The sequence below is a fragment of the Novilysobacter longmucuonensis genome (assembly GCF_046600735.1).
Classification (GTDB): domain Bacteria; phylum Pseudomonadota; class Gammaproteobacteria; order Xanthomonadales; family Xanthomonadaceae; genus Novilysobacter_A; species Novilysobacter_A longmucuonensis.
In genome coordinates this window covers 1-42,712 of sequence record NZ_JBJMAW010000011.1, presented here as the reverse complement: position 1 = coordinate 42,712, position 42,712 = coordinate 1, and the positions used below count along the sequence as shown (strand labels likewise).

At 68.0% G+C, this 42,712-nt stretch carries 31 protein-coding genes, 1 pseudogene and 1 riboswitch; of the genes and pseudogenes, 15 read left to right on the top strand and 17 right to left on the bottom strand.

The genetic code is table 11. The annotated features are described in order from the left end of the window. Positions 1 to 186 precede the first annotated feature (186 nt). Complete coding sequence (locus ACJQWM_RS10930) at positions 187 to 1,686, bottom strand: serine hydrolase domain-containing protein (RefSeq protein ID WP_411306817.1); 1,500 nt, start codon at positions 1,684 to 1,686, stop codon at positions 187 to 189. 73 nt (positions 1,687 to 1,759) lie between these two features. On the opposite strand from ACJQWM_RS10930, the gene ACJQWM_RS10925 reads away from it, so the two are divergent. The 3 genes from ACJQWM_RS10925 to ACJQWM_RS10915 all read left to right on the top strand — a co-directional run bounded on the left by ACJQWM_RS10925 (position 1,760) and on the right by ACJQWM_RS10915 (position 5,865). Continuing rightward, positions 1,760 to 2,353: a LemA family protein gene (locus ACJQWM_RS10925; protein ID WP_332702991.1), complete on the top strand. Its 594-nt coding sequence runs from the start codon at positions 1,760 to 1,762 to the stop codon at positions 2,351 to 2,353. Between the two features lie 28 nt (positions 2,354 to 2,381). Beyond that, positions 2,382 to 4,265 carry a M48 family metallopeptidase gene (locus tag ACJQWM_RS10920; RefSeq protein WP_332702993.1) on the top strand — a complete coding sequence of 628 codons (1,884 nt, stop codon included), beginning with the start codon at positions 2,382 to 2,384 and terminating at the stop codon, positions 4,263 to 4,265. A 193-nt stretch (positions 4,266 to 4,458) separates the two neighbouring features. Next, positions 4,459 to 5,865 (top strand): NTP/NDP exchange transporter, encoded by a 1,407-nt coding sequence (locus ACJQWM_RS10915; protein WP_332702995.1) that lies wholly within the window; start codon positions 4,459 to 4,461, stop codon positions 5,863 to 5,865. Between the two features lie 168 nt (positions 5,866 to 6,033). Here the strand turns inward: ACJQWM_RS10915 and ACJQWM_RS10910 are convergent, their stop codons facing one another. Next, positions 6,034 to 8,502: an acyl-CoA dehydrogenase gene (locus ACJQWM_RS10910; protein WP_332702997.1), complete on the bottom strand. Its 2,469-nt coding sequence runs from the start codon at positions 8,500 to 8,502 to the stop codon at positions 6,034 to 6,036. A 244-nt stretch (positions 8,503 to 8,746) separates the two neighbouring features. Here ACJQWM_RS10910 and ACJQWM_RS10905 point away from each other — a divergent pair, with 244 nt between their 5' ends. The 3 genes from ACJQWM_RS10905 (at position 8,747) to ACJQWM_RS10895 (ending at position 11,882) form a co-directional block, all read left to right on the top strand. Further along, positions 8,747 to 9,349, top strand: a complete 603-nt coding sequence (locus ACJQWM_RS10905; protein WP_332702999.1) for a TetR/AcrR family transcriptional regulator — start codon at positions 8,747 to 8,749, stop codon at positions 9,347 to 9,349. A gap of 93 nt (positions 9,350 to 9,442) precedes the next feature. Next, positions 9,443 to 11,209: a phosphoenolpyruvate carboxykinase (GTP) gene (locus tag ACJQWM_RS10900; protein ID WP_332703051.1), complete on the top strand. Its 1,767-nt coding sequence runs from the start codon at positions 9,443 to 9,445 to the stop codon at positions 11,207 to 11,209. Between the two features lie 205 nt (positions 11,210 to 11,414). Further along, entirely contained in the window at positions 11,415 to 11,882 is a 468-nt protein-coding gene (locus tag ACJQWM_RS10895; protein WP_332703001.1) for a hypothetical protein, read from the top strand. Positions 11,883 to 12,303: 421 nt separating this feature from the next. Here ACJQWM_RS10895 and ACJQWM_RS10890 read toward each other — a convergent pair whose 3' ends face one another. The 5 genes from ACJQWM_RS10890 to hslO form a co-directional block, all read right to left on the bottom strand. Continuing rightward, complete coding sequence (locus tag ACJQWM_RS10890; protein ID WP_332703003.1) at positions 12,304 to 13,329, bottom strand: class I SAM-dependent methyltransferase; 1,026 nt, start codon at positions 13,327 to 13,329, stop codon at positions 12,304 to 12,306. Positions 13,330 to 13,375: 46 nt separating this feature from the next. Beyond that, positions 13,376 to 14,059, bottom strand: a complete 684-nt coding sequence (locus ACJQWM_RS10885; protein WP_332703005.1) for a putative 2OG-Fe(II) oxygenase — start codon at positions 14,057 to 14,059, stop codon at positions 13,376 to 13,378. A 114-nt stretch (positions 14,060 to 14,173) separates the two neighbouring features. Continuing rightward, on the bottom strand, positions 14,174 to 16,855 hold the full coding sequence (locus ACJQWM_RS10880) for a TonB-dependent receptor plug domain-containing protein (RefSeq protein ID WP_332703007.1): 2,682 nt from the start codon (positions 16,853 to 16,855) through the stop codon (positions 14,174 to 14,176). A gap of 460 nt (positions 16,856 to 17,315) precedes the next feature. Then, entirely contained in the window at positions 17,316 to 18,152 is an 837-nt protein-coding gene (locus ACJQWM_RS10875) for an XOO1806 family protein (protein ID WP_411306824.1), read from the bottom strand. Positions 18,153 to 18,303: 151 nt separating this feature from the next. Then, the gene (gene hslO / locus ACJQWM_RS10870) at positions 18,304 to 19,251 is read right to left on the bottom strand and encodes an Hsp33 family molecular chaperone HslO (protein ID WP_332703010.1); all 948 of its coding nucleotides are present in this window, start codon (positions 19,249 to 19,251) and stop codon (positions 18,304 to 18,306) included. Between the two features lie 119 nt (positions 19,252 to 19,370). Between hslO and mtgA the strand changes: the two genes are divergently transcribed. The 3 genes from mtgA (at position 19,371) to ACJQWM_RS10855 (ending at position 21,744) form a co-directional block, all read left to right on the top strand. Next, positions 19,371 to 20,096: a monofunctional biosynthetic peptidoglycan transglycosylase gene (gene mtgA / locus ACJQWM_RS10865; RefSeq protein ID WP_332703012.1), complete on the top strand. Its 726-nt coding sequence runs from the start codon at positions 19,371 to 19,373 to the stop codon at positions 20,094 to 20,096. A 219-nt stretch (positions 20,097 to 20,315) separates the two neighbouring features. Continuing rightward, positions 20,316 to 21,356: a glycosyltransferase family 2 protein gene (locus ACJQWM_RS10860; protein ID WP_332703014.1), complete on the top strand. Its 1,041-nt coding sequence runs from the start codon at positions 20,316 to 20,318 to the stop codon at positions 21,354 to 21,356. Next, entirely contained in the window at positions 21,316 to 21,744 is a 429-nt protein-coding gene (locus ACJQWM_RS10855) for a CBS domain-containing protein (RefSeq protein WP_332703016.1), read from the top strand. The genes ACJQWM_RS10860 and ACJQWM_RS10855 overlap by 41 nt, the downstream gene beginning before the upstream one ends. A gap of 171 nt (positions 21,745 to 21,915) precedes the next feature. On the opposite strand, the gene ACJQWM_RS10850 is transcribed toward ACJQWM_RS10855, so the two are convergent. The 3 genes from ACJQWM_RS10850 to ACJQWM_RS10840 all read right to left on the bottom strand — a co-directional run bounded on the left by ACJQWM_RS10850 (position 21,916) and on the right by ACJQWM_RS10840 (position 26,172). Then, entirely contained in the window at positions 21,916 to 23,820 is a 1,905-nt protein-coding gene (locus tag ACJQWM_RS10850) for an AsmA family protein (protein ID WP_332703017.1), read from the bottom strand. 126 nt (positions 23,821 to 23,946) lie between these two features. Then, positions 23,947 to 24,393, bottom strand: a complete 447-nt coding sequence (locus ACJQWM_RS10845) for a hypothetical protein (protein WP_332703019.1) — start codon at positions 24,391 to 24,393, stop codon at positions 23,947 to 23,949. Positions 24,394 to 24,567: 174 nt separating this feature from the next. Continuing rightward, positions 24,568 to 26,172 carry a peptide chain release factor 3 gene (locus ACJQWM_RS10840; protein ID WP_332703021.1) on the bottom strand — a complete coding sequence of 535 codons (1,605 nt, stop codon included), beginning with the start codon at positions 26,170 to 26,172 and terminating at the stop codon, positions 24,568 to 24,570. Between the two features lie 266 nt (positions 26,173 to 26,438). On the opposite strand from ACJQWM_RS10840, the gene ACJQWM_RS10835 reads away from it, so the two are divergent. Beyond that, a complete protein-coding gene (locus tag ACJQWM_RS10835; RefSeq protein WP_332703023.1) occupies positions 26,439 to 27,545 on the top strand; it encodes an HDOD domain-containing protein in 1,107 nt (368 codons plus the stop codon). A gap of 91 nt (positions 27,546 to 27,636) precedes the next feature. On the opposite strand, the gene ACJQWM_RS10830 is transcribed toward ACJQWM_RS10835, so the two are convergent. Beyond that, positions 27,637 to 28,524 (bottom strand): peptidoglycan DD-metalloendopeptidase family protein, encoded by an 888-nt coding sequence (locus tag ACJQWM_RS10830; protein ID WP_332703025.1) that lies wholly within the window; start codon positions 28,522 to 28,524, stop codon positions 27,637 to 27,639. 151 nt (positions 28,525 to 28,675) lie between these two features. After that, positions 28,676 to 28,803: riboswitch (SAM riboswitch) on the top strand. 88 nt (positions 28,804 to 28,891) lie between these two features. Here ACJQWM_RS10830 and metX point away from each other — a divergent pair. The 3 genes from metX to ACJQWM_RS10815 are packed head-to-tail and all read left to right on the top strand — an operon-like array spanning position 28,892 to position 32,363. Then, positions 28,892 to 29,962, top strand: a complete 1,071-nt coding sequence (metX, locus tag ACJQWM_RS10825) for a homoserine O-succinyltransferase MetX (RefSeq protein WP_332703027.1) — start codon at positions 28,892 to 28,894, stop codon at positions 29,960 to 29,962. Next, positions 29,959 to 31,203: an O-succinylhomoserine (thiol)-lyase gene (locus tag ACJQWM_RS10820; protein ID WP_411306816.1), complete on the top strand. Its 1,245-nt coding sequence runs from the start codon at positions 29,959 to 29,961 to the stop codon at positions 31,201 to 31,203. The genes metX and ACJQWM_RS10820 overlap by 4 nt, the downstream gene beginning before the upstream one ends. Then, the gene (locus ACJQWM_RS10815; RefSeq protein ID WP_332703031.1) at positions 31,200 to 32,363 is read left to right on the top strand and encodes a homoserine dehydrogenase family protein; all 1,164 of its coding nucleotides are present in this window, start codon (positions 31,200 to 31,202) and stop codon (positions 32,361 to 32,363) included. The genes ACJQWM_RS10820 and ACJQWM_RS10815 overlap by 4 nt, the downstream gene beginning before the upstream one ends. Before the next feature lie 303 nt (positions 32,364 to 32,666). On the opposite strand, the gene ACJQWM_RS10810 is transcribed toward ACJQWM_RS10815, so the two are convergent. Continuing rightward, complete coding sequence (locus ACJQWM_RS10810; RefSeq protein WP_332703033.1) at positions 32,667 to 34,049, bottom strand: L-serine ammonia-lyase; 1,383 nt, start codon at positions 34,047 to 34,049, stop codon at positions 32,667 to 32,669. Positions 34,050 to 34,152: 103 nt separating this feature from the next. On the opposite strand from ACJQWM_RS10810, the gene ACJQWM_RS10805 reads away from it, so the two are divergent. Further along, complete coding sequence (locus tag ACJQWM_RS10805; RefSeq protein ID WP_332703035.1) at positions 34,153 to 34,380, top strand: glutaredoxin family protein; 228 nt, start codon at positions 34,153 to 34,155, stop codon at positions 34,378 to 34,380. 213 nt (positions 34,381 to 34,593) lie between these two features. Here the strand turns inward: ACJQWM_RS10805 and ACJQWM_RS10800 are convergent, their stop codons facing one another. The 3 genes and pseudogenes from ACJQWM_RS10800 to ACJQWM_RS10790 all read right to left on the bottom strand — a co-directional run. Next, positions 34,594 to 35,172: a YceI family protein gene (locus ACJQWM_RS10800; RefSeq protein ID WP_411306815.1), complete on the bottom strand. Its 579-nt coding sequence runs from the start codon at positions 35,170 to 35,172 to the stop codon at positions 34,594 to 34,596. A 9-nt stretch (positions 35,173 to 35,181) separates the two neighbouring features. Beyond that, positions 35,182 to 35,751 (bottom strand): cytochrome b, encoded by a 570-nt coding sequence (locus tag ACJQWM_RS10795; protein ID WP_332703039.1) that lies wholly within the window; start codon positions 35,749 to 35,751, stop codon positions 35,182 to 35,184. A 200-nt stretch (positions 35,752 to 35,951) separates the two neighbouring features. Next, positions 35,952 to 36,515 (bottom strand): annotated as a pseudogene (locus ACJQWM_RS10790) (YceI family protein); the annotation flags it as partial. 269 nt (positions 36,516 to 36,784) lie between these two features. Here ACJQWM_RS10790 and ACJQWM_RS10785 point away from each other — a divergent pair. Then, entirely contained in the window at positions 36,785 to 40,480 is a 3,696-nt protein-coding gene (locus ACJQWM_RS10785; protein WP_332703041.1) for a hybrid sensor histidine kinase/response regulator, read from the top strand. Positions 40,481 to 40,780: 300 nt separating this feature from the next. On the opposite strand, the gene hemE is transcribed toward ACJQWM_RS10785, so the two are convergent. After that, entirely contained in the window at positions 40,781 to 41,878 is a 1,098-nt protein-coding gene (hemE, locus tag ACJQWM_RS10780) for a uroporphyrinogen decarboxylase (RefSeq protein ID WP_332703043.1), read from the bottom strand. A gap of 83 nt (positions 41,879 to 41,961) precedes the next feature. Continuing rightward, a complete protein-coding gene (locus ACJQWM_RS10775; protein WP_332703045.1) occupies positions 41,962 to 42,216 on the bottom strand; it encodes a WGR domain-containing protein in 255 nt (84 codons plus the stop codon). Positions 42,217 to 42,712: the final 496 nt, after the last annotated feature.

Genomic DNA, 42,712 nt, shown 5'->3' with positions numbered 1-42,712 from the left:
CGAGCAAGCTCGGCTCTACCGATGATGCGCAGCCGGATGATGCGCAGCCCCCCGTAGGAGCGCCCCATGGGCGCGAAGCCCGCCGCCGCGTTGTCCCGATCGCGGGCATGGCCCGCTCCTACATCGAACTACCGCGAGCGTAGAGCGGAGCTTGCTCGGCTGCCGCATCAGGTGGAGATGGCGCGGTCAGTTCGGCGCGGCGGTGGCCCGGGTGGCGTTGCTGCCGATCTTGTTCTTCTGCGGCTGCGGCTCGCGCGGGCTGTCGGCGTCGACGAACAGCGTCGGGTCATCGAAGTCGATGTCCAGCCAGCGCTGGTTCGCCGGCATGCCGATGGCGCGGTCGAGGATCGTTGGCAGCAGACCCGAGGGCAGCGAACTCTCGCCGTTCCACAGCACCGCAATGCCGAGATCGCGCTCGGGCATCATCGCGATCAGGCCGCGATAGCCCTGGACCGCGCCGCCGTGGAAGACGAGATCATGGCCGGCATAATCGTAGACGCGCCAGCCCAGCCCGTAGCCAGCGGCGCCGAGCCGGTCGCGGCGCCACGACGAACCGCGGATCTCGCCGGGCGTATCGACCCGCGGCGAATGCAAGGTCGCCAGCAACGGCGCGGGCACCACGTCGGCGCGATAGCCGGTCTGGGCCAGCAGCCATTGCGCCATGTCGCTGGCGCTGGCGTTGACGCCGGCGGCCGGCGCCAGTTCGTAATAGGTCGACTTGGGCATCACCGAGACCCAGCCGCCGCGGGTGCGGACGTGCGGCCGCGCCCAGCTCGTACTGGAGGTGATGCCGTCGAGGCCGAGGCTGGCGTCGTTCATGCCGAGCGGCTTGAACAGCCGCCGCTGCACTTCCTGGGCGTAGAAATCGCCGGTCGCGGCGAACACGACGTCGCCGATCAAACTGAAGGCGACGTTCTGATAGCGGTAACAAGTACCCGGCTGGCACGCCATCGGCGCATCGGCGAGCTTGGTGGTCAGCGTGCGGTAATCGACGTAGGCCTCGATCTGGCGATCGTAGGCATGGTGGGTCAGTCCGACTCGGTGGCTGAGCAGGTCGGCCACGGTGATCCGCCCGGCCGCCTCCGGATCACGCAGGCGAAAGCTCGGCAGGTACTGGGTGAGCTTGCTGTCCCAACGCAGGGTGCCGTCGTTGACCAGCAGGCCGGCCATGGTGCCGGCGAATCCCTTGGACAACGACGCCAGGCGGAAGACCGTGTGCGCATCGACCGGCTCGGCCGCCTGTACGTCGGTGATTCCGTAACCGCGCGCGCTGAGCACCTGGCCGTTGTGCACGATCGCCATGGCGATGCCCGGCACGCGCTGATCGGCGACCAATTGCTGGGCCATCGCCTCGAACCGGCGTACGTCGAAGTCCTCCGCCAGCGGCATGGCTGGTGGTACGGGAGGCACGGGTTCGGCCGCCGGGCTGCTGACCTTGGTGGATGATTCGAGCGCCGTCGCCGTCGCCGTCGCCGTCGCCGTCGTTGTCCCCACCGCCATTGCGGGCGTGGGTGCGTTCGCGGGGGGCGCCAGCGGTTCGGCGGCAGCCAGACTGGCGGCCGGTGCTGGCAGCGTGCCGCGCAGCGGACCCTGCTGCGCGGCCGACCCGAGGGTCAGCGTCAGCAGGAAAGCGGTGGTGCCGATGCGCCAGATCGCGCGCACCCGGCGGTTTGCGTCGTCTTTCATCAATTGCAGCGCCTGCGTATGCTAGATCGACGTTCGATCATAACGTCGACCTTGAAGGGTTTGGGGAGCAAACATGTTCAGCTTCATCATTTTGCTGGTGATCGTCGCACTCCTGGGTTTCTGGCTGGTCGGGATCTACAACGGCCTGGTCACCGCACGGAACGCGTACAAGAACGCTTTCGCTCAGATTGACGTGCAGTTGCAGCGCCGCTTCGACCTGATCCCGAACCTGGTCGAGACTGCGAAGGCCTACCTTTCTCATGAACGCGAAACGCTGGAAGCAGTGGTCAACGCGCGCAACGCGGCGCAATCGGGGCTCTCGGCCGCCAAGGCCAGCCCGGGCGATCCGGCGGCGATGGCCGAGCTGGCGCAGACCCAGGGCGCGCTCAACGGGGCCTTGAGCCGGCTGATGGTGGTGGTGGAGGCCTATCCGGACCTCAAGGCCAACCAGAACATGATGCAGCTCACCGAGGAGCTGACCAGCACCGAGAACAAGGTCGCGTTCTCGCGGCAGGCCTACAACGACTCGGTGATGGCCTTCAACAACAAGCGCGAGGTGTTCCCCTCCAGCCTGGTGGCGAACAACTTCAACTTCGCGCCGGCCGCGCTGCTGGACATTCCGGAGGACCGCGCCGAGGTGCGCGAGGCCCCGAAGGTGCAGTTCTGACCGCCGGCGGACGCGAGCCGGTGGCGGCATGAACTTCTTCGAACACCAGGCGCAGGCGCGCCGGGTCTCCACCCGGCTGATGCTCCTGTTCGGCGTGGCGGTGCTCGGCATGGTGCTGGGGGTGAACGTCGTGGTGGTGTTCGCGATCGGCTACAGCCCGGGGACCGCGGCGTTCGCGAGCTTGGCGACGCTGGCGGTGGTCGGTCTGGGCTCGCTGTTCCGCATCGCCAGCCTGCGCGGCGGCGGTGAGCCGGTGGCGCTGCAGATGGGCGGCGTGCCGGTGCCCGAGGACACCGCGGACCTGAACCTGCGCCGGCTGCGCAACGTGGTCGAGGAGATCGCGATCGCCGCCGGGGTGCCGGTGCCCAAGGTCTACGTGCTCGAGCACGAGGCGGCGATCAACGCGTTCGCGGCCGGCTATTCGCCGGCCGACGCGGTGGTCGCGGTGACCCGAGGCGCGCTCGAGCGGCTCAACCGGGACGAGCTCCAGGGCGTCATCGCACACGAGTTCAGCCACATCCTCAATGGCGACATGCGCCTCAACATCCGGCTGATCGGGGTGCTGTTCGGGATCATGATGCTGGCCCTGATCGGCCGCAAGGTGCTGATCTACGGCCGCCTCGGCGGGCGTAACAATCGCGGCACCGCCGCGGTGCTGATGGCCGCGCTGGTGGCGATGCTGATCGGCTACATCGGGCTGTTCTTCGGGCGGATGATCAAGGCCGGGGTCAGCCGCACGCGCGAGCGCCTGGCCGACGCCTCGGCGGTGCAGTTCACCCGCCAGACCGCCGGCCTGGCCGGCGCGTTGAAGAAGATCGGTGGACTGCATGAGGGCTCCACGCTCACCCAGCGCGGCGATGCCGAGGAGGTCAGCCATATGTTGTTCGGTGACGGCGTGGGCTTCAGCGGATTGTTCGCGACCCACCCGAAGCTGATCGAACGCATCCAGGCGCTGGAGCCGAACTTCCGCGCCGAGCAGCTGGAGGGGCTGTCGCGCCAGTGGCAGAGCGCACCGCCGAACGGGCTCGAGGAGGACGTCCAGCTGGGACTGGCCCCGCATCCGGTCTCGGCGTTGTCGCCCGGCACCAGCGAGCATGCGGTGACCGCGCCGATGGTGGTGTCCCAGGTCGCCCATCCGAGCGCCGACGACTATCGCCGCGCGGACGATATTGCCGGCCACCTCGGCGAGGAGCTGCACCGGCTGGCGGCCCGCCGCGACACGGTGATGCCGCTGTTGCTGGGGCTGCTGATGGACGGGCGCGACGAGATCGCCGACAAGCAGGTGTTCGAAATCGCGGCGCGGCTGGGCAAGGTGGCCGCCGAACAGGCACGGCACCTGCGCCAGCAGCACCTGGCCGACCTGCACCCGGTGCTGCGCCTGCCGCTGGCATCGATCGCATTCCCGGTGCTGCGGCTGCGCCCGCGGCCGGAACTGGAACTGTTCCTGGACGCGGCCAACGCGATGGTCTACGCCGACGGCAAGGTATCGCTGTTCGAGTACTGCCTGAGCCGCCTGCTGACCGTACAGGTGCGCGAATCGCTGGACCCGGGGCGCTACGCCGGCTTTGGCCGGAGCAAGCCGCATCGGCTCAAGGCCGAGATCGCGACCCTGCTCGCGGTGGTCGCGCAGGCCGGTCACGCCGAACCGGCCGCCGCGCAGCATGCTTATTTGGCCGGCCTGCAGCGCGTGCTGCCGAACGACCACATCGCCTACGCGCCGCCGACGGGCGGTGCGCAGGCGCTGGACGACGTGTGGGTGCCATTGGACGCGCTCGATCCGCTGGCCAAGCAGTTGCTGGTCGAGGCGATCACCGTGTCGATCAGCCACGACGGCAAGGTCAACGTGGCCGAAGCCGAATTGCTGCGCACCATCTGCGGCGTACTGCACTGCCCCTTGCCGCCGGTGTTGTAGGCAAGCGCGATTTGTAGGAGCGCCCCATGGGCGCGAACCAGAATCGGACAGGCGCGGTGGACCGGCGCCCATCGGGCCCATGGGGCGTTCCTACACGGCCGCGCCGCATAGCGGCGTTCGCCGCGCTGGCGCCACGCAGGCCCATCGGCTACGGTGCGCGCACCCTGCCTGAGGCCGCCCGCGCGCGCCGCCCGTGAACAGCGAAGTCCCCGTCTCCCGCCTCGGCCGTTTCCGCAGCGCACTGATCGACAGCCCGCCGCTGTGGTGGGCGCTGCTGTATTTCTTCAGCTTGCTGTGCAGCTACTACGTGCTGCGTCCGGTGCGCGACGCGATGGCGGCCTCGGCCGAGGTCACCGCGGTGTTCCCGCAGGCCTTATTGGGCTGGGCCCAGGCGCGCGGGGTCGCGCTGGGTGATTTCACCCTGCAGTTGTTGTTCAGCGCGGTGTTCATCGCGATGCTGGTGTTGCAGCCGGTCTACGGCGCGCTGGTGTCGCGGTTCCCGCGGCGGGTGTTCCTGCCGGTGGTGTACCTGGTGTTCGTCGGGTGTCTGGTCGGCTTTTATTGGCTGTTCGACCGCGAAGTCGCCGGACGCGGTGCGGCGTTCTTCATCTGGATCATGGTGTTCAACCTGTTCGCGGTCAGCGTGTTCTGGAGCTTCATGGCCGACGTGTTCGACGATGCGCACGCCAAGCGGGTCTATGGCTACATTGGCGCCGGCGGCACGATCGGTGCACTGGTCGGCCCGGCGATCACCGGCGTGCTGGTCGAGCCGATCGGCATTGCCAACCTGCTGCTGGTGTCGGGCGGGCTGCTGCTGGTATGCCTGCTGTGCATCCTGCGCCTGCGGCCGTGGGCGCTGCGACGCGAACGACTGCACCACGACAGCAGCGGCGAGCGCGCCATGGGCGGCTCGATCATCGCCGGCCTGAAGCTGGTCTGGCAGCGGCCGGTATTGCGAGCGCTGGCGGCCTTCATGTTCTTCGGTGTCGGCGTCGGCACGCTGCTGTACAACGAGCAGGCCGCGATCGTGCGCGAGTTCTATCCGGACGCGGAAGCGGCCACCCGCTATTACGCGATGATCGACTGGGCGGTGAACGGCCTGACCCTGGTCGTCCAGTTGTTCGTCACGCGCTGGCTGCTGCAGCGCCATGGCCTGGCGCCGGCGCTGCTGATTCCAGCCGCGGCGATCGTGTTCGGCTACTGCGTGCTGGCCGCCTCGCCGCTGCCGATGTTCGTGGCGATGGTGCAGGTGGCCACGCGCGCGGGCGAGTTCTCCCTGTCCAAGCCGGCGCGCGAGACGATCTACACCCGGGTCGACCGCGAGTCGCGCTACAAGGCCAAGGCCGTCATCGACACGGTGGTGTATCGCGGCGGCGACCTGAGTTTCGTCTGGCTGCACAAGGCGCTGGCGCTCCTGGGCTCAACGGTGGTGTTTGCCGGCGGCATCGGGATTGCCCTGGCCATGACGTTCAGTGCGTGGCGGGTGATACGCGCCCAGCGTGACTTGCCGGAGGAGGGCGGGCCGCAAGAGTCCACGCCGGAAGAACCCGCGCCCGAAGATCGCAGCGCCGGCCAGGTCGGGCACGCAACGGGCAGGTAGTCGAGGCAGTGGCGTGCTCCGGATAGCGCTGTTGCGCAGGACCGGCTTTGTCGGCTGTTGGGGCAGGGCGCGGCTCCGGGAGATGCCGCGGCCGAGCAAGCTCGGCTCTACGGAATGGCCGCCGGATGGTCGGCCGCTTCGATTGGACTGTCAGGTGGTGCGACGGCGTTACGCCGCGGCTCGATCCTCGTGCTGGCCGCGGCGGTAGCCGGCCGAGCGCAGGTCCGCGGCATCGAAGTCGTCGACGCTGATCGCATCGACGGTCATCTCGCGCAGTTCCTCCAGCTGCCGGCGCTCCTCGACGCTGATCCAGCCCCGCCGCACGCCCTCGTCCAGTTGCGCGGAAAAACCCATCGCTTCGATGTCGGCGCCCTTGAGTGCCTTCAGGAACTTGCGTTCCACCGGCTCGGCCAGCACGACCCTCGGCAGGTAGCTGTCGATGCGGCCGGCCGGGTTGTTGTCGCCGGGCGTGGTGAATACGCCGGCGGCGAGGCGGCTGCGCGCTTCGTTCGGCGACATCAGCAAGGCCGCCGCCCGATGGCCCAGCCGGTCGCTCGGCGCCTGCGCGCGGCGTCCCCAGGGGAAGATCAGCGCCCAAAGCAGCCAGCCCACCGGGCGGATCGGGAAATTGCGCAGCGCCCCGGAGAATGCAATCTCGATCTTGTGCACCGCATTGTGGAATGCCCATGCGAGCAGCGGACGGTCCGATTCCGGGCGCCCCTGGTCCTCGTAACGCTTGAGCAGGGCGCTGGCGATGTAGAGCTGGCTGAGCACGTCGCCCAGGCGCCCCGACAGCGACTCCTTGAACTTGAGCTTGCCACCGAGCAGCAGCATCGAGGTGTCGGCGCATAGCGCCAGCGCCGCGGAGTACCGGTTGAGCTTGCGGTAGAAGCGCCGCGTGTAGGCATCGCCGGGCGCCCTGCCGAGGCTGGCGCCGGTCACACCGAACCACAGCGCGCGGAACGCATTGGAGATCGCGAAACCGATGTGGCCGAACAGGTTCCGGTCGAACTCGCGCAGGCGTTGGTCCGGGTCCGGCAAGGTCGCGGCCTTCATTTCCTTGAGCACCCACGGGTGGCACAGGATCGCGCCCTGGCCGAAGATCATCAGCGAGCGCGTCATGATGTTCGCGCCTTCCACGGTGATGCCGATCGGGCACGCCTGCCAGGCACGGCCAAGGTAGTTGCGCGGGCCCAGGATGATGCCCTTGCCGCCGTGGATGTCCATCGCGTCGATGACCACCTCGCGGCCCAGCTCGGTGCAGTGGTACTTCGCGATCGTGGAGGGCACGGCGGGGTTCTCGCCGCGGGTGACCGCCGCGGCGGTCGACTCGGCCAGCGCGCTGATCGTGTAGGCGTTGCCGGCGATGCGCGCGAGCGCTTCCGCGACCCCTTCGAAACGGCCGATGGACAGGCCAAACTGCTTGCGGATCCGGGCATAGGCGCCGGTCACGACCGCGGCCAGCTTGGCGCCGCCGCTGGCGGTCGAGGGCAGGGTGATCGAACGGCCGATCGACAGCACCTCGACCAGCATCTGCCAGCCCTTGCCGGCATAGGCTTCGCCGCCGATCAGCTGGCTCAACGGGATGAACACCTCGCGGCCCTGCAGCGGGCCGTTCTGGAACGGACTGTTCAACGGGAAATGGCGACGGCCGATGTCGATCCCCGGGGTGTCGCGCGGCAGCAGTGCCAGGCTGATGCCGATGTCGCGGTTGTCGCCGAGGATGCCGTCGGGGTCGTACATCCGGAACGCCATGCCGATCAGTGTCGCCACCGGGGCCAGGGTGATGTAGCGCTTGTCGAAGGTCAGCTTCACCCCGACCACGTTCGCGCCGTTCCACTGGCCCATGCAGACGATGCCGAAATCCGGGATGGAGGTCGCGTCCGAGCCCGCCCATGGCCCGGTCAGGGCGAAACACGGCACCTCGCGGCCGTCGGCCAGGCGTGGCAGGTAGTGATCCTTCTGCTCGCGCGTGCCGTAGTGCATCAGCAACTCGGCCGGCCCCAGCGAGTTGGGCACGCCGACGGTCGAGCTGACCACCGAGGAGATCGAGGCCAGCTTCTGGATCACCTTGTGGTTGGCCAGCGCGCTGAAACCCAGGCCGCCGTATTCCTTGGGCACGATCAGCCCGAAGAAGCGGCTTTTCTTGATGAACTCCCACATCTCCGGCGGCAGGTCGGCGCGTACGTGGGTGATGTCCCAGTCGTTGGTCATGCGGCACAGCTCTTCGACCGGTCCATCGAGGAACGCCTGCTCCTCGGCGCTCAGCGCCGGGGCCGGTTGGTCGAGCAGGACCTGCCAGTCCGGCTTGCCCGAGAACAGCTCGCCCTCGAAGCCGACCGTGCCGGCCTCCAGCGCGACGCGTTCGGTTTCCGACAGGGGCGGCAGGATCCTGCTGTAGAACTTCAACAGCGGCGCGGTGATGTAGGGCAGGCGAACCTGCGGCAGCAGCAGTGGCACCGCGATCGCGGCGAGCAGCACCATGGCGGCGGCGGTGGCGATCCCGCTGGCGCCCAGCAGCCAGCAGGCGACCAGCGCGGTGGCGGTCAGCGCGGTCCAGGTCGGAAGCCGGAGCCGGTGGTACGCGGCAAACGCGCCGACCAGCAGAAAAGCGAGAAACGGGGCGGCGATGTTCATGATGGCGCTCCAACAGGGCGGGCTGACCGGTCGCCGACGCACGGATCAGGGGGTGCGGAGACGGGCAGGTTAAACACGGGCCGGTGACGCGACTGCCGAGATAAGCGGCCTCGACATCGGCACCGGAAAACATACGCGTGAGTATGGAAAGCTCCGGGCTCCACTGTCAACCGTCCGCGAAGGGCTGGCGTACTGTTCCTGTCCTGGGCGTATGGTCCAGGACGTTTGGTTTAGAATCAGAAAGATGAACCTCGTGGGATCCAACACGCCCGAACAAAGCAGGGAACGCAACGGCCGGCTCAGTGCGGATGACTGGGCGCAGGCGGCGCTCGACCTGATTGCCGAGCAGGGCGTGGCGGCGGTGGCGGTGGAGCCACTGGCGCGGCGGCTCGGAGTGACCAAGGGCAGCTTCTACTGGCACTTTCCTTCGCGCGATGCGCTGCTGGTAGCCGCGCTGGAGCGCTGGGAGAAGGTCGAGCAGGAGACCGTGTTCGGCCAGCTCGAAGCCATCCCCGACCCGCGTGAACGCCTGCGCGCGTTGTTCAATCTGGTCGCGCACGAGTACAAGTCGCACATCATCTATTCGGAGCTGCTCAAGGCGCTCGACCACCCTGCCGTGCAGCCGGTGATCGGGCGCGTATCGGCGCGGCGCTTGGAGTACCTCACCGCCTCGTTCCGCCAGGCTGGCCTCAGCCGCACCGACGCCCAGCACCGCGCGCGCCTGGCCTACGCCGCCTATGTCGGCTTCCTGCAGCTGAACCTGCAGTTGCATCAGGCCCGGCTGCAGCACGACGAGTTCGAAGCCTACGTCGAGCACGTGATGATGACGCTGATTCCGGCAACCTGAGCCGCAGGTGATCCTCTTTCCTTTTCGTCCCGGAGTATTGTCGTGAATGCCATTGCCAAATCCGCCGCCTCGTCTGCCGCCGTTTCCGGGAGCATCGGCAGCCAGCTTGCGGCATTGAACGAGTGGGTCACCGAAGTTGCCGAGCTGACCGGCCCCGACGCGATCCACTGGTGCGATGGCAGCGATGTGGAGAATGCGGCGCTGGTCGCGCAGATGCAGGCCGACGGCACCCTGATCGAGCTCAACCAGCAGACCCATCCCGGGAGCTGGCTGCACCGTTCCGACCCCGACGACGTGGCCCGCGTGGAGCACCTGACCTTCGTCTGCACCACCGAGCAGGACGACGCCGGCCCGAACAACCACTGGATGTCGCCGGCCGATGGCCACGCCAAGGTCGATGCGCTGTTCGACGGCTGCATGGCCGGGCGCACGATGTACGTGGTGCCGTACTGCATGGGGCCGATCGACTCGCCGCTGTCGCGTTGCGGGGTCGAGATCACCGACAGCCCCTACGTGGTGGCCAACATGCGCATCATGACCCGCATGGGTGCGCCGGCGCTGGCGCGGATCGAGCAGGAAAAGTCCTTCGTGAAGGGTTTGCATTCGGTTGGCGAGCTCGATCCCGAGCGCCGCTTCATCATGCATTTTCCCGAGGAGCTGACGATCAAGTCGTACGGCTCGGGCTACGGTGGCAACGCGCTGCTCGGCAAGAAGTGCCACGCGCTGCGCATCGCCAGCCACCAGGCAAAGAGCGAAGGCTGGCTGGCCGAGCACATGCTGATCCTCGGCCTGGAAAACCCGCAGGGCGAGACGCACTACATCGCGGCCGCGTTTCCGTCGGCCTGCGGCAAGACCAACCTGGCCATGTTGATTCCGCCGGAGGGCTACCGCGTCGACGGCTGGAAGGTATGGACGGTCGGCGACGACATCTGCTGGATGCGACCGGGCAGCGATGGCCGCCTTTACGCGATCAACCCGGAAGCGGGTTTCTTCGGGGTCGCGCCGGGCACCTCGGCGAGCTCGAACCCGAACGCTCTCAAGTCGATCCAGAGCAACACCATCTTCACCAACGTCGGTGTGACCGCGGACAACCAGCCATGGTGGGAGGGGATCGACAACGGCATGAGCCCGGTCACCGACTGGCGCGGCGAACCGTACGACGCCAGCAAGCGCCCGGCCGCCCATCCCAATTCGCGCTTCACCGTCTCGGCCAAACAGTGCCCGTGTTATTCACCCGAGGCCGAGAACCCCGCCGGCGTGCCGATTTCGGCAATTGTCTTTGGCGGACGGCGGCCGTCGCTGGTACCGCTGGTGTTCGAGGCGCGCGACTGGACCCATGGAGTGCTGGTCGGTGCCGCGATGGGCTCGGAAACCACGGCCGCCGCCTCCGGCGCGGTTGGCGTGATGCGTCGTGACCCGATGGCGATGAAGCCGTTCTGTGGCTACAACTTCGCCGACTACTTCGCGCACTGGCTGTCGTTGGACGACGGCCGCAACAAGCTGCCGAAGATCTTCCACGTGAACTGGTTCCGCAAGGGCGAGGACGGCAAGTTCCTCTGGCCCGGGTTCGGCGAGAACCTGCGCGTGCTCGAGTGGATGATCGGCCGGGTCAAGGACGAGGCCCATGCGATCGAGACGCCGATCGGCCACCTGCCGACCCTGGACGACCTGAATCTTGACGGCGTGTCGCTCAGCGATGAAGCCCGCGCCAAGCTGTTCGATTTCGACCGGCCCGGCTGGAAGGCCGAGCTCGACAGCATCGGCGACTACCTCGAGGGCTACGGCCCGCGCATGCCGCAGGCGCTGAAGGACGAACAGCAGCGGATCGTGAAGGCACTTGTCGCTATTGAGCCGTCGTAAAAACCAGGGCAACGCTGATCAAGTAGCCGCGATGTGTTCGGCCGATCCGGTTCTAGCGGCGTTGCTTGGACCGATGGCATTGAAACCCTTCCGCGGCTAAGCTCGGCGACTAGTTCGGCACAGCACTACGATCCGCGAATACAGGACAGGCAAGGGATCGCTCGCAGTTTTTTTTATCGATATGGCTTATTAAGGAGGATAGGTGATGAGACGTGGAATACTTGTAACCGGCATTCTGGCCGTCGCGCTGTTCAATACCGCTTATGCAGCGGAGCAGCCGATCGACCTGCGGGCGAATCCGCACGCCGAACAGTTGAGCGAGATCCGGCAAACCCTTCGGACGGAGAAGTATGCGGAGCTCAGCGACGAGGATCGTCGTACGGTGCTTCAACTCCTGGAGCAGATGGAGATGCAACTGCAAGATGGTGGCGCCGAAGCGTTGAACGGGGGCCAGAGGGTCAGGCTGTTCAATATCCAGGAGCAGGCTAACTCCATTCTGATCCAGGCTGCCGAAGACAGCCGGCTGGTCTGCCGTCGCGAGCGGAAAACCGGGTCACGCTTCAAGACGACACACTGCGCAACCGTAGCGGAGCGCCGCGAGGTGCGGGAGAGAACGCAGCAGGAACTGCGCGAAATGCCCCGTCAGCATGCCAGGCCGCCGTCGCCGAATTGAGTCGCTCGATAGGGTCCATTGTTCGCGGCTTCGGCGAGTGCAAACGGTGTCCTGATCAGCGTCGAATCTCAGCCGCTCCGGACACCCCCTCTCCCGCTTGCGGGGGAGGGCTAGGGTGAGGGCAGGCGGAACCGGCTTGGCTCGGCTGCCGGGTGTCGTGCGCCCTCATCCGCCCTTCGGGCACCCTCGACTAAAGCGTTCGAGAGCAGGCTCTTCTCCCGCAAACGGGAGAAGGGAAAACACGCGCAGCGGAGATTCGACGCCAATCAGGAACCGTCTAGCCGAGCTTGCTCGGCTCCGTCGGTCAAGCAGCCGGCAAGCGCTGCTCCCAGACGTGATATCTCACGGCTTTTCGCCCGGCTGTGGATTTGGGGCGACCGCACGGCAAATCGGTCCGAGGCAGGTTGTCCCCGTTTCTCCGTTACCCGGTCGCCGCGTCGCCGCGGCCGGCGCGCACGGTCCAGCCCATCAGCAGGGGGCCCTGACGGATCAGTTGGGTCTCGATGCCCTCGAACCCATGCGCCAGCAGTTGCCGGCCCAGTTCGGCCATGCCGGCCTCGCTCAGGGCATGGCTGCGCAGTTCGATGCTGCGGAAGCGCGAACTCTCAAGAGCCTGGACATGGCTGGCGAGCGCCGCTTGGGCCGCGTCCAGGTCGAGGCGGGACTGAAACAGTCCGTCGATCTGCTGTGCGACGAACTCGCGGGTCTCGAGCAGGATATCCGGGTACGCACTCCGGTCTGAAAGGGTTTCCAGCGCGCGTATGGCGACGTTGTACCGGGTGCGCGCCTGGCCGGCATTGGGATCTGCGACCAGCTCCGCCTGCATGCCCATGGCTGCCTTGGCCAAGTACGGGAAAACGTCCGAGGCGGCCGGCATCAGTCCGTCCTCCGACAGCAGCGAATCGATCAGCCGGGACTCTTCGCCTGCCACCTCGGCCAGTCGCGAATGATCGTGGTGCATGACCAGCGCGATCCGTCCATTCGGCCTGAGCACGCGCGCCAGTTCGGGGATGGACTGGTGGAGGCGGCTGTACTCCAGTCCGTACTGGCTGACGGCCAGGGTGAAGGCGCCGGTTTCGAACGGAAGGTCCTCGGCAGGCACGCCGCCATGGAAGCGGATGTTCTCGCGGCAGGCTGCGGGCGCCGAGTCAAGCCATCGCGGCGCCACAGTGGCGAGATCGATGGCGTCGATTCTCTGCACCGGGGCGTCACCGCGCAGCTTGCACACCATTGCCGGCAGCGGGCCATTGCCGGTTCCCACGTCGAGCACGCGATCATCGTGCCGCAAGGCCGCGAACACATCCGTCCAGAACGCGCGGATGCTCCCGCCGTAGCCGCCAGTGAACGAGCCCTCGAGCGAGTGCAGCGCACCCTGCTTCCAATAGGAGGACCAGACCTCGCGACGCGAAGCCGAGGATGTTGCATCGGGTGACTCATCTAGGTTCAAGGCGATCATTCCGGTCGGGAAGCGACATTGCAATCGCTGTGTTTTTTCAGGGCGCGAAGGGCGACTTCGGCGGCTCGACGCCCTGCATCTGGAAGCGTGCGTTGAACGCCACCGTGATCCGCAGGCCGTCGTCCATAGGCTCGAACGGCGTCACTTCGTGCAGCAGCCAGGACGGGAAAACGACCAACTGGCCGGGCTGCAGCCGGATCGACAGGTTGCCCATGCTGAAAGGCGGCTTCATGCGATGCGTGGCCATGTCGATGAACATCGTATTCATCGCGTGAGGATTAATGAAGGTGAGCTTGCCACTGTCGCTGTCCGGGTTATCGCCGTCCTGACAGACGCAGTACACGCCCGACCAGGAGTGCAGAGGGTGGTTGTGCACGCCGAAATAGCCGCCCCTGTGGGTGACGTGGAACCAGGACTCATGGGCGATGTGCAGCTTCTGCAGGGTATGGGTGTCGTACTGGTTAAGCTCGCCGATCACTCGGTACAGGCTGGACCAGCAGAAATCCCTGAGTTTCGCTATCGGATCGTGAGGCCAGTCGAAGAGGGTGAAGCTGCTCTCGAACAGCGCGTCATTGCGATGGGTGTATGGGTCCGGGTTGGCGAATTTCGGCCCTTGCGCTTCGCAGGCCAGGAACAGCTCGCGCAGCTGCGCGTTCAGCGCTTCCGGTGCGTTCATACCGGCGAAGGCAAGTGGGGTCGAAAAAGCGGGCTTGATGTCCATCCTGCTCCTAGTGGAAGGCAGCGGCACGATGCCGATGGCGGCATTGTGCCAAATGCCCAAAAAGGAAAGGGGCCCGAAGGCCCCTTTCCAAAATCCAGTTGCTCTAGCGTTTGCTTAGAACCGCTGGGTGTAGCGGAAGTACGGCACGCGACCATAGCCGTCATACAGGCCGAAGTTGAAGCCGCGACCGGTCGGATCGCGCGGATCGATGACCGGGTCCTTGTCCGCCACGTTGGTGACGCCGAGGGTGACCTTGGCGTTCCACGGGGCGTTGTAGCTCAACTGCAGGTCATGGGTGACCCAGGACGGCAGGGTGTCGGACAGGCCTTCGGCGGCCAGGTCGTCGATCGTTTCCTGGTCGTCTGTACGCGAGGCCACAACGAACTCGCGGTACTTGGTCGACTGGGTGCCGTGGATGTAGTTGAGGTTCCAGGCGAATTCCCAATCACCCATCGACCAGGCGTTCTGCAGGACACCGCGATAACGCGGGCTGCCTTCGCGGCCGACCGTGCTTGGCCCGCCGTTGACGCGGAAGCTGAGCGGGTTGCTGATCTGCAACTGCTGACGCAGGTTGCCCCAGGCGCCCAGATCGAAGCGGGTGCGCGCATTGAAGTCGAAGCCGTAGGTGTCAATCGTGCCCAGATTGGTCGAACCGATCTGGCCGAACACGATCTCGCCCTGCGAGCCGAACTCCACGCCCAGGCCCAGGCTGGCATCGGGGGCATTGGCGCGGGTACCGGCCGGGAACCTGCTCAGGCCACTCGGGCAGGCGTCGATGGTGCCTTCCAGGCAGCCCACGACCGTGTTGATGCCGATGAACGCGATCTGCTCCTCGATGCTGATGTTGTAGTAATCCAGCGACATGTTCAGCCAGTCGGTGGCATCCCACGCGGTGCCCAGGGCCCACTGGTCGGATTTCTCCGAACTGAGGCCCGGGTTGGCGATGCTGAAGGTGGTGACCTGGGTGGAACAGGGCGCGCCGCCGCCGAGCACCTCACACGTGGGGCCGTGGGTGGTGCCCGCCGCTCCGAACGCCGGTTGCTGGGTGACAAGGTCCAGCGTCGGTGCGCGGAAGCCCTGGCCATAGGAGCCACGGAAGGTCAGCGTGTCGAGCGGCTGGTAGCGCAGCGAGATCTTCGGCGAGGTATCGCTGCCGTAGTCGCTGTAGCTGTCGTGGCGGGCGGAGAGGTTGACCTCGAAGTTGTCGAAGACCGGGAGCAGGACTTCGCCGTAGACCGCGCGGACACTGCGCCCGCCGCCGGCGGAATTGCCGGCCGAGCCGACGATCTGGCCCGCTTCGGACAGCGAGTCATAGATATCGGCGTAGTCTTCCTTGCGGTACTCCGCGCCGACCACAGCCGCCGCGAGGCCGCCGCCCATCTCGAACAGGTCGAAGCCTGCCGAGCCGTAGACCTCCTCCAGCTTGGTGCTGGAGCGGCGCGAGATGGTGGCCGTGAACTGCCGCAGGACGTCGGGATCGTTGCCGTCCGGGTCGTAGATGTTGTACAAGCCGCGCTCGATGAAATCGCCGGCAATGGCCGCGACCACGTAGTTGAGCCCGAAGTCGTAGGTCTGGTACTCGTTGCGGCGGACGCCGAAGTCGAGATCGACGCCGCCGACGCGGCCTTCGAAGCCGAGATTCAGGTCGTACAGGTTCGAGTCGATGTGGGCATCGCGCGGGCCCAGGGCCGCGAAGCGGTGGGTCAGGTAGATCGTATCGGTCTGACCGGTCCAGCCGGGCACCGCGTTGTTCGGATGATTCGGCGAATCGGGCGAGATCGGGATCAAACCGCCCGGCCAGGGCGAGGAGGGCACCGGCGCATAGCGGCCGAACGACTTGACCCGCGACACCACGCCGCGACCGTAGAAGGTCCAGTCGTTGTTGATGTCGTAGGCGCCGCTGGTCACCAGCGAGCGGTTGCCGATCGCGGCTTCGTCCGCTGCCAGAGCGGTGAAGTCGTATCCGCAGAGGAAGCCGATATCGGTGAAGCCGGGATCCTGACAGCCACCCGGGACCGGGCCGACCAGGGCGCTGAACGCGAGCTGGTTCCTGCTCCAGAAGTTGTTGGAGAAGACCGAGAATCCGCCCGCCGAATAATCGCGATCGCGCTGGAAGATGATGTCGCGATTCTCGTACGAGATGCTGGCCAGCAGATGTCCGCGGTCGGTGCTGAAGCCCATCAGCGCGTTGCCTTCCTCGGTGTCGCCGCCTTCGCGGACCGGGAAGGACCTGCCGAGGGTGATTTCGGCGCCTTCGTAATCGCTGCGGGTGATGATGTTGATCACGCCGCCGATGGCGTCGGAGCCGTACACCGAGGATGCGCCGTCAAGCAGGATTTCCACGCGCTCGACCGCTGCCATCGGGATGATGTTCAGGTCTTGACCCTGTCCGGTGGTCGGGGCGACCGGGGCGCGGCGGCCATCGATCAGGACCAGGGTGCGTGCCTCGCCCAGGCCGCGCAGGCTGATGCCCGCGAACGACTGCGCGGAACTACCGGACTGCGGACGGAACGAGCCGAACGAGTTAAAGCTGGTGCCGCGCAGGAAGTCGGCGACCGAGATATCGCCGCTGGCCTCGATCTCGGCACGGTCGATGACGGTGATCGGCAGCGCGCCTTCGATCGCGGCGCGCTTGATGCGCGAACCGGTGACCTCAATGCGGTCGAGCGTGGTGGCTTCTGATTCCTGCGTGTCGGCGTCCTGCGCAAAAGCGACACTCGTACCCGCGAGGGTGGTAACGCTCGCTACGAGCGCGAAGGTGATCGCGTCGCGGAGCCTGGTGGTCTTAAAGGTCATCTCTCTCTCTCCAAGTCAGTCTTGGGTAAACCCCATGGGAACCCCGCCGGTGAGGTCAAGTGAGACGCCAAATCCGGCAAGGCCGCGCCGATAGTAGCCCCCTGCACGGAAAAATTAAAGTGTTGTTAACAAACAAAAATGCCGCCCTTGCAGAGGCGGCATTTTCCTTGTTCTATCAAGGGCTTGCGGATATCCGGCAAATGTCGCGCCGAACCCGCTCGAAAATTCCGACGGGGGCGAGGTGCCAAACGCGGTGTGCGACCCGGTGGCGGGACATCCACCCTTTGCGCCTGGAACGGCTGCGTAGGCTGGGCTGCCAAGCCCAGCGCGTCTCGTCTCCGGGGGGCACGACGACCAGCCGAAAAGCTGGGCTTGCCAGCCCAGCCTACGAGTCCCAGGGTCTGCGCTCGCGGCGGGTACCTTGCGAAAAGGCAAAAGAACCGCTCTATATCGGAGCGCTTTAGAGGTCCTGCTCGTACCGGACGTATGGCACGGTGCCTTCGTCCTCGTCGGAGTTGCCCGGGGAGAAGGGGTTCTTGCCGCGGCTGACCACATTCTCGGCGCCCACGGTCAACTGGCCGCTCCATGGCGTGCGCCAGGTCAGGCCGAGCCCGATCCCTTCCCATTGACCCGACTCGCTGTGCGTATCGACCACCCGGCCGACGATGTTCGCGCCGAAATCGCCAATGCCGGCGCCGACGGTCAAGCTCTTGCTGGTCCAGTGATCGCTGAGTGCCGGGGAGACTTCACCGGCCGGGATGAGCCGCGCACGAGCCCAGGTGCCGCCGATCGAGACGGTGGCCTCGCGGCCGATGTTCTGCTGGCCGTAAAGGGTGAGCGTGTTCTGGTCGACCTTGCTGTTGCGGCCGGAGGGGCTGAGCCAGGCGGGCAGGGTGTCGCGGCCGCTGCCGACGCTGAGGCCGACCCGGCCGTCGCCGCGACTGAGGCTGGCACCAGCGGTGGCCTGGCGGCTGCCGCGATTGCCATTGCCCTGATCGAGTGCCGCGAGCATGCAGCGGTTGGCGAGGTTGCCGATGGCCCCGGCCAGGCCGGCGCTGGGGTCGCATACCAGGCCCAGCGTGTCGCCACTGGACAGCCCGAAAGCGGCATCGAGCGTGCTGCGGCCGACCCGCCAGCGCGCGCCGGTGGTCGGGGTGCCGGTGGGTTCGAGCAGCAGGAAGGCTTCGACGTTGCCGCTGGCCTTGTTCCAGACCGGCAACATGGTGGCGTCGGGACGCGAGGGGCCGCTACCCGGAGTTTGCGCAACCGCGCCCGTTGCCACGCCGCAGGCGAGCAGGAAGGCGAACGACAGTCGATAGAGGCGCAGGCGCATGTTGTATACGACCGGATGATGCCGGTGGAGTTCCCCCTCGCTTGGGTGATGGAGTATAGCGGTTTATGCTTATTTAACAATTACCGCCGGTCGGCCAGGCGCTCCGCAGGTGCTCCTACTGCAGGCGCTCCGGAGCGGCCATTTCCACGGTGTCCTGCTTTATGGGCTCGAAGAGCTGCTCGATCGCGGCGTGGTCGAACGCATAGCTCTGCCCACAGAACTCGCAACGTATATTGGCCTCGCCAGCGGCCTCGCCAGCGGCCTCGCCAGCGTCGACCGCGGCCAGGGCCTCCTCCCGTCCCAACGAGACGAGCATCGATTCGACCCGTTCCTGCGAGCAGGAGCAGGCAAAGCTCAGCGGCCGGCCGCCGAGGATCTGCACGTCGTCTTCGTGGAACAGCCGCCGCAGCAGGGTGTCGCCGGGCAGTTCGAGCAGCTCGGCCGGGCCGAGCGTGTCGAACAGCGCGCCGGCGCGGGTCCAGCCGTCCTCGTCGCCCTGGTCGCCGGGCAGCTTCTGCAGCATCAGTCCGGCGGCGCGATCGCCGTCGGCGGCCAGCAGCAGGCGCGTCGGCAGTTGCTCGGACTGGCGGAAATAGCCCTCGAACGCGCCGGAGAGCGAATCCGATTCAAGCGAAACCAGGCCCTGGTAGCGGACCGGTTCGCGGCTGCCGGCGGTCGGGTTCTCGATGGTTATCGCCAGCACCGCGTCCGGGCCTAGCCGACGCAGGTCGCGGGACACCACGCCCTCGCCGGAGAGCTGGGCAATGCCGCGCAGGGTGCCGACGGCGGTGCACTCGGCGAACAGGGTGCGCAGCGCACCCTCGCCACGCAGTTGCACCGACAGCCGCCCGTCGACCTTGGCGTGGCCGGTGAACAAGGCCGCGGCCGCGCAGGCCTCACCGAGCAGTTTCGCGGCGGCGGCCGGATAGAATTCGCGCTCGCGGATCTGACGCCAGGTCTCCTGCAGGTGCACGCGCACGCCGCGCACGCCCGCGGTTCCGATCAGGAAACGGGTCAGTTGGTCCGTGTCGGTGTCACGGTCGGCTGCGGTCGTTTGGCTCATGCTGGGGGCTCGTGCGGTGATACGCGCGCATCCGATAATGCGCACGCAGCTGTGAAGGGGCATACAACTGGGGAGCGCGTGCGGCGATACATGGGGATGAAGTTCAACCGGTGCAAGCAATGAAAAAACGATCGAAGGCAGCAAAGAGCGGGCGGCGCTGGTGGCGACGGTTGTTGCTGTTGCCGGTGCTGCTGGCCGCGTTGACCGTGCTGCAGGTGCTGGTGCTGCGCTTCGTCGATCCGCCGTTCACCGCCTTCATGGCGGCGCGGCAGTTGCAGGCCTGGGGTGCGGGCGACTGGGGCTTCCAACTGGCGCACGACTGGCGCGATGTCGACCGGATTTCGGCGAACCTGCCGCTTGCGGTGATTGCCGCGGAGGACCAGAACTTCGCCCGCCACCACGGCTTCGACCTGGAGGCGATCAGGAAGGCGCGCGCCCACAACGCCCGCGGCCGCTCGATCCGCGGCGCCAGCACGATCAGTCAGCAGACCGCCAAGAACCTGTTCCTGTGGAGCGGCGGCGGCTGGCTGCGCAAGGGCATCGAAGCCTGGTACACGGTGCTTATCGAGGCGCTGTGGCCGAAGGCGAGGATCATCGAGGTCTACGTCAATGTCGCCGAATTCGGCGATGGTGTGTACGGCGCGCAGGCGGCGGCGCGCACCTACTTCGGCCAGGACGCCTCCGGCCTCGGTGCGGCCCAGGCCGCGCGGCTTGCGGCGGTGCTGCCAAGCCCGAAGCGCTACAGCGCGGCCGCCCCGGGCCCCTATGTGCAGCGGCGCACCGCGGCAATCCAGCGGCAGATGCGGCAGATCGGCGGGACCGGGTACCTGGAGCGGATCGATTGACGCGCAGGACAAACCTCCGGGTAGGGATGGCACGCCGTTCGTGCCCACCGCGCGCCATCCCGCGGCGACGCTGGTGGTGGGCACAGACAACGTGCCCACCCTACGGCTGTAGGAGCGGCTTCGGCCGCGATGGAGGTCCGGGCCGGCGCCGCATCATGAAAGCATCGCGGCTGAAGCCGCTCCTACAGGGGCAGTGAGGTGGTCGGCTACCATGCGGGCATGAGTGCAACCGCTTCGGATCACGACCGCCTGACCGTCATCGTCGCCGCGTTCAACGAGGCCGACAGCCTGCCGCTGTTGCAGCCGCGGATCGCCGCGGCGCTGGATGCCGTGCTCGCCGAACACGGCGTCGAAGGCCGCGTGCTGTACGTCGATGACGGCAGTCACGACGCCACCTGGAAGGTCCTGCAGGAGATGCGCACGGGCGATGCGCGCATCGCCTTGCTGCGCCTGTCGCGCAATTTCGGCAAGGAGCTCGCGCTGACCGCCGGGCTGGACCGGGTCGAGGCTGGCGCCGCGCTGATCCTCGATGCCGACGGGCAGGATCCGCCGGAGCTGATCCCGCAGTTCGTGGACAAGTGGCGCGAGGGCTTCGATGACGTGCACGGCACCCGCATCGAGCGCGAAGGCGAGGGTTGGCTCAAGCGCGCCACCGCGCACGCGTTCTACCGTGTGATGGGGCGACTGTCGAAGACGCCGATCCCGCCCGATACCGGTGATTTCCGCCTGCTGTCGCCGCGCTCGCTCGCCGGCCTGCGGCAACTACGCGAGCGCCATCGCTTCATGAAGGGCCTGTTCGGCTGGGTCGGCTACAACCGCGTGGCGCTGCCATACCATCGCGAGCCGCGCACCGCAGGCGCCAGCAAATTCAGCTACTGGCGGCTGTGGAACCTGGCGCTGGAGGCCATCACCAGCTTCTCGACCGCGCCGTTGCGACTCGCGACCTACCTCGGCCTGGCAACGGCGTTGCTGGCGTTCGCCTACGGGCTGTGGGTGATCGTCAAGGCCCTGATGTGGCGCGATCCGGTGGCCGGCTGGCCGACCATGATGGCGGTCATCCTGTTCCTCGGCGGCGTGCAGCTGATCGCGCTGGGGCTGATCGGCGAATACCTCGGACGGTTGTACGAGGAATCCAAGCAGCGGCCTCTCTACCTGGTCGACACCTGGCAGCCGGCGGCGGGAGTATGCTCCGGGGAGGTCCACGTCGAAGGAGGCGGCCATGCGCACGGTGCGGCAGTTGCTCGAGGCGAAAGCGTCTGAGGTCTTCGCGATCGGTCCCGACGCGCCGGTGGTCGACGCGATCCGGCTGATGGCCGAGAAGTGCATCGGCGCGGTGCTGGTGATCGAAGGCGACCGGCTGGTCGGCATCCTTTCCGAGCGCGACTACGCGCGCAAGATCGTGTTGCAGGGACGCTCCTCGGCGGACACGCCGGTGCGCGCGATCATGACCGACGAGGTGATCACCGTCGGCGTGGATGACAACGCCGAGCACTGCATGCAGCTGGTGACCGACAGGCGCATCCGCCACCTGCCGGTGGTGAACAGCGGCCGGGTGCTGGGGGTGGTGTCGATCGGTGACCTGGTCAAGGCGGTGATCGAGGACCAGCAGCTCGAACTCGATCAGTTGCAGCGCTACATCGCGAGCTGAGCAGTGAACTGCCTTGTCAATGGCGGAGGCAGGCAAAAGCATTTGACGCGGATCGAAGCAGAAAAAAACGGATCAAGGCGGACAAGGCGGTTTTGTATCAAAAAGCTCTACCCGCGCTGATCCGTTTTTTTCGCTCTGATCCGTGTCATAGGCTTTCAATCCCCAGGTCGATCATTCGGCGTACTCGCCGCCGCAGCCGGAATCCTCACCCGGGCCCAGTTCCAGCGTCGCCAGCAGCGCGGCCGGCGGCGCGATGCTGCCCAGCGTCAATGCGATCGCACCACGCAGGCCGACCCGGGCGAGATCGGGCCGGATGTCGGGGTCGCTGAACGTGCCATCGATGACCAGTGGTGCGCGCAGCGACAGCAGGCTGCGGTCCTTCGGGCGCGGGCGGATCAGCAGGTCCAGGGTTTCCTCGCGCAGGTTGATCTCACCCTCTCCGACCAGGATGGTATCGCTGCTGTCGAACGCGAGCGCGCGGGCGGTCATGACCCCGTTTTCCACCGCGAAATCGCCGAACGCGCAACGCACCGGGATCTGGCGGTCCTCGGTCAGGGTGAACTTGATGATCTCGGCCAGGTCCAGCCCGGCGATCTCCATCAGCAGGTTGCTGATGCGGCCGCGGCCCATGCCGAAGGCGACATCGCCATCGCTGCTGCCAAGCATCTGCGCGAGTGAGTTGCCGCTGCCGGTCAGCGAGATGTCGCCGCTGACCTTGCCCACGGCGTTCTGTGCGAGCTCCACGTCGGGCAGCAGCTGCGACAGGTCGAGCGCGCGCGCGGCGATGTCGGCGCGGGTGCCGATGGTGTCCTCGCGCGCATCCATGCGGATGGTTGAGCGCATCCGGCCCTCGGCAACGCCGAAGTCCAGCGGGTCGAGCCGCAGGACGCCGCCTTCCAGCAGCAGGTGTGCGTCCATGTCGTTGATCGGCCAGCCGGGTGCGTCGACGCGCTCGGCACGCAGGCGCACGTCCGCGTCCATGCCGCGCAGTTTCTCCAGCCGATAGGGCGTATCCGGGATCAGCCCCGCGTTGCTGTTCCGGCTGCCGTCGCTTGCCGCAGGCCCGCCGCCGATGAAGCCGGCGAGGTCATCGAAGTCCAGCCGGTTGGAAACCAGCTCGGCGCGCAGGTAGGGGCGTTCGCCGGCGGTGTCGACGCTGGCGTCGCCGGCGAGATCGCTATCGCCGACCTCGCCGGTGAAATTGTCGTAGTGCCAGGTGGCGTCCTCGCGGGTGAAGCGGCCATCGAGCGAGTAGAGCGGGGTTGGTGGCGTGGCAATGCCGATCAGCGGATACAAGTCGGCCAGGTCCTCGCCGGTCAGCGCCAGTTGCAGGTCGAAATCGTGCAGGCGCAGCGGGTCGACCAGGCTGCCGCGCGCATGTGCGCGGGTGGTGCCGGCGGTGGCCTGCAGGTCGATGCGAAAGGGGCGCTGGCTGTGCTGCAGTTCCAGCGGCGATTCCGCATGACCTTCGATGCGGAAGTCGCTGCCTCGCCACTGTCCACCGCCGCGCAGCGCCACCGGCGGCGCACCGCCGGCGCGTTCGGGGGACCGGCTGGTCAGCGCGACCGCGATCCGGGTCCCATTGGCTGCATCAAGGAACCGCAACCGGCCGTCGTCTATCCAGATCCGGCGCAGCCGCAAGCCGTCTCCATCATCGTCGCTGCCGAACTCCCAGTTGCCGCCGCCGTCCGGGCCGGTTTCCAGGTTCAGCCGCGGCTTGCTCAGCCGCAGCTCCGGGATGCGGACCTCGCCGCCGAACAGCGGCCCCAGTGCGATGCGAAACTCCAGGCGATCGACCGAGGCCATTACCGGCTGCCGCGCCCACTCCGCGTTGCCGAAGCGCAGGGCCTCGGCGCGAATCAGTGGAGCCCATCCAAGGTCGACGTCGAGGTTTCCGTCGATCCTGAACTCGCGGCCGGTGCGCGCCTCGACTTGGCGCACGACCGGGCGCTTGAACCAGTTCCAATCCCATGCCAGCACCAGCACCAGCATCGCCAGGGCGAGCAAACCCGATATCGTCCGCCACGGATGCGCGGTGACGCCGTCGATCATTCGCTGGTATGCCGACCGGTTCATGCTCCCTCCGCGGTGAACGGAACCGGCATCACCCGCCCAGCGTCGGTGCTAGGGACGCGGCCTTCATCTGGCGACTGTCGCCGGGTGGGTGACATGGCACGTCAGACCGTGATCAGGCCCGCGCGATCAACTCGTCGCGCGGCAGTCAAAGCTGCCGAGCTCGTCCTGGCTCAGCGTGCCGCCCTGGTTGCCGACCGAGAATTGCAGGCCCTCGCCCGAATACATCGGCGGCGCGCTTCCGGCGGCGCGCGTGATCTCCACGCGGCGACCGTCGGCCAGCATGACCCGCGCGGTGTCGGTCTCGACGATCTCGACCCGGTGGCCGTCATCGCAGGTGTAGCTCATCGTGGTGGCGTCGCTGGCGGTCACGCCCGCGTCCATCTGCAGGCTCGCATCATCGGCCGGCAAGGCGGTGTCGGCGCTGGCCAGGCCCGCGGTGGGCTGCGTCGCGGCCGGCTCGGTCGCGCCCGGTGTGCCGGTGGCCAGGTCCGAATGGTCACGCTGGCAGGCAGACAAGGCCAGCGCCGCGGCGATCGCGGCCACGGCGGTGTTGGCGATCAGGGAGTTGCGCATGGATGTCCTCCGACTCGGGCTGACCCGGCATATTCGCCATTGGCCGGTCAAGTCGCGGTGAAAGCAGCGCCTTTGCCGCCACCGGGGGCGCTGCTCCATTCCGTCCGAGGGCATTGCTCCGTCCGAGGGCATCGCCGCGCGAGAGCGCCCCCAGCCCGAGAACGACAGGCCCGGCTAGTCGGCGGCAAGCGCGTGCGCGTGCTCGCGCGTGGCCAGGAACTGCACGTCCGGCGCGCGCTCCTGCGCCAGTTGCAGGTTGACCCGGGTCGGAGCGAGATAGACCAGTTGTCCGGCGGCGTCGATCGCAAGGTTCATCGCGTGCTTGTCGCGGAACTCCTCGAGCTTCTTCGCATTGTCGCAACGGATCCAGCGTGTGGTGGCGACGCTGACCTGCTCGAAGATCGCATCCACGCCGTACTCGTCCTTGAGCCGGTAGGCGACCACGTCGAACTGCAGCACGCCGACCGCCCCCAGGATCAGGTCGTTGCTCATCAGCGGCCGGAAGAACTGGGTCGCGCCTTCTTCGCTCAATTGCGCCAGGCCCTTCTGCAGTTGCTTGAGCTTGAGCGGATCGCGCAGGCGCGCGCGGCGGAACAGTTCCGGGGCGAAATTGGGGATGCCGGTGAACGACAGCGCCTCGCCTTCGGTGAAGCTGTCGCCGATCGAAATGGTGCCGTGGTTGTGGATGCCGATCACGTCGCCGGAGTAGGCGGTCTGGGCAATCTCGCGGTCGCTGGCCATGAACGTCAGCGCGTTGGCGAGCTTCATCTCCTTGCCGCTGCGCACGTGCAGCGCCTTCATGCCGGCATCGAACCGGCCCGAGCAGATCCGCATGAACGCGACGCGGTCCCGGTGTTGCGGGTCCATGTTGGCCTGGATCTTGAAAACGAAACCGGTGAGCTTGTCCTCGCAGGGCGCGACCTCGCGCGTGGTGGTCTGGCGCGGCCCGGGCGAGGGCGCATGCCCGACGAAGAAGTCCAGCAGCAACTGCACGCCGAAGTTGTTGACCGCCGAGCCGAAGAACACCGGGGTCTGCTCGCCGGCCAGGTAACGGTCGATGTCGAACGGATGAGAAGCGCCCTCGACCAGCTCGAGCTCCTCGCGCAGCTCGCGCAGCATGTCCGGGCCGATCCGCTCTGCGAGTGCGGGATCGTCGATTGAGGCGAAGATGGTCGAGTCCTGCCGGGTGAAGTTGCGCCCGGGTTCGTACAGGTGCACCTCGCCACTGAGCAGGTGCACCACGCCCTTGAGTCGCTGACCCATGCCGATGGGCCAGGTGATCGGCGCGCACTGGATGCCGAGCACGCTTTCGACCTCGTCCAGCAGGTCGATCGGATCCTTGCCCTCGCGGTCGAGTTTGTTGATGAAGGTCATGATCGGCGTGTCGCGCAGCCGGCAGACGTCCATCAGCTTGATGGTGCGCTCCTCCACGCCCTTGGCCACGTCGATCACCATCAGCGCCGAGTCGACCGCGGTCAGCACGCGGTAGGTGTCCTCGCCGAAGTCGGCGTGTCCCGGCGTGTCGAGCAGGTTGACGACGCAGTCCTCGTACGGGAACTGCATCACCGAGGAAGTCACCGAGATGCCGCGTTCCTTTTCCAGCGCCATCCAGTCCGAGGTGGCATGGCGCGCGGCCTTGCGGCCCTTGACGCTGCCGGCCATCTGGATCGCGCCACCGAACAGCAGCAGCTTCTCGGTCAGCGTGGTCTTGCCGGCATCGGGGTGCGAGATGATCGCGAAGGTGCGGCGGCGCAGGGTCTGCAGGGAAACGTCGGACATGGCGATGGCACGCGCGCGGCGTGTCCGGAGAAGGGCAAAGAGCCGGCAAGTATACCCGCGACCCCGCGCCCGCCCTTGTGTGCTGCCAAAGCACGTGGGGGCGATCCTGCAACCCGCCATCGAGCTGGTCGGCCGGGACGGGGCAGAACACCGCCTGCGCTACCGGCGATCTTGCTGAACTGCGCACTGCATCACATTCCGCGGCTACAGCAGCAGGCGGTATCCGCCGTTACCGGGTCAGGCCGGGTTTTTCTTAAGGAGTTTTCGTGTTCATTGTCATCGTGGGTGAGGAAGGCGGCCGCGCCAATGAGTTCGAACAGGCCCTGGCCGACTTCGGCCTGGGCTGGGATGTGCGCTGGTTGCCCGACGCCGCGGCGGCGCTGGCGTTGCCTAACGACCGGCCGGTCGATGTCGTGGTATGCGACCTGCGGGTCGGCAATCAGCAGGGGCCGGCGCTTCTCGCGCAGATGCGCGCGCACCACTCCGACGCGGTTCGCATCCTGCTGGTCGACGAGGGCCAGGGCGCCGATCTCAGCCAGGCGCTGGAAGTGGCGCACCGGCTGCTACGCAAGCCGCTGGATGCGGGCGAGCTGATCGAGGCGGTGGAGAGTGTGATCGAGCTGCGCGAACTGCTCGACAACGAACAGCTCAAGCAGGCGATCGGTCGCATTGGCTCGCTGCCACCGCCGCCGCGACTGTACGTGGAGCTCACCCGGCTGATGCAGGACCCGGAGTCCAGCAGCGCCCAGATCGGCGAGGTGCTCTCGCAGGACCCGGTGATTGCGGCCAAGGTGCTGCGGCTGTGCAACTCGGCCTATTTCTCCGCCGGGCGCGTGGTGACCGACGTGCGCGCCGCGGTGACCCGGCTCGGCCTGCAGACGATCCAGCGGCTGGTGCTGGCGACCGAAGCCTTCTCCGGCAGCGGCGTGGTCAACGGCATCGACCGCGAGGCGATGCAGGACCGCGCCTTGCGCACCTCGCGGCTGGCCGCGCAGCTGCTCGGCGGGCCCAGCGCCGAACTGGCCGCGACCGCCGGCCTGCTGGCCGAGGTCGGCATGTTGTTGCCGGGCGTGCGCATCCCCGGCCGCGAACCCGAGCACGCCGACACCGGCGATGGCCCGCACTACGCCGAGGCCGGCGCTTACCTGCTGGGCCTGTGGGGCCTGCCGATGCCGATCGTCGAGGCGGTCGCCAGCCACCACGAGCCGAGCCGCATGCGCATGTCGGGCTTCTGGGTCGGCGGTGCCGTGCACGTCGCCTCGGCGCTGGTGTGCGACACGCCGGTCGACGAGAACTACCTGCGCGCGGTCGGTCTGATCGACCGGCTGCCGCGATGGCGCTCGATGGCCGAGGAACTGGCTGAAGCCGCGTAGTCATCGAAAAAGCGTTTTGGACACGGATCCGAGCGGATCAAACTAAAAATGTCTTATTCGCTCTGATCCGCTGTTTTCGCTCTGATCCGTGTCAAAAGCTTTCAAAAGAAACTCCGCGCATGCGGAACGAGATCGCCTCCAAGCGCATGCCGCGGTTGACCTGCACTGCGAAGTGCAGGTGCGGCCCGGTGGTGAAACCGGTGTTGCCCGACAATCCGATCCGCTGCCCGGCCCGCACCTGCTCGCCGACGCGCACGTGCACGCCATTGATGTCGAGATGCGCGTACAACGCCATGGTGCCGTCCTCGTGAAGGACCCGCACGAAGTTGGCGCGGCCGCCGTAACGCTCGCGATCGAGTCCGGCCTGGTCGAAATCCGATTCGATCTGCATCACCCGGCCCGCGCGTGCGGCCACCACCGGTGTGCCGATTGCGGCGGCGAAATCGGCTGCGTAGCGGTTTTGCGGATCGGCATGGCTGAAGCGGCCGGCGAACCCCTGATGGACACGAACCCGCGACTGCTGCAGCGGCAGCAGGTACTCGGTGTCGAGCGGACGCGCGTCCGGATCGCCAGGGAGTGCATCGAGCTGCAGTTCGGCGTGCTGCGCTGCGGTCAACACCGCGACCACCGCGCTGCCGTGGGGCGGCACGGTCGCGGTGGCCGGTAGCTCGGGCTCACTGGCGACGTGGCCGCGGCCAATCCGCAGCAGCACCTCGATCGGGCCGTCCAGGCGGTTGTCGGCCCACACCAGGGTGCGGCCGTCCTGCTTTTCCAGTCGTAGCCGCGCGATCGCGCTTGGCTCGGCGCGCACCGGAATCACGCTGACCTCCGCTGGCGGTGCATCGGGCATACGGTCGCCGTAATGGGTGACGCCGTTGCGGTCGGTCCAGCGGTAGACCTTGCCCGCGTCGGCGCCCCCGCTGGCGACTGCGAATGCCAGCGCGCACAGCGCGGTGGTCAGGTGGCGTGGCCGGTCCATGCGCGAAGTGTATTCGCCGGTGTGGGTCGCGGGCACCCGCGGCAACGCGAATCGGTGGCGGGCGGGTCGTTGTGAGCACCGCTTGTTTATTTGATCTCTTTATCCGAATGAAGCGATTGACTTGGCCGAAAACCGCTGGCAAGCTGCATCCCATCCATCGAGACCGGCAGAGGGACAGGCCCTTTGACGCCGGGGCAACCAGCGCAGTGCAAGCCGCGCCAGGTGCCAATTCCTGCGGTGACTCGTCCGTTCTCGGGTGCGGTCACCGAAAGATGGTTGCTTGGCAGGCCCGGTCATGGCGTTCGCTCGACCCGGTGCGTGTCTGCTTCCGTCAGCTCGATGGCCCCGCCACTTCCGGATGCCTGCCATGAGCCTGATCGACACCACCCCGTCCTGTCCCGAGCGCCACGCGCCATTGCTCAGCGCCTCGCCTGTCACCACCGAGGCGGTTGCCGCGCGCACGTCGGGCGCGACGCGCGGCGAATTCACCGTCCAGCTCGAGCTACGCCACGCCGGTCGCCGGACGGTCACGCTGCGCTATGAAATCCTAGGTGCCGCGCACCTGCCGGTCGTGGTGGTGGCTGGCGGCATCTCGGCCGACCGCCACGTGTCGTGCAATAGCAACCATGCCGAACCCGGCTGGTGGGACGCGCAGGTGGGCGCCGGACGCGCGATCGACCCCGCCCGGCACTGCGTGCTCGGCTTCGATTGGCTCGGCGCCGACGGATGCCTTGACGTCGCGATCGACCCGGCCGACCAGGCCGATGCGCTTGCCGCGCTGCTCGATGCGCTGGACCTGGCGCGGATCGAAGCGTTCGTCGGTTGCTCCTACGGCGCGATGGTCGGCCTGCAGTTCGCCGCGCGCCACGGCGGGCGCCTGGGGCAACTGGTTTCGATCAGCGGCAGCCATCGCGCGCACCCGTATGCGAGCGCGTGGCGCGCGCTGCAACGTCGCGCGGTCGCGCTGGGTGCGTTGCAGTGCGATGAGACGCATGGGCTAGAACTGGCACGTCAGCTGGCGATCCTGAGCTACCGCACGCCGGCCGAGTTCGCAGCGCGTTTTGGTGCGGCCGAAGTGCGCGACGGGCGCGTGCGCGTGGCCGCGGAGGACTACCTCGATCACTGCGCCGGCAAGTATGTGGCGAAGACCTCGCCGACCGCGTTCCTGCGCTTGTCCGAATCGATCGACCTGCAAACGCTCGACCCGGCCCAGGTGCAGGTGCCGGTGACGGTGGTCGCGGTCGAGGAGGACCGCTTGATACCCGTGGCCGACGCCTACGACCTGGTCGAACGCCTGGGGCGTGCGCCAGGCGCGCAGGAGCCGCGCCTGCGCGTGTTGCGCTCGCCCTACGGGCACGATGCCTTCCTCAAGGAGGACGCCGATATCGCCGCCGTCATCAACGATGCCCTGGCCGGCGCCGTGGCGGTGGCGGCATGAGCGCGCGTGATACCGCCGTGCCCCCCGGGCGAGCGCGCAACCGCTGCACCGCCGCGGTGCGCGCCGGCATCGACCGCGATGCCGCGTTCGGTGCGGTCACGCCGCCGATCGTGCTGTCGTCCAACTTCAGCTTCGCCGGCTACGACGACAAGCGCACCTACGACTACACCCGCAGCGGCAACCCGACCCGTGACCTGCTCGGCGAGGCGCTGGCCGAACTGGAAGGCGGCGCCGGCGGGGTGATCACCGCCACCGGCATGGCCGCCATCACGCTGGTGCTGCACGCCTGCCTTAAACCGGGCGACCGCCTGGTGGTGCCGCATGACGGCTACGGCGGCAGCTGGCGACTGTTCAATGCGCTTGCGGCCAAGGGCGCGTTCGAGCTGGTCACCGCCGACCTCACCGACCCGCGCGCGCTGACCGAGGCCCTGGCGACCGGCCCGGCGGTGGTCTGGATCGAGACCCCGTCCAATCCGCTGCTGCGCATCACCGACCTGCGCTTCGTGATCGATGCCGCGCATGCGGCCGGGGCGCTCGCGGTGGTCGACAACACCTTCCTGTCGCCCGCGCTGCAGCGGCCGATCGCCTTCGGTGCCGACGTGGTGGTGCATTCGACCACCAAGTACATCAATGGCCACAGCGACGTGGTCGGCGGCGCGGTCATAGCGCGCGAGGTGGAACTGCACCAGCAACTGGCCTGGTGGGCCAACTGCCTGGGCATCACCGGTGCGCCCTTCGACAGCTTTTTGACATTGCGCGGCCTGCGCACGCTGGATGCGCGCCTGCGCGTGCACCAGGAAAACACGCTGGCGCTGGCCGAGCTGCTCGATGCGCATCCGGCGGTGCGCACGGTGCACTACCCGGGGCTTGCCAGCCATCCGGGCCACGCGTTGGCAGCGCGGCAGCAGCATGGCTTCGGCGCGATGTTGAGCGTGGAACTGCAACACGGGGAAGGAGCGGACGCCGAAGCGGTGGTGCGTGCGTTCCTGGATGGTCTGCAGTGCTTCACCCTGGCCGAGTCGCTGGGCGGCGTGGAGAGCCTGGTCGCGCACCCAGCGACGATGACCCACGCGGCAATGTCGCCGGACGCGCGGCTGGCGGCTGGCATCGGCGACGGCTTGCTGCGTCTCTCGGTCGGCATCGAGCACGTCGATGACCTGCTGGCTGATATCGCCGCCGCGCTGGCGCGGGCGGCGAAAGCGGGCGCGGCCAGCGCCAGGAACGGGCGCGCGCTCAAATGAACGCAGTCGGTGTCGCGGCAAACCCGCAAGCCCATCCGCACCTGCCGGCGCGTCTGGTCCTGCTGGGCACCGGCACGGTCGGCGGTGCAGTGCTGCAGCGTCTGGACGGGTGGGGCGGGACATCGCTGGGACATGGATTGTCGCTGGTGTACGTTGCCAACTCGCGCACCGCCTACACACCCACGCCCAAGGACAGGAGGTGGCGCGAAGCGCCTGGCGCTGCCGCCACGGAAGCTGGCGACGGGGTGCTCCGGTCATTCCTGCCGGCTCCGTTCGCAGGCGGAACGGGGCTCGAGCAGGTGACCGGCGCACTGGGCCAGCACGGCACCCGTATCATCATCGACGCCACGCCCAGCGACGCCGTCGCCGAGCGCCACGCCGGCTGGCTGGCGCAAGGCATCCACGTGGTCACCGCGTGCAAGCTCGCCCAGGGCACCGGTCTGGCCCGCTGGCATGCGATCCGGGCCGGCTGCACGCGCGGTCACGCCGAATACGGCGACGCCGCCACGGTTGGTGCGGGGCTGCCGCTGCTGCGTTCGATCCGCGAATTGCGCGCCGGCGGCGACCGCATCCGCGCCGTGGCGGGCGTGCTGTCGGGGTCGTTGGCCTGGTTGTTCAACCACTACGACGGCCTGCGCCCGTTTTCAGGATTCGTGCGCGAGGCTTGCCAGGCAGGCTACACCGAGCCCGACCCGCGCGAGGACCTCTCGGGCGAGGACGTGCGGCGCAAGCTGCTGATCCTGGCGCGCGCGGCCGGGGTCGAACTGGAGGCCGACGAGGTCGAGGTGGAATCGCTGGTGCCGCCGGCGCTTGCGGCACTGCGCCACGAGCAGGTCGACGCCGCATTGCCCATGCTCGATGCCGCTTTGCGCGAGCGTTTCGCCGCCGCCTACAAGAGTGGGGCGAAGCTGCGCTTTATCGCCCGGCTCGAACGCAACGACACCGGCCAGGCCCGCGCGGGCATCGGACTCGAATCGCTCGCGGCCGATCACCCGCTGGCCGGCGGCGCCGGCACCGACAACCGTGTGGCGATCTGGTCGGACCGCTATTCCACCCAGCCGCTGCTGATCCAGGGGCCCGGCGCCGGTGCGGACGTGACCGCGGCGGGGCTGCTGGACGATGTGCTGCGGATCGCCCGGGCTCGTTCGCGGCTCGCCTAGGTGCTGTCCTGGTTTGCTAGCCAGGAGCAGGATTCGCGCTCCCGGCGCGAGAGGCCAACCAGCGCCTGCGCAGGCGGACTGCGCTCCGGCACGGCCTTACTCCGGTGGGGCGCCGAGCTTGCTGCCCAACAACTGCAGTTCGCCGCGCGCCAGCAGCGGTCGACATAAGAATCCACCGGCCGCTCGGCGGCAAACCTAACTTTCTACCGCCCCGGACGATGCCCGGCATGACCGCCGGTAACCGCTCGGCACGAAGCTGGTCCAGCGCGCTGCGATGCTCCGCTGCTGGTCCGCAACGGCGGCTCAGCACTCGATCACGTTGACCGCAAGCCCGCCGCGGCTGGTTTCCTTGTACTTGTCGCGCATGTCGCGACCGGTGTCGCGCATGGTCTTGATCACCTTGTCGAGGCTGACCTTGTGCTTGCCGTCGCCGCGCATTGCCATGCGGCTGGCGTTGATCGCCTTGACCGAACCCATCGCATTGCGCTCGATGCACGGGATCTGCACCAGGCCGCCGATCGGGTCGCAGGTCAGGCCGAGGTTGTGCTCCATGCCGATCTCGGCGGCGTTCTCGATCTGGCTGACGGTGCCGCCGCGCGCAGCGGTCAGGCCGGCGGCCGCCATCGAACAGGCCACCCCGACCTCGCCCTGGCAGCCGACTTCGGCGCCGGAGATGCTGGCGTTCTCCTTGTAGAGGATGCCGACTGCCGCGGCGGTCAGCAGGAACGTGCGCACGCCCTCGATGCTGGAGTGCGGCACGAAGCGATCGTAGTAGTGCAGCACCGCCGGGATGATGCCGGCCGCGCCGTTGGTCGGCGCCGTCACCACGCGGCCGCCGGCGGCGTTTTCCTCGTTGACCGCGAGCGCGAACAGGTTGACCCAGTCGAGCATGTCCAGTGGGTCATCGGTAGCCGCACCGGGACGCTCGGTCAGCTCGGCATGCAGCAACGGCGCGCGGCGGCTGACGTGCAGCCCGCCGGGCAGGGTGCCGGGCGAGCGGATGCCACGCTCGACGCAGGACTGCATCGCGGCCCAGATTTCATCGAGCGCCGCGTCGATCTGCTCGCGCGTGCGCCATACCTGCTCGTTGGCGTACATCAGCTCGGCGATGCTCAGCCCGTTGCGCCCGCACTGCGCGATCAGCTCGTCGCCGGAGTGGAACGGATAGGGCTGCTGGGTCTCGTCGGCGACGATCCGGTCCTCGGCCGCCTCGTCCTGGTTGACCACGAAGCCGCCGCCGACCGAGTAGTAGTCGCGCGTGGCGATCACCTCGCCGGCGGCATCGAACGCGGTGAAGCGCATGCCGTTGGTATGGAACGGCAGCTTCTGGCGCTTGTTCATGATGAGGTCGTGCTTCTCGTCGAAGCCGATCTCGTGGCGGCCGAACAACTTGATGCGTTTCTCGCCGCGGATGCGTTCCAGCGCGGACGGAATTACGTCCGGATCGATCAGGTTCGGCCGGTGGCCCTCCAGGCCCATCATCACCGCCTTGTCGGTGCCGTGGCCGCGGCCGGTCAGCGCGAGCGAGCCGAACACCTCGGCACGGATCCGCGCGGTGCGTTCGAGATCACCGTTCTCGATCAGCCAGCGCTCGATGAACCGCGCCCCGGCCCGCATCGGCCCCACGGTGTGCGAGGAGCTCGGCCCGATGCCGATCTTGAACAGGTCGAAACTGCTGACGGCCACGTAGGACTCCGAAGCGGCGGCGAATATCTGAAGGTGGGGACGATGGTCCCGTTATTCTACGCGTCCCGCCGCACCGCCTGGCGTCACCGGCCACACCTGCGCAATGTCACTGATCCTGTACCAGCGCGACGACTGTCACCTGTGCGACCTCGCGCTCGAGGTACTGGCGCAGGCGCGCGCGCCCGAGCCCGACAGCGTGTTCATCGACGGCGACGAGGCGCTGGAGTCGCGCTACGGCATCCGGGTGCCGGTGTTGCGCGATGTGGCGCGTGGGATCGAACTGGACTGGCCGTTCGATGGCGAGCGGCTGCGGCGGTTTCTGGCCGGATGACACCCGGGGCACGGGTCTCTATTCAGGCCCATTCGCTCTGTTGCCTTACAACGCGAATCAAACGATCTCGTCGCTCCACAGCCCCGAAGGGACGGCGTGGCGCCATGGATTTATTTGCGTTGTGCGGCAACGGCAACGGCAACGGCAACGCCAGGATCAGGATGAAGGGGGACCCAGCGTCGCCGCGATGGCCAGCAAACCGCCGGACAGGGCTCACTCGCCGACAGGCACAAACACCACCCGCGTGCTTACCGCCACCGCGTCCGGCAGCAGGTCGGTGTCGGCCCAGTCGCCGCCGCCAACACCGTAATCCAGACGGCGCACCGTCGCCCGGCCTGTCAGCACCGGTCGCTCGCCGGGTGTCCAGGTGAAAGCCAGCGCGACCGGTCGGCTGACACCGCGCAGGGTGAGGGTGCCATCGGCGACGTAGCGGCCGTCGCCCAGGCTGCGGAACCGGTCCGCGCTGAAGTGCGCCACAGGGGACCTTGCGACATCGAAGAAGTCGTGGCCCTGCAAGGTCTCGTCGCGTTCGATGTTGTCGGTATCGGCGCCGGCCAGGGTGATTGCGACCTCGAGCCTGGCGGTCGCCAATTGCTGCGGATCGAAGCTCAGGCGCGTGTCGAACTGCGGAAAACGCCCGACGAACACCTCGCCCTGGTATTCGGTGGCGAAGGCCAGCGTCGAGCCGGGCGCCTGCACGTACTCGGTGGCGACCGCGCAGGGGGCCAGGAGAAACGCGCCCATCAGCGCGAAGCGGGCTAGGTACTTCTTCGACATCATCGGGCTCCGCAATGAAGGTGGTCAGCGCGCGCCGCCGCCGCGCGTGCGGCGACGCGGCAGCATGCGCGACAGGGTCGCGTCCTGCAGGAAAACATGGTGATGGAACGCGGCCCCGGTGTGTGCCAGCGCCAGCGCCAGCAGCAGCCAGAAGCCGTTGTTGTGCAGCGCGAGCGCGGTGGCGCGCAGGGCCTCGTCCCGGCCGGCCAGCGCCGGCAGGTTGAACAGGCCGAACCACTGCAGCGGATAGCCGGCGGCGGAGTTGAACAGCCACCCGGTGAGCGGCATCGCCAACAGCATGAAGTACAGCGCGGCATGGCTGAGGCGGGCGGCATGCCGCTGCCAGTGCGGCGTGCCGGGCACCGGCGGCGGCGCGCCCGCGTAGAGCCGCCAGCCCAGGCGGAGCACGGTCAGCGCCAGCAGGGTCAGGCCGAGCGACTTGTGCAGTGCATAGACCTCGATCTTGCGCGGGGTGTTGGGCATGTCGCCCATGACCAGCCCGATGGTGGCGATCGCGACCAGCAGCAGCACGATCGCCCAGTGCAGCAACTGGCTGATGGGTCCCCAGCGCTCGGCGGTGTTCTTCCAGCTCATGGCGCCGGGTCCGGCGGTGGCGGGTCACCGTCGGTCAGGACCTCGTCGGTGCTGGCCTCATCCGGGCTGGTCTCGACGGGGCTGAGGTCCTCGACGATGCTGTCGCCGATGACGGGGCCTTCACCAACGCCCTCCTGGTGCGCGTCGTGATCGGGCCGCTCGGCGTCGGGATCAATGGGGGACGGCGCGAACGCAGCGGCCGCCTCGTCGTCGCGCACCGCTTCGGCCTCGATGCGCAGCTCGACCCGGTCACCGATCACCGATCTCCACGCGTCGATGCCGAAGTCGCTGCGGCTCAGCGTGGCGGTCGCCGAGAATCCGGCGGTGCGGCGGAACGGCGGCAGCGGGTGGCGCTTGATCGTGTTGAGAGTCACCTCCAGGCACAGCGGCCGGGTGACGCCGCGCAGGGTCAGCTCGCCGCAGACCCGCGCATGCTGCCGATCGAGCGGTTCGATGGCGGATGACACGAAATACGCGTGGGGATGGCGCTCGCCGTCGAGCAGGTTGGACGCGAGCGTGGCCGCGTTCCAGCGGGCGTCGCCCAGCTCCAGCCGCGTCAGCGGCACGCTCACCTCGAGCCGCGCGCTGCACCAGTCATCGGGATCGAACAGCAGGCTGCCGGTGCTGCCCGACACCGTGCCCAGGGCCTGCGAGAAACCAGCATGTTCGACCGCGAACAGCACGCGCGTGTGCACCGGGTCGAGCGCGTAAGCCTGCGTCTCGGACGCGTGCGAGCCGGCACATGCAACGGCCAGCACGAGCATCGCGGCACTGCGGCACAGGTGGGGCATGCGCTCTCCAGCGGTGGGAGCCTGCCGCTTTGCATAATCGACGAATCGGGTGCCCCGGGGCCCGAATCATTCTGCGTCAGCGACCCATACTAGGCCGGTGCGGGTAATTCTGTCGCTCCGGCCGCGCAACGCAGCGTCGCGAGGCGAGTTGCGGGCGCTGCCGGAATGGCCGAGCCTAGCGCCTGGACAGGGAAGATGCCGGCCACCGCGAGGCTGCGCCGGTGCAGGGAAGGGGAGCTGGCATGCGTCATTCGAGCAGGACCGGACCCGGCCGCGGGCTCGTCGGGGTATATGGCTGGCGCGTGCTGCAGGCGGCCGGCCTGTGGCTGGGCCTTGCGCTGTCGGTGCCGGCGCTGGCGGCCACCACCGCGGCGGCCGCGGTGGGCACGCCAGGCACGCCAACCAAGGCATTTGGTGAAATGCCGCGCCTGCGCATCCTCGGTGTCGAGCACGGCCTGCCGTCGAGCAACATCACCGGCGTCACCCGCGACCGGTCGGGTTATGTCTGGCTGGCCACCAGCGACGGCCTGGCGCGCTACGACGGCATCGATGTGCGGGTGTGGCGGCATGTGCCTGGCGACCCGCGCGCGCTGCCCGGCAACTACATCACCGCGGTCCACGTCGACGCGCGGGACCGGGTGTGGGCGGCGGTGGAAGGATTCGGGCTCAGCCTGCTCGATGCCGACCGCAAGGGGTTCCGCCATTTCCGCCAGGCATCCCTGCCGGGGATCGGCAGCGACGACGTGTGGGCGCTGACCAGTCGCGACGGCGTGCTCTGGTTCGGCACGTTCGGCGGCGGTCTGCATCGGCTCGTGCTGGCCGGCGACGGCGCGCCTACGATCAGCCGCTATATGCCAGAGCCCGGCAACCCGCGCAGCCTGCCGTCCGAAACGGTGCTGTCGCTGCGCTTCGACGATGCCGGGCGGCTGTGGGTCGGCACCACCGCAGGGCTGGCGCGCTGGACCGGCCGCGACTTCGAGCGTCTGGCGCTGCCCGGCAGCGAGCCGGCCCCGACCATTTTCTCGGTGGTGCCGGACGGGCAGGCGCTCTGGGTCGGCGCCGGCAGCGGTGCATTCCGGCTGCAGCCCGACGGCCACTGGCACGTGCCGTCGTGGTCGGCGATGTTCGAGTTCCCCAACGCGATCTTCGATGTCGCCGCCGACGACGATGGCCAGTACTGGATCGCCAGCCACCGGCAGCTGTGGCGGGTCGCGCCGCAGGGTGTGCCGTATCCGGTGCCAATCGGCGCCAACGGGCCGGTGCGCGCGATCTTCCAGATGCTGCGCCAGGACGACGGCGCGTTATGGGTGCCGGTGCCGGGCGCCGGGCTGGGGTACCTGCGGCCCGGCTGGCGCCGGCTGGCGCAGTATTCGCGCGAGCACGGCGGGCTGGCCAGCGAGCTGTATCGCGCGGTGATGCCGGCTCGGGAGGGCGGGGTGTGGCTGGTCGGTGGCCGCGGCGAAGTGGAGCGACTCGGTCGCGACGGCGTCGTGCGGCCGCTCGCCGAACCGTTGCTCGAGCGATTGCACGGACGACGGCTGACGGCGGGCGTGCAGGACCGCGCCGGCCGACTGTGGCTGGGCGAACGTGGCGCATTGATCCGGATCGATGCGGACGCGGACGCCGCTGGCGGCTTGCGAGAATGGCGCACCGGCGCTGGCAGCGACGCGCCGCTGGACGGCGCGATCACGCTGCTGCAGCTCGCCCCCGACGGCAGCGTCTGGCTGGCCTGCCCCGGCGCGGGCCTGCAGCAACGCGATCCGGACAGCGGCCGGGTGTTGCGCACGATCCTGCCGGGCCCGGAACAAGGGCTGGGGATCGGTGATATCGAATGGATTGACTTCGACAGCGATGGCCGGCTCTGGGTCGCCGACGAGCGCGGGTTGTCCCGTTGGGACGACGCGGGCGACCGGCTGGTGCCGGCATCCGGGATCGCGCCCGGCGAGCGCGTGTTCGCGTTCGCGTTCGATGGCGCCGATGCGCTGTGGCTGCAACGACTCGGCGGGCTCGAGCACTACCGCCGCAGCGGCGAGCGCTGGCAACTCATCGAGCGGGTCGGCGTGGAGCAGGGCATCCCGGCGCTCGAGGCGGCGGCGCTGCGGATCGACCGCGACCATCGCGTCTGGCTGTCGACTTCGCGCGGGCTGTATCGCTGGGATCCGCGGCAACGCCATGCGCGGCGTTTCGGCGTACAGGACGGCCTGAGCAGCCAGGAGTTCCACGAGCGCGCGATGGCCCTGACCGATGCCGGCCTGCTGGTCGCCGCGGTCGCCGACGGCGGCGTGGTGCTGGTCGATACGCTGGCCGCGGACCCGCCGCCGGTGACGCCGGCGCTACATTGGGACCGGCTGGAAGTGCGCCGCGGCGGACGCTGGGTTTCGCTGGCGGGCGATGCCGACACCGGCTGGTCGCTCGCACCGGACGATCGCGAACTGCGCGTGCAGCTGCGCCTGCTGGCGTTCGATGCGCCGGCATCGAACCGCTACTTCACCCGGCTGGAAGGTTACGACGAGGGCTGGGTCGCGCACGGTCACAGCGGCGAGCGGGTGTTCGCCGGCCTGCCACCGGGCACCCACACCCTGCGCGCGCGCGCCGTCGATGCCGTCGGCAATGCCGCGGTGGAGCATGTGTTGAATTTCCGCGTGCAGCCGCCGTGGTGGCGAACGTCGTGGGCCCAGGCCGGCGCGGTGGGCCTGCTGGTGCTGCTGGGCTGGTGGAGCGTCGATGCCTGGCGCGACCGGCTCAGGCGCCGACAGGCGCAGCAGCGCGCCGAGCATGAACGCCACGTCGCCGAGGAAGCCTCGCTCGCCAAGACACGCTTCCTCGCCACGCTCGGCCACGAAGTGCGCACGCCGATGACCGGGGTGCTCGGCATGACCGAGCTGCTGCTCACCACCGAACTCGATCCCGAGCAGCGCGGCTATACGCAGTCGATCCGCCAGGCCGGCGACCACCTGCTGCGGCTGGTCAACGACGCGCTGGACCTCGCGCGCATCGAATCGGGCAAGCTCGAACTCACCGACGAGCCATTCGACCTGCGTGCATTGATCGACGAAGCCGCAGCGCTGATGGCGCCGCTGGCACGTCAGCGCGGGCTGGAGTTCAGGCTGGAGGTCGCCGCCGAGCTGCCGCAAGGCGTGCATGGCGACGGCAAGCGCGTATGCCAGGTGCTGCTCAACCTGCTCGGCAACGCGATCAAGTTTACCGAGCGCGGCTCGGTGTGGCTGCGGGTCACTCCCGCTGCCGCGTCGCTGATCCATTTCGAGGTGGGCGACACCGGCCCCGGGCTCAACAACGAGCAGAAGACCCGCCTGTTCCGCCGGTTCGAACAGGCAGAAGGCGCACGCACCGCGGCGCGCTACGGCGGCAGCGGCCTGGGCCTGGCGATTTGCCAGGAGCTGGCCGCGGCAATGGAGGGGCAGATAGAGGTCGAAAGCGCGCCTGGCGCCGGCACGCGCTTCACCGTTGCATTGCCGTTGCGAGCGGTTGCGTTCGAACCCGCCGCCGAGCGTCCCGACCGCAGCGCCGCGGCGGGTGCTGCCCGGTCCCTGGCGCTGTTGCTGGTGGAGGACGACCCGACCGTGGCCGAGGTCGTGACCGGGCTGCTGCGCCGCCAGGGCCACGCGGTGACCCACGTGGGCAACGGCTTGGCGGCGCTGACCGAGGTCGCCACTGCCGGTTTCGACGCGGTCCTGCTCGATCTGGACCTGCCCGGCATGGACGGCTTCGTGCTCGCGCGACAGCTGCGTGCGCAGGGTTTCGAGCGGCCGTTGATCGCGCTGACCGCACGCGCCGATGCCGATGCCGAGCCGCTGACGCGGACCGCCGGCTTCGACGCGTTCCTGCGCAAGCCGGTGACCGCAGCGATGCTGCGGCAACTGCTGGAGTCGGTGGCGCCTGCGTCGGCGGAATTGCCGGCGCCTGCCCCAACCCCGTAGAGCGGAGCTTGCTCCGCTGCCTTGGCGTTTGTCGTTGTTACAAGCCGGCGCGGGAGCAGCCGAGCAAGCTCGGCTTTACGGGACATCGCGATCATCCCCTGTAGGAGCGGCCCATGGCCGCGATGCTTTCCCCGCGCCGGCGAAAACGCGGTCGCGCCTATGGGCCACTTCAGCGCCGGGGCAGCTCTGTCGCAATCTGAACGAAAAACTCGCGGCCATGGGCCGCTCCTACGAAAAGCCGTCGGTGCACGAAAGTCCTTGGGCGCGTCGCACAGCGGAGCTTGCTCCGCTGCCTTCGCCTCAACGTGCGCTGAGCTCATGCACCGCATCGACCAGCGCGGCGACGTGGTCGGGCTGCATGTCCGGCGACAGACCGTGGCCCAGGTTGAAGATATGACCCTCGCGCGAGCCGCCGTTGCCGTCGCGGTAGCTGTCGAGCGCGTGGCCGACCTCGCGGCGGATCGCCTCGGGCTCGGCATAGAGGGTCGCCGGATCGAGATTGCCCTGCACCGCCACCCGCCCACCGATGCGGCGCGCGGCCTCGCCCAGTTCCACCGTCCAGTCCACGCCTACGGCTTCGGCGCCGCATGTGGCCAGTTCCTCCAGGTACGGATCGTTGCCCTTGCCGAACAGGATCAGCGGCGCATGCGTCTCGCCATCGCCGCGCGGCAGCTCGGCGGCGATGCGCTGCAGGTAGCGCAGCGAGAACTCGCGGTACATTCTTGGCGACAGCACCCCGCCCCAGGTGTCGAACACCTGCATCGCCTGGGCACCCGACACCCGCTGCGCGTCGAGGTAGGCGATGACCGCGTCGGTCACCACGTCGAGCAGCTTGTGCATCGCCCGGGGGTCGTTGAGCGCGAGCGCCTTGACCTTGCTGAAATCCTTGCTGCCGCCGCCTTCGACCATGTAGCAGGCCAGCGTCCAGGGGCTCCCGGAGAACCCGATCAGCGGCACGCTGCCGTCGAGCTCTCGGCGGATCGTGCCGACCGCATCCATCACGTAGCGCAGGTCGCTGCCCATGTCAGGCACCGCGAGCCGGTCGATGTCGGCTGCGTTGCGCAGCGGGCGCTCGAACTTCGGGCCTTCGCCCTCGACGAAGTACAGCCCCAGGCCCATCGCGTCGGGCACGGTGAGGATGTCGGAGAACAGGATCGCCGCGTCGAGCGGAAAGCGCCGCAGCGGCTGCAGGGTGACCTCGCAGGCCAGCTCCGGATTCTTCGCCAGTGCCAGGAAGCTGCCGGCCTGCGCACGCGTCGCGCGGTACTCGGGCAGGTAGCGGCCTGCCTGGCGCATCAGCCACACCGGCGTGCGGTCGACCGGCTCGCGGCGCAGCGCGCGCAGGAACCGGTCGTTGCCGGTCCGTGGCCGGGGCGATGTGGAGTCGGGTGCGGTCATGCAGGGTCCTCGGCGCGTGGGCGCGTGCAGGGTGGGGCGCGTGTCGACGCGCGAGGGGATAAACGACGGGATCGATGGCCGAGTCACTTGGGCGCTTCGGTGCCCTGGCTGAACATCAACTGGAAACCGCGCTTGAGTTGCTGGTCACGCGCCTGCTCCAGCGCGGAGAGCGCCGATTCGCGGTCGAGGAACTGCGAGCGCCGCAACTGGCTGCGACCGCCGATCTGACCGGACTCGCGCACCAGCGCCCACCCGCCCAGCAGGTCGGGTTGCAGCATCAACTGCACGAAGCGCGGGGCTTCGCTGCCGTCGGAACGTTGTTGCAGGAACAGGCGCATGGGGGGCGGATTGTAGCCGGTGGCGTGCTTTGGGCGTGCGCGGCTTGTGGGATGGCTCGCGGATCGCCTTCTTCATCATCCAGCGAGCGGTTCCGGCCGTAGTTCCAGCGGACATCGCTGTTGTCGTGCCACACCCGGTGCGCGCCGTCCCTGGAATCCATTTTGATCTTCCACGGCTTGGCTTTTTGTACTTTTTGCTCTTGCCCTTGCCCCTGCTGTTGCTGTTGCCGTTATCGCGCCAATCCATCCGCCTCGTATCTCCACAGACCCCGAAGGGGCGGCGGCCATGGATGGCCGCCGTTTTTCGACCGAGCCATGGATGGCGAGTCGAAAAATCCCCGCGCCACTCCACGCCCGCACGGGAGGTGTGTCGGGGAGAGCCCTTTCTTTGGTTGGCGCAGTCAAGTTCCAAGTGCATCACCCGGAGCAAGCCCGTCGCGCGCCTTGATGTAGTGCTCGAAATACACTTCGGCCGGCGAACGCCACTGGAGCGTCT

Excerpts from the sequence above, each read along its gene's own strand:
- ACJQWM_RS10775 (WP_332703045.1), bottom strand. The coding sequence starts at position 42,216 with ATGCGCCTGTTCCTGCAACAACGTTCCGACGGCAGCGAAGCCCCGCGC.
- ACJQWM_RS10855 (WP_332703016.1), top strand. The coding sequence starts at position 21,316 with ATGCGCACGGTGCGGCAGTTGCTCGAGGCGAAAGCGTCTGAGGTCTTC.
- ACJQWM_RS10905 (WP_332702999.1), top strand. The coding sequence starts at position 8,747 with ATGAACCTCGTGGGATCCAACACGCCCGAACAAAGCAGGGAACGCAAC.
- ACJQWM_RS10910 (WP_332702997.1), bottom strand. The coding sequence starts at position 8,502 with ATGAACATCGCCGCCCCGTTTCTCGCTTTTCTGCTGGTCGGCGCGTTT.
- ACJQWM_RS10845 (WP_332703019.1), bottom strand. The coding sequence starts at position 24,393 with ATGCGCAACTCCCTGATCGCCAACACCGCCGTGGCCGCGATCGCCGCG.
- ACJQWM_RS10840 (WP_332703021.1), bottom strand. The coding sequence starts at position 26,172 with ATGTCCGACGTTTCCCTGCAGACCCTGCGCCGCCGCACCTTCGCGATC.
- ACJQWM_RS10805 (WP_332703035.1), top strand. The coding sequence starts at position 34,153 with ATGTCACTGATCCTGTACCAGCGCGACGACTGTCACCTGTGCGACCTC.
- ACJQWM_RS10820 (WP_411306816.1), top strand. The coding sequence starts at position 29,959 with ATGAGCGCGCGTGATACCGCCGTGCCCCCCGGGCGAGCGCGCAACCGC.
- ACJQWM_RS10795 (WP_332703039.1), bottom strand. The coding sequence starts at position 35,751 with ATGAGCTGGAAGAACACCGCCGAGCGCTGGGGACCCATCAGCCAGTTG.
- ACJQWM_RS10880 (WP_332703007.1), bottom strand. The coding sequence starts at position 16,855 with ATGACCTTTAAGACCACCAGGCTCCGCGACGCGATCACCTTCGCGCTC.
- hslO (WP_332703010.1), bottom strand. The coding sequence starts at position 19,251 with ATGAGCCAAACGACCGCAGCCGACCGTGACACCGACACGGACCAACTG.
- ACJQWM_RS10850 (WP_332703017.1), bottom strand. The coding sequence starts at position 23,820 with ATGAACCGGTCGGCATACCAGCGAATGATCGACGGCGTCACCGCGCAT.
- ACJQWM_RS10925 (WP_332702991.1), top strand. The coding sequence starts at position 1,760 with ATGTTCAGCTTCATCATTTTGCTGGTGATCGTCGCACTCCTGGGTTTC.
- ACJQWM_RS10895 (WP_332703001.1), top strand. The coding sequence starts at position 11,415 with ATGAGACGTGGAATACTTGTAACCGGCATTCTGGCCGTCGCGCTGTTC.
- ACJQWM_RS10930 (WP_411306817.1), bottom strand. The coding sequence starts at position 1,686 with ATGAAAGACGACGCAAACCGCCGGGTGCGCGCGATCTGGCGCATCGGC.
- ACJQWM_RS10920 (WP_332702993.1), top strand. The coding sequence starts at position 2,382 with ATGAACTTCTTCGAACACCAGGCGCAGGCGCGCCGGGTCTCCACCCGG.
- ACJQWM_RS10885 (WP_332703005.1), bottom strand. The coding sequence starts at position 14,059 with ATGGACATCAAGCCCGCTTTTTCGACCCCACTTGCCTTCGCCGGTATG.
- metX (WP_332703027.1), top strand. The coding sequence starts at position 28,892 with ATGAGCCTGATCGACACCACCCCGTCCTGTCCCGAGCGCCACGCGCCA.
- ACJQWM_RS10785 (WP_332703041.1), top strand. The coding sequence starts at position 36,785 with ATGCGTCATTCGAGCAGGACCGGACCCGGCCGCGGGCTCGTCGGGGTA.
- hemE (WP_332703043.1), bottom strand. The coding sequence starts at position 41,878 with ATGACCGCACCCGACTCCACATCGCCCCGGCCACGGACCGGCAACGAC.
- ACJQWM_RS10815 (WP_332703031.1), top strand. The coding sequence starts at position 31,200 with ATGAACGCAGTCGGTGTCGCGGCAAACCCGCAAGCCCATCCGCACCTG.
- ACJQWM_RS10860 (WP_332703014.1), top strand. The coding sequence starts at position 20,316 with ATGAGTGCAACCGCTTCGGATCACGACCGCCTGACCGTCATCGTCGCC.
- ACJQWM_RS10830 (WP_332703025.1), bottom strand. The coding sequence starts at position 28,524 with ATGGACCGGCCACGCCACCTGACCACCGCGCTGTGCGCGCTGGCATTC.
- mtgA (WP_332703012.1), top strand. The coding sequence starts at position 19,371 with ATGAAAAAACGATCGAAGGCAGCAAAGAGCGGGCGGCGCTGGTGGCGA.